Raw genomic sequence first — 57,423 nt, forward strand, 5'->3', positions numbered from 1 at the left:
TATCGAGGGGGATTAACATGATGGTTGATGTATATAAAAGTTGTCCTAGCTATGAGAATGAATATTATATGTTAAGAATGTCAAACAAGGAAGAAATGGCAGAGAAGATTTAAGGGGCGAGAATAGAGATATTGGAAGTCTGCGGGCATGAAGGGAATGTGGAGGCGCCGAAGAAACTGACTGAAGTTCTTGAGGCATTTTACGAAGAAAAGTAGGCTGAAAACCTGACAGGAACCGTGGTGTATGAACAACAACGAGCAGGTGGTGTATGACCGTGGTATACTGACATTCGGGAGCATAAAAAATCAGGATGAATCTGCGATGACAGGATAGAATAGGGCTATACGGAAGGAGATGAGGGGATGAACTGGATCAGCGGCTTGCAGAAGGCGATCGACTATATTGAGAGTCATCTGACAGAAGAACTGGAGGTGGCGGATATTGCGGCACAGGCAAATTATTCACCGTACCATTTTCAGCGGGTATTTGGAATTTTGTGCGGATACTCTCTGGGGGAATATATCAGGATGAGGCGGCTCACACTTGCCGGCAGTGAACTTGCGTCTACTGATATAAAGGTGATTGATGTGGCTCTTAAGTATGGCTATGATTCGCCGGAGAGTTTTGGAAGAGCGTTTTCGCGTTTTCATGGGATAACGCCAGTACAGGCGAAGTCGGGCAGAGCAAAGTTAAAATCCTTTTCACGCCTTTCCGTAAAACTTATTTTAGACGGAGGCAGTACCATGAAGTACAGAATTGAAAAGATGGGTGAGTTAGAGGTTATTGTAAAAAAAATTTTCCTGTGATTTGGAGACCAGCAACAGGCAGCTGCCAGAGTTTTGGGGAGAGTGCTGGAGAGATGAAACTATGCTTGAGCTGTTTGAACGGAATCCGAAGGAAGGGATCTTTGGAGATGCACTGCTTGGGCTTTGCCTGAGTGAAAATCCGCAGGCGAACGAATTTGTCTATGCGATCGGCATGATGTATGATGGAGGACCGGTTGCGGAAGAATTAAGTGTGGAGAAGATTCCGGCTCACACCTGGGCGGACTTTGAATGTACTGGTCCTATCCCCGGGGCTTTTCAGGAAATGCAGCATACGCTTTTGAAAAACGGAATAAGGGCGCTTTATCTCTCAAAGGAACTGGTTGAAACAGAACTTTTGCGAATGGGGGTAGCGGCTGTCCGCTGTGAGGTGTAAAGAGACGGGGAAATGCGAAGTGACGGGGAAATACGAAGCACTGGACGATTGTGAAAATGATCCGGCGGCCAAAAAGGAACTTGCTGGTCTTCAAAAAAAGCTGCGGGAAGTTACAGGAAAAAAGAGAATTGCAATCAAGCAATTTATGGCATATCGGTCCTATACGTCTCTGGAAACTGCGGCAAGAATGGCGTTACTTCCAAAACCGGTGAAAACCGGCTTAACGGATGAACAGATTTCAGAAATTGCTTATAAAGTCTGCAGGGTAGAGTATGACGAGGCAGCCCTAGACTTTTTTATCAAAGTTCTGAAAGTGGAAACGGGATTGAATAATATTACTGATTACATATTTAATTCAGATGAAATAGGTTTTGCCCTGGATGCTTCGCCAGAGGAGATTATTACTAAAATTCTTTCTGATAAGAAATAACCAGTGGAATTATTATTCTTGTTTTTTGAGAAATGCGACACGCTGATGTCGCATTTCTCATGATAAACTCATCTGAGACAAAGGAGGAATGGAATATGCCGTTTACTGAACTATGTATTTATCAAGTCAAACCGCAAAAGGTTGATGAATTCGAGGCGTTGATGCTGGAAGCAAAAGAGTTTCTGGAAAAGCAAAAGGGGCTGCTCTTACTGCGGTTCGTAAAGAGAGAATACCATATCGACATGGAGCAGATTAAAGAAGGTCTGCCGCCGCCCAAGATCACGCGCATCGTGAAAAGCGTCAAGTATATGCTCTATTGGGAGTTTGATACGAAAGAAAGCTATGGGGCAGCACAAAAAAATCTCTACGACAGCTATTGGAAGTCGATTGAAAGATGTCTGGTAGCGCCGCATGACAAATATTTAGGAGAGGGGATGTTTTCATGGAATTAGCATATTGCGGTTTAAAATGCGACGAATGTCCTATTTATACTGCCTCTGTCAGCAAAAATACAGCAGAACAAATCAGACTGGCAAAAGCGTATTCGACGGATGATTATCAATTTTCAAAAGAAGATATGGTTTGTTTCGGCTGTCATACTGAGTTTACATCTAAAAAAATGTGCGGGGACTGCGAAATAAGAAAATGCGGTGTTGAGAAAGCCTGTAAAAATTGTGCGGAGTGTACGGAGTTTCCCTGTTCGTTACTTGAAGAACAGCTGGGGGACAGTTCCGATGGTCTGAACCGATTAAAGCAGCTTGCCGCAGCAGTCAGACAGGCAGAGGGATGATATGCAGATAGACAGACTGATACAAATTGTATTTTTGCTGTTAAGCCGTGACAACCTGACAGCGAAACAGCTGGCAGAGGAACTCGGTGCCTCCACACGCACGATCTATAGGGACATCAATATACTTTCGGCTGCGGGCATCCCAATCACATCACAAAAAGGATATGGAGGAGGGCTGTCCCTGCTGCAAGGTTTTTCATTGGACAAATCCTACTTCACCCAGGCGGAGCAAAGTAATATGATTCAGGCGTTACAGATCCTGAAATCATCCAATTACCCGGATGCGGATAAAACCCTGAACAAGGTAGCCGGGTTGTTCAGCCACAACATGCAGTCGGAATGGTTAGAGATTGATTTCTCCTATTGGGGCAGCCCTGAAAAGGAACGGGTCAATATCACAGCGTTAGAGCGTGCAATCATCAATAAGTATGTGATTACATTCACTTATTTTAATACAGAGTTGTCGGTAACCGCTCAGACGGTTGAGCCGCTGAAACTGGTTTTTAAATCACATGCCTGGTATCTTGTTGCCTGGTCTCTTCATAAAGATGACATTCGTACTTATAAAATGTCCCGTATCAGAGAACTTCAGGTTACAAACCAGTTGTTTGAACGCGAACTGCCGCAGGATTTTTCCCTTACGCCTGCGTACAAAGAAGAATACAATATACCGTTATTCAAATTACACTTTTTTGAAAAAATTGCGTATAAAGTCTACGATGAATTTCAGGAGAAGTACATTAAAAAACTGGATGACGGCACCCTGGAAGTATCGTTCCGCTACCAGCTCAATGAGTGGACATTCCTTTATCTGCTTTCCTTTGGTGAATATGTGGAAATAATAGAGCCTGCCCAGGCAAGGGAGATTTTAAAAGGAAAGGCCCAAAAGATACTTTCTATGTACCAATAAATGAAAACAAAAACCAGGGGGCAGAGGCAGATGAATAAACGATATTTTGGAAGATATTGGCGGACAATTGGAATCTTTATCGTATGGCTTTTCTTGGTAGCCTATGTCTTTGGGGTGGCGAAGGAGGCTATCAATTCACTTAACATATTAATCTGCCTGATTGTTCTCATTGGCATGGAGTATGTATTGGGCTATGGACAGGATAAAAGAGTGATAAGAAGCAGCCAGAGAAAAATGGAGATTGAACGGCAGTGGCGGGAATCCATAGGGGAGGCGGCATGGAACGAATACCAGATTAAAAATGAGAGAATTGCCGTATACAGGAAAAAATTGATATGGAAAGCAGTTTTCCTGGATTTGGTCATGGGAGCCGCCTATATAGCAGGGATGGGGCTTGCCTATGGAAAAGACCCCAAATGGCTCAAAGACGCGATTCCGGCGCTTCTTTGGTTTCTCATGTTTTTCCTTGTCTTATCTGCCTGGATCATCAGTTTTCCCAAAAGAATGCGGGAGGGAAAGATATTCATATGGGAAGTGTTTTTTGTAGCTCCTTTCATGGTTTTTCCGTTTTTTCCGCTGATTTCAGATCGGACGGCGTGCGGTTTTACTGCTTTTACTGGTGGAACGATATTTTCTCTCTTAGGCATCGGGTATATGTGGCAGACACGTAAAAAAGAGAAGGTATGTACGGTAATGACTACCGCGAAGGTGATTGATAATAGAAAGAGTCCCGTGCATCTTAAACGGCCCGGTGACATTCCTACATACACTTATCAGCCGGTTTTGGAGTATTGGACAGGAGGGGACCAGAAACAGGTGGTCTGCGGCAATGGTGAACCGCGTCCCTATCCCTTGGATGAAGTGTATACGATTTATTATAATCCTGAGAAACCGGAGGAATTTCGGTTTGCGGACCATAGGAGCGCTGCAGAACGGTTGATAGGCCCTGTTTTCCTGGGGATAGGAATTGTTTTGCTGGCAGGCGCCGTGGGAATCTGGATGTTGACTTAAAAAAGAATATTCGGATTATCATTTTTGAAAGAAGGAGACAGAATTGAAGAAAATCAAAACTAGATTAATAATGATTGTCGTTGCAGGCAGCCTGGTGTGCCTAAATGGTTGCAGGAACAAAGAAGTACCAGCAGAGGTTGCTGTAGAAAGTATTACTTCTACAGAAAATATTGCTCCCGTAGAAAGTATTACTTCTACAGAAGGTATTACTCCTACAGGTAAAACGGCGGAGGAGGAGACACTTACAGCCCCCATCCCGTCCGAGGAAGCGGCAGACACCGTCAGTTCCGAGACGGAGAGCGCCGCGCAGGAAAAATCGGAGCTTCCGGCCGCATTTCCCTTGGACTTTAGGTTTAGCAGCGGGGCAGGCGCATGGTATACCGTCATCACACTGAATCAGGATGGCTCATTTAACGGTGAATATTGTGATTCTGATATGGGGGACAGTGGGGAGGCGTATCCTCATGGAAAGGAATATATCTGCAATTTTAGCGGACGGTTCGATCCCGTCGTGCAGATAGACGAAAATACATACTCTATGACGCTCTCTGAAATCACAACCGAAAAAGAATCCGGAGAGGAATGGATTGAAGACGGCATTCTTCACATAGCGTCCAATCCGTATGGTCTTGAGGAGGGCACGGAATACCGTTTGTATCTGCCGGAGACGGGGAAGGAGGGGCTTCCGGAGGACTTCCTCAGCTGGTATCCGGGCTGGAATTTTGCGGATGCAGACGGAAATCTTCCTGACACATTATCTTGTTTTGGGATTTACAATGTAAAAATGGGATATGGCTTTTTTGCATATTAAGTTTTCGTAACATTGGTATGATAGAACAAACTTATTAAAAAAGGTATAACAGAAGGAGAAACTGGTAAATGGAAGCTCAGAACAGAGAACTGTATTTAAAACATATGAATGGAGAATATAGGGAAAAGCATTATCCGGAACGATCCGTGTTCGCGGCCCATAAGAAGACACAGAAAGGAGCGAATGCGTTCCTGAGCCTGTTTCTTATAGGACTTTTTTTGGCAGGCAGTCTGGTCGGTTTTGTCTGGTCCATCAACATGACACAGGAAATCATCAGGGATGCAGAGGAAGATATGCTGGGGTTTGGTATTGGGATTTCTGTCTTTTTCCTTTTGCTGGCCATTGGATTTGGAGCGCTTATCCATGTCATAGTAAAAGGCATGAGAAAAAGCGCAGACGACTGGATCCGCATCGTTGCCAAAGCCGGGGGCTTAAGCGAGCAGGAGGTAAGGGAATTCGACAGACAGGCGATGGAGCCGGACAGCCTGATTTTAATTCACCTTGGAAAGCTGAAATCCTTTGCGGCCGGACAGAAGGATGGAATCCTGACCAGGGATTATATCTGCCTTTACAACAATAATATGCCCCGTGTGCTGAAACTTGACCGGCTTACAGAGGCGCACTTAAAGGATAACACATATTATATTAAAGTTGGAAAAACACACAAAAAGGCCCATTATCTGACAATCAATCTGATGAGCAAAGACAATAAGACTGCATGGGCAGAGACGTCGCAGGAATCGGCCAGGGCGCTTCAGGAAGAGTTGGCGAACCGATGCCCTGGAATCGATACCGCCGATGGTGCCGTACTGGCGGAATGAGAGCGCGGGGATAATCATATGAGAGAGGAAAATCTGGACAGGAGAACGGGGGAAAATGAATTGAGTATGGAAAAATTGATGTACATGGTGATAATCGAGAAGGGAAAGTCTTACGATGAGATGACAATGGAGATAATTTCCAAACATGTTGAGAACATAAAAAGGCTGGACGATCAGGGGAAACTGGAAATCTGTGGCGTGTTTAAAGATTATCCGGGAATGGCAGGTATGTATATCTTAAAGACAGAAAGCCGTGAGGAAGCAGAAGAACTTTGTAAAATGGAGCCCCTGGTTACAAGCGGATACGCAACCTATCGATTAGTTACCCTGCAGATTGCGAATCAGGAAAATAACTATTTGTTATAATCATGGCAGTGGTGGCGGAGTACTGAATATAGAAGCAAATACAGCCTGGGTGAAAAAAACTGTTTTACAGGGAATGAGCAGATTTCCAGGGCAGAGGATGAGGGGAGACTAAATTGTATGAGAGCGAGAGATAATGCACAGAACGGAGCAAAAAAGGGAGATAGAACTTCCAGAGAAAAATTGATCACAGCTATCGTGGCGCTGTTGGTCATTATAGGGGTAGGCACATATTCCAAGCTTCCCGTTTCAACAGGAGAGCCTTTTAAGATAGCAGCGGGGAATGCAGTTTTAGACCCACGAACCAGCCATGGCAAGGACTTTTTTGATAATGGGTTTGAGGTGAAGGAATTTAAGCCGATGGATCAGGGCGATGTCCTGGAACCGGACGACAAGATTGGAACGAAACAGGCAGTTGTTTCCTGCACGCTCAGTTTAGACGGCGTAAAGATGGGAACGGCAGTTTTCAGCCGGACATCGGATTATGGAACCGCTGCCGGGAAATGTTCCGTAAAAAGCATAACCATACATGCAAATAATGAAAACAAGGACATGGTTTATGTAGAAGGGATTGAGGAAGACGCGGTGCGGCTCTCCGAACTGACGATGGAACGCCTGACGGCTGCACTGGGCCAATATACAGATGCCACAGAGGGTCTGGGCAGCAATGATGTCATGGATTATACATGGAAGAGGAAGCATTATTCGTTGACCGTATCTTTTAATGCAGATGATACATTGGACGGAGTGAAGGTTGCGTATAAGTAAGCAGACAGTGGGGAGTTTTGTAATGAAAAGAATTGTGTGCTGCTTTTCTCAGTATTTTTCAGAAAGCTTTTCTACGGTTATATAATAGATGTTTTATAACAATCATTAATTGATAGTCTCACCTGTTATGAAATGATATCGTTAGGGTAATGAGCTGGAGCCCTGGGGGCGGCCGTCTACTGTATAATAAAGATGTATATTATACATAAAACAGCAGGAGCAAAATGCTTCTGCTAAGGGGGAGAAATCAAAATGAAACATAACAGATTAAAAAAGGCGGTATCCCTTGCGGCGGCGCTGACACTGTGCGCGGGGCTGCTTGCCGGCTGCCAGAGCAAGGGGCCGGAGGAGACCGCCACCGAATTCTTGACTGCCATGCAGTCTGAGGATTTTGCCAAGGCCAGCACCTATCTTGCGGAGAACAACCATCTCACCCGCGTGTTCACTGCTGTGGGTGGAGAGAGTGTCCCAGAGTTGGACGAGGTCTACCGCGCGTATGCTGAACGAATGGACGAGATGTCTTTTGAGATCTTGGGGGCTTCCGAAGCAGACTCCAACGTACTGAACGTCAGGGTTCAAAATCTGGACTAGGATGCCGCCATCCAGGAAGCCATGAACGCTGCCATTCAGTCTCAGGTCGCCGGTGATAGCGACACCTTTTCCAACTACGCCGGGTGGCTGGGCCAGGGCGTCCAGCAGGCAGTCATGGGTGACGCTGGGGAACGTGAACTGACTATGGGACAGAAAGATGGGATCGACGGGATTGAAAACATGGGGTTTATGAACCTGCTGACCGGCGGCTTTTATGACTACACCGACCTCACCATGTCCACCTGTACCCTCTCTGCTGAGGAGCAGGAGAGTGTATATTATATCGCGGCCCGCGGCGACATCGTGATTGGCTGCCTCATGATCGATTCCCTGTCCTTCGATACTGCTGCACTTTCCGAGGAGCAGCTCGCCCTGTTGATGGCGGAGACTGAGAAGAAGATGCGGGCAAAGGGCATCTATGACAGGCTCGAGGTCGGGGACGGTAAACTTACGACTTACACCGGCGTCGATTTAAACCAGGCCGAATCGGTGGACTTACTGGAGCTGGGCCTTATCGATGGCAGCCGTGGCTACAGAGAGTACCCCAGTCTGAGAAAAAACCTCCAGAACTTTGAAGACAGCGGTATGACTGTGGAAACCGTTCCGCAATATAAATAAAAACAAGGAAGCATACGAAACTTGCGATAGGAGGTTGGTTATGCTAATCGTTGTTGTTTTGCTGATGACTGCATATGAGGTTCTAATGGTTGAGGTCGTTAGATTAAATCAAGCTGGGCCTGAATGGGAAGTTCCTATTTCAATAGTAATGAAACTGGCATCACTTGAACCTATTCTAACAGTACTATTTTGTGCGAGTATTGTTTTGGTTTTTATTTTTCACAAAAGAATGTTGGTAAATCGAACCGGGTGTGTTTTACTATTTATACAACTAACTCTATGCATAATAGGAACAATATTCCTGTGTGCCACGAATGCATTTAAAGGCCAATTTTACAATCCCAGTTTGCTTGTTCAAAACGTATTTTATTGCGTCTATGCTGTAATAGCGATACTTTCCATTATCACATTGGTAATCATTGTGTTACGGAAATAAAAAACGCTGGCTAAGTAAGAAAATGGAAGTGATTCCTGTTAGTAATGAATAAGATTAAACGATATAGAATTTGGAGCAGGAGGAAGATTGCCATGTCGGCTAATTTAAGAAAATGGACGGGTGTTTTTTTGACGGTTGTCTGCTACTATCTCGTCCATGAGGGAGCCCATTTGATTACTGCACTTTGTATGGGAACATTTGAGCGTGTAAAGCTCGTTTTTCCTGGTGTACAGGTGGCAGCAGATATAGATGCTATGTCGGAACTGCAAGTTGCTGCTTTTTCTATCGCTGGCGGGCTGGCTACCTTCATTGTTGGCTATATGTTGATTTTTTTAACGGGGCGCATCCTGCAGTTAAAAAGCAAAGTTGCAAAAGCAGCATTTTATTATATTACATTGGGCATGCTCCTTTGTGATCCTATCTATCTGTCGGTGTTATGTGGTTCCTTTGACGGCGGTGATATGAATGGAATTGTCCTGTTCGGCGTACCAGAACTTGCTGCCAGAATTGTTTTTGGTGTGATTGGGGTTGTGAACTTGCGCATGTTTGTGAAGAATGTTTATCCGCTTTATAAAGCGGATTTTTCTAAGAACAGTTAATCAATCATTATGTGCACATTTGAATTTGTGAGGAGAAAAACTTGATGAGTAAATATGATGCTTTATGGAAATATGTACAGGATAATGGAAGCCAGACTTTCACATTGACTTTTGATGAAATTGCAAAAATAGCAGGGATAGCGATAGACCATTCCTTTTTGAAATACAAAAAGGAGCTTACGGAATATGGTTATCAAGTCGGAAAAATATCCATGAAAGAGCAAACGGTTATATTTAATAAAGTTGAGAGCTAAATTTCAGGTTGTCGAGGAGATAGTGCTTGAAAAATCCAAAAACCAAAGGTCAAAAAAGAAAACTAAATAGATTGTTAAATGATGAAGATGGATGTTATAAGTGTGAAATTTGGTTTTATGGCGAAATATAAGTAACGGCCGCATCCAAAGTAACATCGTTGGAATTGACAAGGAACTCATATTTATACATGAAAGGGAGGCTTCAATATGTGTACAAGTTTTGCAGTATACCATCAGGAAAAAGCTATTTATGGTATGAATTTCGATACGAATGAAATTGATTTAAAACTAAAAATCAATACTTCTAATGAAAGGAACCTGTTTTATTTTTCAGCCTTATTAAATAACAGATACAGAGATATCGCTTATTTTAATAGTGAGGGTCTTTTTATCTGCACTCAGGCAGTAGAATATGGTCCAGGTTTTAAATCAGGTTGTGACGAAAATGATTGGGGTGCCTTTGATATTTTTGATGAGGCACTAAAGAAAACAAGAAAATCATCTGAATTTTTTGAAATTCTTGGTAAAAGGGTAATCTCATATCCCAGAAATCCGTTATTCCCGGATTTAGGATTACATACTATGATTGCTGATAAAACTGGTGATGCGTTTATTCTGGAAGAAGGAAATGGTATCAATACAGTAAGCCCTATTCAGAATGATTTTATTATTATGACAAATTTTCCAAATGGAAAGTTTAAGGAAGTAAATTATAATGAAGTATCTGGTGTAGGTGCCGATAGATATATTTGTGCTTATGAATATATTCAAAATAATATCCGCAGCTTTGGAATAAACGAAGCCTTTGATATTTTAAGCAAAACCAGTCAGAAAAATACGCTGTGTTCCATCGTATATGAGCCATTAAAAAATGATATTTATATCAGCTTAAAAAAAGAATTAAGCAAAAGATGGAAAATTTCTATTAACGAAAAAACAATACAATCATTGGATGGATTTTTAAGCAATAATAAAATTCAATTTACAAATGATGAAATACTAGTGAATGATCTTATACGCTTATATAAGTGAAAAGGAGTTTATAACAAAAAATAAGCATTTCTCATAAGGAATTGTTTTTGAAAAATTGGAATATGCGGAGGAGGTATACAATGTTTAAGGTGATAAAGGAAGAATTTATTGTCATTGGCAAAGAGGGCTCAACATTAGATGGCGAAGGATTTATTCAGAAATTGTGGAATGATGCAAATAGTCATTTTAGTGAAGTAGCACATCTGGCGAAGAAAGACGCAAACGGGAGTATTGTGGGAATATGGGGTGCTATGTCTGATATTTCTCACTCATTTAAGCCCTGGGAAGATGGCTTTCGTAAAGGCTTATATCTGGCTGGAGTGGAATGTATTGATCATGCAGAAGCACCTGATGGATGGACAAAATGGACAATACCAAGTTATGAATATATAGTTGTTGAAAACCATAATGGAGTGTTTGAAGAAACCATTGGTCAAATGAATGAGGAGGGTATTTCTCTGGTCGGAGCAGTTCACGATTATACCGACCCAGCAACCGGAAAGGGCTATATGTATTTTCCGATAAGAGAAGTTTAATAAATCCCAGCTTGGCAGGTAGAAAAATTTAATGGAAAATGTTTTATTAATGTCTGTACTCCAGTGCAGAGGAAAGGAATGATAACATGGATACGCTTTTGATACAATCCGTCCCCCTTCTGGAGAAGTCCGAATCATCCGATATTCCGGAAACCACCGGCTCTCTGCTGGTGCCTGACCCGGATTCGGAATATGGCTATAAGGTGGAGGAGATGCCAGAATCCTATGGTACGACTTTGACGCAAGAGGAGTTTACTGAAGAATTTGGCTCCTATCATGCAATCAATAATGTGGCGCTCTCTAATTATATATCGTTCCTGCTTCCATTTACAGCAAGTATTTGTCTTGTATACCTGCTAAAACGGTTTCTGAAACCCAGACTGGAACGGTTTCACTGGGTGAATCATTTCCTGCTGGCGGTACTCTTTTTTACATTATTCAAGTATCGGTGGTGGATTCGGCTGCCGCGCGGTCTATACTATTTATTCCCTGTTATGGAAATGATTTTCTTACTGGCAGTTATCTGTCTTGTCTGCAAAGGGAAATTCAGCAAAAAGGTATATGCTGCGGTTACATTCGAGGCTGTTTTCGGATTGTGCCAGACACTTTACACCTATGGACAATTATTTTTTAAGGAGATCAGCAGTTACCTGGAGCTTCCCCAAAACTCAGAGATGCTTTGCCTGTATTCCTACATGAAAGATCCAGCTGCTTCCATAAATGCGTCAGAAATCGTAAACATTTATTTAGATTGGGAGAAATGTCTGATGCTGTTTGTTTCCTGCGCAGTGATAGTCCTCTCTGTCAGAAAACTGGCGCGTGCAGTAAATCAGAATACAGAAGGAATTCCCCGAAGCGAGTTGTATTTTTTGCTGACGCCGGCATTTGCAGCGATTGTCTATTCTATCTTTACAGGAGCAGCTTATTTCCTGGTGTGGAATTCCGTATTTGTTGACTGGGCAACATGGGACGACCCGCTTCAAAGCATGACGTTATATTTTATGATTCCGCTAATGGCGGTGGCCTCCCTCCTGTGTATCCTGTACGCTTATACAATTTATCAGAAGCTTGTCGTCTATGTGGAGGAAAAGCAACGGGCAGTAATCCTGGAAAACCAGGTGAATCAGATGCAGGGCCATATCAAAGAGATTGAAGAACTTTACACAGGTATCCGTTCCATGCGGCACGATATGCAGAATTGTCTCTTTGATATCAAGAGCTTACTGGCGGCGCAGGGAATTGACGTGGAGGAGAAAGACAGCGAATTGGCAGGCTATTTTTCCGGGATCGGTACCGCGCTGGACACATTGAATTATTCCATCCATACCGGCAATCCTGTGACGGACGTGGTGCTCAACGGGAAAGCCAGACGGGCAAAGGACCGGGGGATACAGTTTGACAGTGAATTCCGCTTCCCGAAAGATTTTGGTATCGATGCGTTTGACCTGAGCATCATTCTGAACAATAGTCTGGACAATGCCCTGGAGGCCTGTGAGATCTTGCTGGAGAAGGATTCAGAGGCCAGGACATATATAAAGATAAGCTCTTTCTGTAAAAATAACATGTTCTTAATGAATGTGGAAAATAGCTGCGATGGCGTTTTGCTCGAGGCGGAGAGCAGCGTAGGTCCACGTACCAGAAAAAAAGATACGGTTCAACATGGACTCGGGTTTCAGAATATTCTGCGATGCTCGGAAAAGTATTATGGAACTGCGAAATATGTATGCAGCGGGGAGACATTTCAGCTTAATGTTATGCTTCAGAAGGCCGAGGGAGCGAGCGTAGATTGAAATAATAAAGCCAGGGAGTGATGAGTTTGAAAATCCTGATTATAGAGGACGAAGAGATGATCGCAGATATCATATCACGAGGGCTGACCAGAGCGGGATATCAATGTGAATGTGTTTACGACGGAACTGACGCCGCCGGGCTTCTGGAAGAAAAGCGGTATGATTTAATTCTTCTTGATATTATGCTTCCCGGTGTGGTTGGCTATGAACTGATGGAGTATATAAAGAATTTAGGAATTCCTGTTATTTTTATTACGGCGAAGGCCCGTTTGGAGGACAAGATAAAGGGATTTAAGCTGGGCGCAGATGATTATATTACGAAACCGTTTGAACTGGCCGAACTGACAGCACGTGTGGAAGCTGTTTTAAAACGGTACTATAAAACGCAGTCCCGGATTTCGGTGGCAGGAATGGAAATTGATACGTTGTCGAGAACAGTTAAAAAAAACGGGCGGTTAGTGGAACTCACTGCAAAAGAATATGATTTGTTTCTGGTATTTTTAAGAAACCGTAATATTGCCCTTTACAGGGAACGTATTTATGAGGAGGTATGGGGAGGAGAATATGATCCGGACAGCCGGACGGTGGATATTCATGTACAGCGTCTGAAACGGAAGATGGGGTTAGAGGATTATATCATATCTGTAAGAGGGATTGGATACAGATTTGAGGTGTCAGAGACATGAAACTGTGGCAGAAGTTCTGTCTGTGGCCGCTTCTCTTTTTCTTATCTGTATACATGGGGACCGGTATTCTGCTGATTGAGAAGAATGCGCGGGAAGTGTTTCAAATTAATTTAACGCAGCTGCTGGAGGAGCAGAAAAGTATTTCAGAAGGATTAAACTGGTATCTTTACATCAGCAGTTTACGCGATTCCAGGAGAGGGATGGGAAAAGCGAACGCCTATATGAGAGAATATATGGAAAACCGCCCGTCCATTCAGGGAGTTTATTATGAGATTACAGATTATAGAAGAGTGGAACAGCCTGTGTACAGTAATCTGGATTTTGAACTTCCGGTGATGGAGATGCGGGATGTTGTCTATGCTCCTCAATATAAGGTTTTGAAATATAGAGAGAAATATTTTCTCCGTCTGACCAGTCTGTTTTCCGCTCAAGATAACTCATACAGGAATACCAGCTTTATGGATATTACAGTGTTTATCAGGAATCGCAGTCGGCAGTACCAGTACTTTTTTACCCTTTTTTTGCTGTCTATCATTGTTCTGTCCACCGGGATGTACGGTATATCCAGACATTTAACAAAATCAATCCGCCTTTTGACAGATTCAGTCAGAAAAATGGGCAATAGCAATTTTACAGGTCATGTAGCGGTTCAGGGAAAGGATGAGATCAGTGAACTGGCAGAACGTTATAATGAGATGGCGCGGGTCATTGAGGATAAAATAACAGAGCTCCAACAGACGGCAGAGGAACAGAGGCGTTTTATAGACAATTTTTCTCATGAACTGAGGACACCGCTCACAGCCATTGTTGGCTATGCGGATTTACTGCGGTTCTCGGATAATGATGGGGCAGACACACAGGAATTGGCAGAGCGAATTTTCAGGCAGGGAAAGCGGATTGAAAAATTATCGGAGATGATGCTCCAGCTCGTATTTCTGGAACGCCACAATTTTAAGTTGATACCTTTTGATTTGAGGGAGGTGCTGTTGGAGGCAGAAGCTGTGTTAAAACCATCCATAAAGCGGGCACGGATGAGACTGGTATTTGATACACCAGATGAGCCGGTTTATGTGGCGGGGGAGAAAGATCTCCTTTTAAATCTCATCGGGAATTTGGCAGATAATGCAAGGAAAGCTTCCATGTCCGGTGATACAATACGAATTTCCACATGGAAAGAAGAAAATCGTGTGGTGTTGGAGGTTGAAGACGAAGGAACAGGAATACCCGAGGAGGAACAGTCGAAGATTTTTGAGACTTTTTATATGGTGGATAAGGTAAGAAGCAGGAGGAATAATGGGGTAGGGCTTGGACTCTCCATCTGCGCGGATATTGTAAAAGTCCACCATGCTGAAATTATGCTGGAAAGCAGAGAAAATAAGGGAACTAAAGTTAAAATCCTTTTTCCATGTTACAAACATGAAACAATTCCCGGATAAAATAGCGCCATACCAAATAAATGGTTGAAAGAGAAAAGGAGATTGACTATGAGAAGAGAGAAAAAAATGATAGGCGTATTTTGTGCGGGAGTTCTTGTATTCAGTATGTCGGGCTGTGGGACCGTTTCTGCTCAGACACCTCAAACGCAGCAAGTGAATAACGTTACGTCAGAGCAGAATTCGAATGAGGAAGCCAGAAACAGGGAGGAAACCGGTCAAGTGAAATCAGATGATGTTTTTATTGCTTCGGCAAAGGAGGCGTTGAGTAAATATTTCGACGTCAATCTGGCAGATACAACCGGATATTCTGTTGATGTGCAGCATATGGAGGCACTGCCAGAATACGATGTAGAGCAGCAGGTAGCGGTAACTTTCCTTCCAGATGAACTTAATATGGGGACAGTTGACGAAACTACAGTGATTGACATGGAGAATATTGCTACAAAACCTATGTACGATGTGTCCTTTACAGAAGAGGGAACCGTAAAAGGTATCCATCTAAGTTATACGGACTGGAAAAACAGCGAGAAGCCGGTTACAGTTGAATTGGCAAAGGAACTTGCAAAGGAATTTGTGATTTCCCATGGGCTGGCAGAGGAAGGCAGCTTAAACATTTTGGGTGGTTCAGCTACCTCGGCCGATACGATAACGGTAGTAATCAGGCACAAGGAAGGACGTGCTCTGGTGATTGGGGTAGATTCTCAGGCGGGAAGAGTAAGGTTTTTTGAAGATATGCTTGAAAAGGCAGCAGTTAAGTCGGTTACGCCGTTAGAGGAAGGAAAAGGTTTAGGCTGATTATCATAGGTATAAAAGAAGGGATGTTAGTATCTCAGTATTATAATTAAGGGAAAATAGCAAACAATAATCAGGTAGAGAAGGTGATTTAAACGATCTTCTCTACCTTGATTTGCTACTTGATTGGCTCCTGCTATTAAGATAAGTTATTTTAAATCAAGCATTGTCTGCATTGTGGAAAGTATAATGTTTTTATCTCTGTCACTTAAAAGATGAAACAAACGGGTAAATTGTTGTTCACTTTCAACGAGCAGTTACCCCAATATGTTTAGCTAGCTGTTCTTGTGTCATTTCTAGTTTTTGGCGTGCTTCTTTTATAAGAGGACCGATATATTTAAATTGTTTTTCCATCACTGATAGAATAACCGCTCCTCTACCTCCAGCTCATCCAGCGCTTAACCGATATGTATTCAGCAGGCGGATTGTCTGCGGAGAGTGCGCAACAAACTTCCGCAGGCAGAAAATATACATTGGAAAGCCGTATGAGAAGATTCAGTGGTGCTGCTATCAGCATATCAAGGACAGCAAAAAATGCAGTCAAAAAGCGGTTCGAGAGGATTTAATCCAGGCCGCCTTCGTCCGCCTTTGGAACCGCCTGTCCAGCAACTACGAAGAGATACTGATTCCCATGCTGGCCGCCTTAAAAGCGATTCAGACTAATCCGGAGCAGGAGCGGGAAATCGAACAAATCGAAAATCAAATACAGGGAATTAAAATGCAGAGTCATATGCTGAGTAAGGTACTTACAGAGGGAGGCATAGGCTCTGCTATTTTTATAGAAAAACAAAACCGGCTGGGTGAGCAGTTGGAAAACGCCAGGAAGAGGCTGCGGCAGCTGCAAAATCAAAAAGCCTTTGAAAAGGAAATTTCCCAGACAGAGTATTTAGTGACCATACTCCGCAAGCGGCCAACAATTCTGGACGTCTATGATGAAGAATTTAAGAATTTTACGGCATCCTGGTATCAACGCCTTTCTTCAACAAAAAAGCTCTATACCACAGCCTCTGTTCCTCAAAAAATTCACTCCATCCCACAAGTATCCCTTCTCTATCCATACATTCGGCACATTGAATCGTCTGGAGAATCCGAGTGGAGTATAATCGTTTGTAATTGTCTCCCTTCATTTTTAAAAGTATGAAGGGATATCCAGTGGCGAGGCATTCCGCCAGTTTACAGTAACATTCGCAGACTATGGTACATGGACAATGCTTTGTTATGAATGTTAAAAAAACATCCACAATAAGATAGTCCTTTTTCTCTTTATAGATTTGATTCAAAGTCTGGAGAAATTCGTATAATGCTTCTTCAGAAACCTGTTCAAAGGTAAAACGGCTAACGTTACTAACTGTCAATGACAGAAACTGGAGACTTTCTAAAAGGCGTTTCAGACCAAACTGAACAGAAACTCGGCTTATATCCACATTTTCATGTCCAAGGCATACCTGTGTTCCCCTCCCCTGATAGGACTTTACTACACCAAAGTCAGACAGAGAGGCCAGGGTACGGCGTATGGTGATGAGTGGGATTTGGTAACGTTTTACCATCTGGCTTAGGGAGGGAAGAAAGCTTCCAACGGGATAGGCTCCATACAAAATTTCCAATATAATCTTCGCTCCCAATGTATAACGGATTTGAGAATGTCTGGGGTAAAAATCCCATTCAAATGGAATCTGGGTAAACTCACCTTCCAGAAATTGTGCGGAGAGCGTTTGGATGATTTTAAGGATATATGCAAAAGCATCTATGTAAACTGTTCCCAATTTATTGGTAAGATAGGCTCCAACTTCATCTTTTGTGAGCGTATCAACCGTTTCTATTATTCCTTTCATAATGTCATGCTCACTGCGCAGATATGGTATACGGGCATGGAAGTTTATTTTTCGGTAGAATGTAAGAATTAAATCATTATAAAGGGAGGATAAGGCGGCCGTGTACAGCCGTATCGAAAGGGACATTCCGTCAAAGTCAATGTTTTTAATTTCACTCCATTGTTTCTCCCAGGTTGCTTCATCCCATTGCTTTATGCCGGCCTCCAGTAAAGGACACAAAAGTAACGGATTCATCTGTCTCATGTCCAGAATGCCGTCCCTATAGGTTGACAGATGAACAGCGATATTGCGCAGATAATCATCGGCGGTAGCCATGTAGGTTACCATAGCTGCTTTTGGAGCCTCAATTTTAATGTAGTTCTTGTCCTCCAGGAGTGCCAGCGCTTTCCTGACAGTCGGTATGGACAGATGGAAATAGGCGCTTATGTTCTACTGTTTTGATAATACCCATAAAAAATAAATGAATTGCGAATATAGACGTATTATGGTAGACTACAGTTAGCACATGAGCAGAGTTAAAGGGCCGAGGCAGGAATGATGGGGAACACAATGGAGGGGTAGCATGAAAAGGTTTACTATAGGTAGGAAACTGTTTGTTTCATTTGCAACGATTCTGATGTTGATGATTATTGGTTTTTGTATCAGCATCATAAGTTTAGTTAATCTGAATTCAAAAATAAAAGCCTTTTATGATGGACCATTTATTGTTAATGAAAGTGCCAACAAAATCCACTCAAATTTTGAAAGAATGCAGAAGGCAACCTACCGTGCCATTGTAAATACAGATGAGGAGATAATTGGGGAGGCAACTGCCAATGCCTTTGATTCGGCAAGTATAATCAGGGACGAACTTCCAATCGTTAAAGAACATTTTTTGGGAGATTCACAAATTGTAGTACGGCTGGAAGACTGCCTGGCCAGGCTTGCGCCAATGCGGGAACATGTTCTCTCATTGGCGAAGGAAAATAAAAATGAAGAAGCGGCAGCTTTTATGGAAAGCAACAATATCCTGGTAATCCAAGAGGCTCAAAAGGAATTGGATGGGCTGATTGTAAGCGGCAACAGAACAGGACTGCAGTTGATGACACAACTGCAGGAACGGCAGGCCAGTGCTGTTACGATGCTGGTAATTTTGGGATGTGTGAGCGTAATCATTAGCATTGGTTTCTGTGTGTATATTACCAGGGGAATCTCGGCAGGGATAGTGGAATTGGAACAGGCAGCGCAGAACATAGCGGCCGGACAGCTTTCAACTACCCGAATTACCTTTCAGTCCGGAGATGAGATGGGAAAATTGGCCGATGATATGCGGAGTATGATTGCCGTACTTACAGCGGTAATCCAGGATGAGACATATCTGTTAAATGAAATGGCAGAGGGGAACTTTGATATCCATAGCCGGGCAAAAGACAGCTACGTGGGTGAGTTGGATTCCGTGCGGTCTTCTCTGGTCAGGATTATAAATAATTTAAAAGATACCTTATTACAAATTAATCAGTCTACTCTGCAAGTGGCAGCGGGGTCGGAACAGGTATCATCCGGAGCACAGATTCAGGCCCAGGGGGCGACAGAGCAGGCTGCCTCTATAGAATTATTGTCAAGTGCAATCAGCGACATATCGGAACAGGTAGAGCACAATGTGAAGAATGCCCAAGCAGTGAATGAACAAACAAAGACAGTGCAGATGGATGCGGAAGACAGCCGCAGACAGATGCAGGATATGCTGGCAGCAATGGCAGAAATACGCCACAGTTCACAATCAATCGGACGAATCATTAAGACCATTGAGGACATCGCTTTTCAGACCAATATCCTTGCTTTAAATGCGGGGATAGAGGCTGCCCGGGCAGGGAATATGGGAAGCGGTTTCGCGGTTGTGGCGAATGAAGTACGTAATCTGGCAAACAAATCATCTGAGGCATCCAAAAGCACGGCTGATTTGATAAAAAAGTCCCTGGAAAAAGTAGAACAGGGTGACCGGATTGCAGACCGCACGGCAGAAGCGCTGATGGACGTAGTAAATGGAGTGGAGGATATAACGAAGTCGATTCATTCCATAACGGAAGCTTCTGTTAGGCAGGAACTATCGGTACGACAAATTACGCAGGAAATAAGCCGCATATCAGGTGTGATTCAGTCCAGTTCCGCTACGGCGGAGGAAATTGCGGCTGCCAGCGAGGAATTATCTTATCAGGCTCAGGTATTAAGCAGAATGGCTAGCCGTTTCCGGCTGGGAAAAAATGTGGAAGAGGGCAATTAGAGTTCCTGATGTTTAAGAAATTTTTTCAGGTATTCATTTTATGGCAAGAGGAGTCAGCGTCATGAATGTTCAAAAAAAGAATAAGAGTGTAAAAGATATTGGATTGGCCCTGGTCTGTGTGTGTGCAATCGGCTTATCAATCTTCAGCATTTTTTCCACTTATCAATTACGTAAAACAGCCACAATGATTTATGAGCACCCCTATACAGTTTCCAACGAATCCAGGGCCATGAGGTCGCGGCTTCTGGACATGAAGGGTTTTTTGCTGAATTTAGTTGCGGATCCGGAATCCGATATAGTCGAGGTAGGGCAGACACTGAATAACCGGTACGACATGCAGTATGCTTCTATTAAAATTATTACCAGCCAATACCTCGGACCGGTTGAAGATACCGAACAGCTGTTATCGGCCATGCAGGATTTGGAACATACGCAGAGTGAGGCATTACCAATCATTGTCCCCATGGGCAGAGAAGAAACTGCTCAATATGTGTCGGAATATTTATATCCTAAATATAATGCGGTAGGGGAGGCTCTGGATACCATTATTTCTTTTGCAGACAGTAAAATTCGAAATTTGGAGCAGAATGCGGCGGATACATCTGCGATTGCTATCATTTCATCAGTGGTGCTTACAACTTTTCTTCCTGCCTTCTTTCTGTTTGTATTTTGGCAGGAACGTAGAAATATCAGAGAGATTCAATACAGGGAACATTTATTTGATATCCTCTCCTCTAATGTGGATGAGGTTTTTCTGATTTATAATCAGGAGAAAGACGTATTGGAGTATGTCAGCGCTAACTGTGAGCATATTCTTGGAATAAAAGATTCCGCCATCATGGAGAAGGCGGAGTTGCTGATGCACCTGGTTATCGAAGAAGACCAGGATGCTTTTGCAGAGTTTATCCGGCGTACAGATACGGAGGACAGCAAGAGCATAGATTTACGGATGTACCTTACAACAGAACAAATACGATGGGTTAAGATTCGGTGCTATCCTGAGATTGCAGGGGGAAAGATAACACGCTATATTGTATCCATTTCTGACCAGACAGAGGAAATACAGAGAGAGCAGGCCCTCAGGGATGCACTGGTTAATGCGCAGAATGCGAACGCGGCTAAGCAGAACTTTCTTTCCCGTATGAGCCATGAAATCCGTACGCCCATGAATGCAATAATTGGTATGACAACCATCGCCGGAGCTTATATAGAAGATCGCAAACGAGTGGAAGATTGCCTGAAAAAAATTGCCTATTCTTCCAAGCATTTGATGACACTCATCAATGATGTTTTGGACATGTCAAAAATTGATGAGGGAAAGATGACCATTGCCTGCGAAAGTTTTAATTTGGAGAGCGTGGCCGAATCTCTCACCTCCATTTTCTATCCTCAGGCGACTGAGAAAGATATTAATTTTTCCATGAACTTGATTTATCTTACCGATACGGTATTGATTGGTGATTCGTTGCGTCTGAACCAGGTTTTGATTAATCTCCTTTCCAACGCTATCAAATTTACACCGGCCAACGGTACTGTCCGTCTGGAAATACGCCAGATACAAAAGAAGGACCAACGGGTACGCCTTCGCTTTATGATAACAGATACCGGAATTGGTATGAGTGAGGAATTTTTGAACAGAATTTTTCTGCCTTTTGAGCAGGAAAATGTATCTACAAGCCGGAAATATGGTGGCACAGGTTTGGGATTGTCTATTACTAAGAATCTGGTCACCTTAATGGGCGGTACTATAGCGGTAAAAAGTGAATTGGAAAAGGGTACTACCTTCACTGTAGAATTAGACTTTGATGTAGATAGAACAAGCGAAAATGCTTTTACCTGCAATCATCAGGAATTAAAAGCACTCAAGGTTCTTGTGTCCGATGATGACCAGGACTGCTGTATCCATACCGCGCTATTGCTGAAGAATCTGGGGATTCTGTCACACTGGGTGCAGACAGGGGCTGAATGTGTGGAAGAGGTTTTATCTGCCCATAGAATCGGAGAAGTATACGATGTGTGCCTCATCGACTGGAAGATGCCGGACATGGATGGGATAGAAGTAACCCGGAGGATTCGGGAGTTCGTGGGTCCAGATACCACGATTATTATTATGACCGCCTATGACTGGACCTCTATAGAACAAAACGCACGGGAAGCAGGTGCTAATGCATTTTTATCTAAGCCTATTTTTGCCTCAACTTTGTACAATATGCTTCTCACAGTGACTGGTATCGAACGTGCGACTGAAAATATCGGGAGCAAAAGAAAGAGCGATATTTTGGAAGGACACCATGTGTTACTGGTAGAGGATAATGAAATCAATCAGGAAATAGCGGTGGAGTTGCTCAAAATGGTTGGGTTAGAGATCGATTGTGTTTGTAATGGGCAAGAAGCGCTGGATTTATTCCTCAGGAAAGGGGAGACTTATGATTTAATACTGATGGATATGCAGATGCCGGTTATGGACGGTTATCAGGCGGCAAGGGCAATTCGCCAGTCCAGCCATCCGTTAGCAAAGACGATTCCGATTATCGCCATGACAGCTGATGCCTTCCATGAGGATATTGTGAAGGCGGGTGAGGCTGGAATGAATGGGCACTTGGCAAAACCGATAGACCCAGCTCGCCTGTACCAGATGATTGAATCGTTTATCGTTGTGCCGGTACCGAGTACATAGTAGAGTCAGTTGGGGCAAAAGATACGAGCTCATGAAAGGGTCAAAGTTGAAGCGGGTTTAGATTTAATTAAATATTCTTGACCATATTTACTATCAGCAGAATGATTTCTGTGTTTAGAGTAGGCCTGGACCGCTGATTCTATTCAAGTTACAGTATATAGTCCGTACCGATACTTCAAATTTTTTGTTAATTCGAATAACATGTCTTTTCAGGATACAGTACACTATTTTAGAGAATCTGCTTTTCAAACCATCAACGCTGATGCCATTATAGCACATAAACCTTAACATTTATTGTCAGGGTTTATGTGCTTTTTTAATACACTTAACTATTCAAAGCCGTTATTTTTTACAATTCCCTTATCTTTTGTGTCACTAATAAAGTACTGTAATATCGTTCCTGTTCTTCAAAAAAAGTTCCCCATTGTTCAATCATTCCGTCGATATCCTGGCATTCTATACGTTTGATAACCTTAAGCACCATATTAGGATACATCTGCCTATAGTCTTCCGCTCTCCAATGCTGAAGGGAAAAGGGGAAACCAACCGCCAGGCATTTTCCTAGTTTATGGTAACAATGGCTGACTGCGGCCGCTGGGCAATATTTTGTAATGAAAGTCAGAAAGGCGTCAGTTATCATATAATCCATCTCTTTTTCATGTATCTGGTTTAAGGTCTGACTAAACGCAAGAAATGTGTTTGCACTAATTTCGCGAAATGTGTATCGACAGACTGAACGAATTGTCAAGGCGAGAAATTGGATACTCTCTAAAAAATATTTTAGGGCAATATGGACATTATCATGAGATAAATTCATTTCTCCCTGTCCAAGACAAACTTGCGTTCCTTTTCCATGATAGGATTTCACCACACCAAAATCTGCTAAGAAGACCAGCGTACGCCGTATGGTAATTAAAGATACCCTGTAATATTTTGCCATCTGGGGAAGGGATGGAAGATAACTTCCCACCGGATAGCGTCCGCTCAAAATTTCCTGAATAATCTGCGCCCCTAGCGAATAACGAATTTGAGAACGCTTGTGATAAAATTTCCACTCAAAGGGTATCTGCTCAACCTCATCTTGGGAAGCTTTCGTTTTTATTATCTGCCTTGTCAAAACCAAATAGGTATTCGCATGTTCATAAGCCAGCCCCAATTCCTCACAAAGATATGCTGCAATTTTTTCTTTGGGAAGTATGTCTATTTTCTTAATCATTTCTTCCATGATTTCATTCCTGTTTATTTCTTTCATAATCTCATGTTCACTGTGTAGATAGGGAACACGCGTGTAGCGGTTTACTTCCCAGAAAAAATTAAGAATCAAATCATTTTTTAATGAGGACAGCGCGGCTATATACAACCGTATGGAAAAAGACAATTCATCAGAATTATTATTTTTGATTTCCTGCCAAAATGTATTCCAGGCCTCTTTATCCCATCGGCTGATGCCCGCTTCTAATAAAGGACCAAAAATCAAAAAATTTACTTGTTTAATATCTGATAGCCCTTCTTTCCGGGCTTGTAAATAATCAGAAATATTTTGAATAAGATTATCCTGAGACGCTTTATAGATAACCTTGGCGGCCTTAGGGGCCATATTTTTTATATATCTGTCTTTTTCCAGAAGTGTAAGCGCTGTTCTGACGGTTGGTATGGAAAGTTGAAATAATTCACTGATTTTTGATATGGTGGGAAAGGTATCACCAAATTTGTAATATCCAAAGAGAATTCTGGTAACGTAGTAATCGTAAATAATCTGATATAATTTATTTTTAGGCTCCATTTAGCTACCTCCTAGTTCCATTTTAACATAAATAACATGTACATTCCATTACTTTCACCCTATGCCGGAATTGTACAATAAAGGAATGGATAGAGGGGATTAATAGATTATTAAAAGAAGAAGGTATCTTAATAGGTGACTCAAAGTTTCATTGGGGTATGAGTCTTTGAACACGAAGGGCTTACAAACTTACTATTTACTTTTGATGGTGTGTGCATAGATGTAGGAAGACTTGCTATGTGTCGAATACGGACACGTACGCAGTTTGGCAGTACATGGCTGTCAGATGATGTCGAGAATCAAATTTATATCTGTGCGGCCATCTGCGGACATATATCATGATACACTCTATCAGGCCACTGGGAATCAATTTTGTGATTCTTTTTTTACTTTATAGGAAAGTGCCTGTTTTGATTTTAGAAAATATAAGTCGATTTTATAAATAGCTGTTCGCCACACATCATAAAGCTGGTTCTCTTCCTTTCTGGTGCGCGTTATAACAGTTCATATATCCCCACATTCTACCAGAGAACCAAGACTCTGTTATATTCTGGAATCAAGGTGCAGGCTAAGCCGGGTCAGGCTGGCTACAGGGAAGTTGTATATATGGATACTGATTCCTTGGATAACTATTTAAGTTATGGTTTGATGAACGGAATATTGGATTTTAAAGATAATCTGCCTGAAGCCTGTAAGTATGTGGAGGATGGACTTTCAAAAACTTACTGTATAATCCTATGAAGATATGCTATAATTTCTATATCCGATGTTGAAAATACTACCGAAAGGAAGATAAGTGATGACCGTAAAAAGATGGATAGCTATGATTACATTTTCAATGCTCTTTTCAAGTGTTTTAATACGGGAAGCAGCAGCCGGTACATGGAAACAAGGAATCAATGGGGATTTGTCTGCATGGTGGTATGATAATGGAGATGGAACATTTCCGTTATCCACATGGATGTGGATTGACGGTAATGGGGATGGGATTGCCGAGTGTTATTATTTTGATGATACAGGACGTATGCTGAGCGATACACTTACCCCTGATGGTTATACGGTTGATGAAAACGGCGCATGGAAGCTGGGATTTGTGCGCCGGAAGTATGTGTTGAATTCATATCAGGAAGAGATTTTTAAAGATGCAGCTGAGGGACTTCTAAACCTATATGAAGATCAGTTTAATGTTCCATCTTTTACATATAAGCAGCTTAGGGATTTAATGTATGAAGACAGACAGAGTTTGATGAATTCCCTTCTGGCTGCGGATACAGAGAAGCATCTGAAGAATTCTTATACAACTACAATGTTCGTTCCGTTGCGTATAGAAGATGGAATTGGATATTATGACCGTGAAAAAGTACAGTTTACAAGGGACTACACAGGGTAGGTATCTGACGGGAGGGGTTCCACCCATCAGATTTTCCATGTGATGTTCAAGCTGTCGCTTGTAGCGGCAACGGTGGTAATCATCAAATCCACCACCCGCCGCTTGTCGTCAAAGGATACATTGTCCCATGTGTCGAGGTAGCCGGAAATCTGATTGACCTGTTCCGGGCTGATGGCTTCCACCGTCAACTCGGCTATCTGCTTCACAAGTTCCTGTTTGCGCCCGTCCAGTTCCGCTATCTTCACATTCACATAGGAGAGCAGAACATTGTTTGCACCCGTCAGACTGTCCACCAGCTTTTCAATCTCGCTGTCCACATGGAGAAGTTCCACTTGCAGGGCGGCAATTTTAGGGTTTGCCTTTGCCGCTTTCTTTCTGCCTGTCAGCGTCTTGTAGCTTGCCAGTTTCTTTATCATCTGCTGATAAACAACCGCTTCCAGTTCCGAAGTAATGATTTTCCCGCACCCCGGACAACTCTTGTTATCCAGCCGTTTCGTACAGCGAAGGTATTGCTTGCCGGAGGGATTGAAGATACTCATAAGGGCATACCCGCAGTTCCCGCACTTGATTTTTCCCGCCAGCCATGTATGGGTAGCTTTTCGGGCAGACTGGATTTTCATGTTGTTCATCAGCTTCTTGCGGCAGGTCAGCCAGATGTCGGAGGGAACAATGCCCTCATGGGGAGCCAGTACCAGCATTTGGTCTTTCAAGTCGTTCTTTTTGCTGGGCTTCACATCTCGCCCTTGATACAGATAGCAGCCGTTCATGCCAGTAAAATCGGCAGCGTCATTGACAATGACCGTCCCTTGACTTTTGAAAAATTCGTACACATCAAGGTCTGCCTGCACATAGACAGGATTGCGTAACATCTGCGCCAGCGTGGGGCGTATCAGCTCTTTGCCGTTGAATAAAATCCCCTGTTCGGCAAAGTACCGGGTAATGTCCCCGTAGGAGGTTGTGGGCTGAGCATACATCTCAAACATCAGCCGGATATTTGCCGCTTCGTCTGGATTTACCACCAGCTTTTTTGTATTGATACCATCCATTTTGATAGGCTCGGTGTGGAAGCCGTAAGGAGCCTTGCCGCCCATTTTGAAGCCCCGCTGACTGCGGGAATAGTATGCGTCCGTTACCCGCTTCTGTATCGTTTCCCGTTCCAACTGGGCGAACACAATACAGATATTCAACATAGCCCGCCCCATCGGGGTGGAGGTATCAAACTTTTCCGTAGAGGACACAAACTCCACATTGTACTGCTGGAACAGCTCCATCATGTTGGCAAAGTCCAGAATGGAACGGCTGATACGGTCGAGTTTGTAAACCACGACTTTTGCAATCAAGCCCCGCTTGATGTCCCGCACCAGTTCTTGAAACTTCGGACGGTCTGTGTTCTTGCCGCTGTACCCCTTGTCTGTGTATTCCTTGCAGTTACCGCCTTTCAACTCGTATTTGCAAAATTCAATCTGGCTTTCAATGGAAATGCTGTCCTTTTTGTCTACCGATTGCCTTGCATAGATTGCGTCTATTCGATTATTCATATTGTCGCTCCTTTTCTTAAAAAAGAAACGGAGCTGCTGACACCTTTATTATACCGTCAGCAGCCCCGCAAATCAACGATGGCTTTGGAAAACCTTATGCCCCGGCTTCCTCACTCTGCCGTTTGTCGGCATACTTGCGGAACACCTCATAAAGTTGCTGTTCCAGTTCCCGGCGTTTTGCCGCTTCCTGCTCCGGCGTGAACACCGGGGAGAGGTTTTCCAGCGTGATTTCCCTGCCTTGAAAAGTCACGACTTCCGTTTCCTTTTTGTATCTGATAGTGGTACTTATAAAATCACCTTTCCTTTCCATGCTGCCGCTGCTGCCGTTTCAGTTCCGCCAGTATATCCGGCGGGATACGGTCAACCAGCCGCTGTAAATTGTCCAGTTCGCTTTTCAGCTTTGCCCGTTCCATCGCATCTTTCATCTTGCCTTTTTCACTGGCTTTTGCCCTTGCTTCCAGCTTTTCATTTTCCGCTAACAGGTCATTGATTGTGACCTTGTATTTTTTCAACTGCCCGGAGAAATTCCCCATCTGTGGGAACCACTTTTTCAGCATGGAGAGGGCTTCCTCTTTTTTCTTTCCGGCATTCAGCGGGTTAATGCCGTCCAGCGTGGCTTCAATGGCTCTTGCCTGTTTGGATAGATTGACCGCCTGCTTGAACAGACGGGTGGGGATATGCTTCCTGCCTGTCTTGCTGGCACTTTCCCCACGCTCCAAGTCGGGATATTTCTCCACCATATAGGCGTGAAAATCGTCCTGCCATTTTGAGAGATTGGCTCTGTTGCCGATAATCTCCTTAGCGCACAGGCGGTTGTCCTCTGTCAGAGGGACAAAGACCAAATGCAGGTGGGGTGTTTTCTCGTCCATGTGTACCACTGCCGATACGATATTTTCCCGGCCTACCCGCCCGATTAAGAAATCAGCCGCCCTATGGAAAAATTCCTGTATCTCCTTTGGGGGCTTCTTCTTGAAAAACTCCGGGCTGGCGGTAATCAGCGTATCCACAAACCGGGTACTATCCTTACGGGTGCGGCAGCCAGCTTGTTCAATACGGTTCTGTATAAAGTGGTAGTACCTGCTCTCCGGCTTAACAATGTGGAAGTTGTATTTGCTCCGGCTGGTGTCAATGTCGGGATTGCTGGCGTACTGTTCCTTTTGCCGTTCGTGATGGGCTTCCAGCGGCCTTGCCGGGTTGCCCTTGTGTTTCTCAAACCGCAAGATTGCGTGTTGTGCCATTCTGCTCCTTTCCTCGTTCCATTCTTTTCCAGCGGGTTTTCCACAGGGAAAATCCCGCCGAAACTATCTCTGATAGGATTGGAATGGAATAGATATAAATAAAATCGTTTTAATCTCTGTATTTCTATATACCGTCCGGTTTTCGTACTTCAAGAGGATTGATTATCGTACTCTATGAGTGCGGTTTTCAGTCCTCCGGCGTTCCATAACCGGATTTCTTGAAGTCGGTGTTTGAAACCGCTTCATAGGATTTTGGATAAATGCGGTTGGGTTTTCCACAGCCCTGCTTCTGGATTTCCACCAGTCCGGCATATTGTAGCTCCCGCAGGGTATTGACCGCTTTCTGCCGCCCGCAGTGGAGCAGCTCCACTACCTCGTTAATGGGATAGTAGAGGTAAATCCGCCCGTATTCATCTGCCCAGCCGTTTTTTCGGGATAGGTCTGTCCGGCGCAGGATAAAGGCGTACAGAACCTTTGCTTCGTTGGACAGGGGTGTGAATGTGGGGGCTTCAAAAAGGAAATTGGGAAGCCGGGTAAAGCTGACCGCCTTTTCCGGCTGATGGATATAAATGGTGTTTGCCATATCGTGTTTTGTGGACGGTTAGAAGCCTGTTTCCGGGGGCAGACGGTAGTTTCTATTGCCTGCCCCTGTTCTGTGCTTGCAAAGCCTTGAAAATCAAGGACTTTTCAGCCCCTAACTGTCCACAGTAGACCTCCTTTTCCGTTCACTTTCTGTTTTCTGCCGCCTGTGAACTCTGGCGGCGCAGTCGGGGCAGTACTTTGCCCGGTTGGATTTAGGGACGAACACACCGCCGCAGACCGCACAGCGTTTCAAGTCCTTATCCCGGAAAATCTCCGCTTCCAGCGTCTTGTCCAGCGGCAAAACCGCCCAGCGGAACCACTTACAGCAGACCGAGAAAGAAACCGTCTGCGGACAGGTGCAGGTGTCCCCATCGTCAAGGAACATACAGTTCCCGTCCTCATAACAGCAGCACTCCCGGCGGATCAGGGCGTTTGCCTGTTTCCGCTGCGCTGGGGTCATGCGGTAAAGGGAACCGTCCGGCCTGCGTTCCAGCGGTGGCAAGTCTTTATAGGGGTTATCTCTCATGCGTTCCCTCCATTTTTCGCTTTTGCCGTTCGCCCCGAAAAGGCTTCCTGCCCCATTCCTGCGGCGTGTTCCGGCGTTGGCACGCTCCCCGCAGCTTCTGGACACTTGTCCCGAAGTGACCTCTGGACAAAGTGTCCAGAAGTCCGTCTCCTTGCGGTGCTTCCCCGGCCGGGGTATTTCTTTTCGGACGGTCATTCGGTTTTCAAGGTGCTGTCCATCGATGAACTACCCTAAGTCTACACCTAAATGACCGTTCGTCCCGTATATCCAAGAGGTAGGAAATCCGCCAAAAAAACTGCCTATTTCCACGCTCTCGGAATTGTGGTAGAATGAAAAAGAGAAATGTAGCAGGAGGTGGAAATGAAATGTATAACCTAAATTGGTCAAGAAGTGACCTCACCCGGCAAAAGCTGGGGACGTTCTGTGAATACTACGCAAAAATGTCATTAGCCTCTTATGGAGTGAGCATTTATACTTCCGAGGTTGATGACCATGGAATAGATTTTATTGCAGAAAGCAAGAGAGGATTTTTGAAGTTTCAAGTTAAAGCCATTCGCAAAGGAACAGGCTATGTTTTTATGCGGGAGGAATATTTTGATATTTCAGACCAATCACTTTACTTGTTCTTGCTTTTGCTAAATGATGGCGAACACCCCATAGAATATTTAATTCCTGCGACCACATGGGATAACGACAGTAGTAATACTTTTGTTTACCATTCATACGAGGGTAAAAAGTCGAAACCAGAATATGGCCTAAATATTTCTGCCAAGAACATTCCGCAGCTCGAAAGATTTAAGTTAGAAAATATGATAACGGCAATATAATGAGGAACAAAATATGGCTTTAACCATTCAAGAGCGCCTAAAAGACCTGCGTGTAGAGCGTGGGCTGACGCTGGAACAGCTTGCGGAGCAGACCCACCTCTCCAAGTCTGCGCTGGGCAGTTATGAAGCGGAGGATTTTAAGGACATCAGCCACTATGCCCTTATCAAGCTGGCGAAGTTTTACAGCGTGACCGCCGATTACCTGCTGGGGCTGTCCGAAACAAAAAATCACCCAAACGCCGATCTTGCAGACCTGCGTGTGAGTGATGATATGATTGAACTGTTGAAAAGCGGGCTGGTGGATAATTTCCTCTTGTGTGAACTGGCGGTACACCCGGATTTCCCCCGGCTCATGGCTGACCTTGAAATCTATGTGAACGGAACGGCAGTCAAGCAGGTACAGAGCGCAAATGCCATTGTGGATATTATGAGCGCAACCATTATGAAGCAGCACAATCCCGGCTTGTCCGACCCGCAGCTAAGGCAGCTTATCGCCGCCCATATTGACGATGACAGCTTTTGCCGCTATGTAATACAGCAGGACATAAACGGCATAGCCCTTGACCTGCGGGAAGCCCATAAGGACGATTTTTTCAGCGTCCCGGAGGACAATCCTCTGGAAGATTTTTTGCAAGCCGCAGAAGCAGCGTCCACTCCGGGCAGCGACCCGGAACAGGCGGCGATGGCGTTTATCTGTAAACGGCTCAAGCTGAACTATGGGAAGCTGTCGGAGGAAGAAAGAAAGTGGCTGAAAAGGATTGCGCAGAAGTCGGACTTGCTGAAAAACCCAAAACCGCAGCGGGGGAGAAAGTAAAGGGATAAATCGGAATTTGTGGAGAGATTTCCTGAACTTTCCTTATTTTACAGGCTTTTCAGCCCATTAAATAGTGAAATGATATGTATTTTCCCTTATTTTTGCCCTTATGCGGAATCCGCAAGGGAAATAAGGGGAATTTTTGTCGCATTGCATATCAATAATTGGTTCAGTGAACCAATTTTGATTTAAGCATTGCTCGCTACTTTATCAAGAAGTCTTGCGGAATCCCGTTTTGCTTTTCTTGTTGAGTGAGCGTAAATATTCATTGTGGTACTGACATCAGAGTGTCCTAACAGTTCCTGTACATCTTTCGGTGCAGCCCCATTGGAAAGCAGATTGCTGGTGTAGGTGTGACGTAACTGGTGGAAATGGAAATCTTCAAATCCTTCCAGTTTCTTTGACACTGATCTGCATACAATGCCGAGTGTACTCGGCAGTTCCAGGGAGCCATCCGGTCGCAGGCAGACAAAGGAGATTTCTTTGTAATCTGCCGGGACTTCCTGTGTACCGTCAAGATGATAGTATTCATAATAGACCCTGTTTTTCACATGCACTTCTTTGTAGTAATTGCGGTGATAGAGTTCGCCATACTGCATCCGGTTTTTGAGCTGCTCTTTTCTGGTAGCTTTCAGTATTTCAGTCAGAGTATCTCCAAAATCAACAATTCTTACTTTTTTCCGTTTCGTTGGTCCAATAATGTTTTTGTGTTTCATGCCGTCGTAGCGGATACTGCGTTTTATGGTCAGGCATTGTTCTTCAAGGTTAATGTCCTGCCATGTAAGACCACAGGTTTCCCCGATACGGAGTCCAGCATAATACGCAATCTGAATCGGCAGAATGGCAGGTGGGTTTTTCTTTTCCAGATACTTGATAAGTCGCTCATAATCCTCGTGTGAAATCGGCTGTGTGCTTTCTTCCACTTCATCATCAGAAAAGAGGTCAACTTCCTCTGCCTGTCGTTTCAGCTTGATATATTGCATCGGATTGAAACTGATTAACTGTTTTGGAAATACTGCAAAACGGAATGACTGCTGTAACACTGCGGAAAAAGAATGGATATAATCTTTGCTGTATCCTTTTCTTACTTTCCCATCTGGAAACTCACCACCAAATGTAAGCAGGTCGAGGAAACCCTGTAAATGTTCGGCAGTAACTGTTTTCAGCTTTCGGTCTGCAATCGGGTGTTTCTTGATACATCGGATTGCACCAAGATAATTTTCCACTGTACCGTTGCTGAGTGTCCCAGTTTTCAGTTCTTCTTCTGCCCACATGTCCAGAAGTTCCCCTACGGTAAGATTATCTGCCTTTGCAACAAACTTCTTATCTTCGTAGTCTTCCAGTGCCTTGCGGAGAAGCTTTTCCGTCTCACTTTTACTTTCGGTTCCGGCATATTCTTTCTGAACCATTTTTCCGCTTGCGTCCTCTACATAGAAGCGATAGTACCATTTCTTTCCTTTTTTTCTAACAGATCCTTTTGCCATAATCGTATGTCTCCTTTCGATATCAGACAATCGGAACTGTTGAAATGCTTCTTGCGTGTAGGCATCTTATGGACAAGTCCATAAGCCAATTCGCCGCTCGTCAAATCTGTAAACAGCCTGACTCGCTTGTGCTCATTGTATCACAACTCCGGTTGCCTTACTATACCGATTCAGAATCGTCATACATAACTTCGGATAAAAGATTTGCAAGCCTTTGTTCTGCCGCTTCCGGTTTCTTTGAATAGAGCCTTACAACATCTGCCATATCGTTAAATGCGTTGACAGTATGTGTGATCTCCCTGAGAAACATAATCTCATTATATTCATCTTTCGATTCAAATCCCATTACTTTAGCAATGTCCACATCTTTAGTACTGCCTTTGTAATTTTTACAGGCGAACTGAAACGAATCCAGAAACAGTTCATATTGCTTTAACATTAACAGCAGTAAGTCTTTAGAAAAAGCGTCTTCTGTTTTATTAAGATCAAGAGGTAACTGTTTAAGAATATCGCCCATCACATCACGAATCTGCAATTCTTTCTTATCCGTAATATCAGTTTCATATTCATCGGTTTCCCCTTTGAGCCATTCAATCGATACATGAAGTGCTTCCGAAAGACCTTCCAGTACCATCTTTTTGGTATTGTCAATCGAACCATTCTCATAACGCAGGATTGTGGAAGCGGTAACTCCCATCTTCTCTGCGACATAAGGCTGTGTCAGATTTAATTCCAGACGGCGCTGTTTTGCCCTGCTGCCGATCAGCTTGCGTAGTTCTTTATCTTTCATGCTGATGTGCCTCCTTTTTCGGTATGTCATTACTATACCACGCAACAAAATATATTGCAATATGCAATTTTAAGAAAAGCAGCAAAATTTCATAATGCTTGACAAAGCAATATAAACACGCTATACTGACAGCACAAATGAAATTGCATAATGCAATTCGAAAGGAGGTGGTCATATGACGCAAAGAAAGATTGCCTTATCTATTGAGGAAGCTGCTGATTATACGGGAATTGGCAGGAACACCCTGCGAAAGTTGGTAGAGTGGAAGAAACTTCCGGTATTGAAGGTTGGGAGAAAAGTCCTGATCAAAACGGATATGCTGGAACTTTTTATGGAAGCCAACGAGGGCAGGGACTTGAGGGATAAGGGAAATGTGAAAGCAGTCACAAGAAACGGTTCAACTTAAAAAAGCGGTTCCCGAAGAAACCGCCAAAGGTTCTATCAGACCGGAGTCATGATATACCTACACGCAAGCAGATTATACCATGTACTTCGTCTGACAGACAACAGGAAACTTATGTTTGGAAAAAAAGAAAGGACGATGATATTTATGGCAAGATCAACAAAGAGTTATGAGGAGCGTATGCTCCAGTTGGAAAAGAAAGAACAGGAAAGCCTTGAGAAAGCAAAACAGTATGCAGCACAGAAACGGGAACTGAAGAAACGTCAGAAAGATGTGGAAACCAAAAAACGGACACACAGGCTCTGCCAGATTGGCGGTGCAGTGGAATCGGTACTGGGTTCTGCGATTGAGGAAGATGATATCCCAAAGCTGATCGGCTTCTTAAAAAGGCAGGAAGCAAATGGGAAATTCTTCTCAAAGGCAATGCAGAAAGAGCCAGTTGCAAATACGGAGGAAGTGTAATGCCGGAGGGAGTGGAGTTTCCATTCCCTTCATTGCTTTTTTATGAAGGGCGCACTTATGGACAACCAGAGGTCGTCCGTATAAGTTTGCCACAGGTGGCAACCGGTCTGTGCTTACGCTTGCCGGGCTCGTTCCGTCGGCGGGGCTTTCAGCCAGACCTGCTCATGCCGCAGGAGGCACTCTTCGCCAGAGGGGCACATTCCATGCAGGCTGTTATGCACAGGGCACTCTTACGCAGAGGGTGCTCCGGCAGATACCATTTTCTTTTAGGAAAAACGTTACCTGCCGGAAATCAAAGCCGGATACGGCAGAATGGGGGAAACGGAGCATGGCGATTTTTCATTATACAGTAAAGATTGTTGGACGCAGCAAAGGAAAATCCATCATATCGGCGTCTGCTTATCTCAATGGCGATGTGATGAAAAATGAAGAAACAGGCAGGATCAGCTACTATACTTCAAAAAAAGAAGTCGTTTATACCAGCCTGCTGATGTGTGAAAATGCACCACAGGAATGGCAGAATGTACCTGCTGAAAATATCAGACGGTTCCAGAAATCTGTCCGATATAAAAGGGCAGATAACCAAAATGCTGCACTGGAAAAATTCAAACTTACTTTTCAGAAGCAGCGTTTATGGAATGAAGTCTTGAGGATAGAAAAAAGTTCAGATGCACAACTCGGCAGGTCATTTGAGTTCTCACTTCCGAAAGAATGGAGCCGACAGGAACAGATTGATTATACAACTGAATATATTCAAAAGACCTTTGTAGATAAGGGAATGTGTGCGGATTGGAGTATCCACGATAAAGGAGATGGTAATCCCCATGTGCATTTACTGGTGACGATGCGACCATTCAATTCAGACCACTCATGGGGTAACAAAGAAATCAAGGATTGGGAGTTTGTCAGAGATGAAAATGGAAATATCGTGGTGGATGAATCCCATCCGGACTGGTGGCAGGATAAAAAGGACCCTGACCGTCATGGAATCCGAATCCCCGTACTTGATGAAAATGGAGTCCAGAAAGTCGGGACAAGGAACCGTAAACAGTGGAAACGTGTATTAACCGATGCTACCGGGTGGAACAATCCGAAAAATTGTGAGCTATGGCGGAGCGAATGGGCAAACGTCTGTAATGCACATTTGAAAACGGAAAATCACATTGACCACCGTTCTTATGCAAGGCAGGGAAAATTAGAGATACCGACGATCCATGAGGGCGCAGATGCCAGAAAAATTGACGAGAAATTTCAAAACGGACAGACATCCTCTACTTCATGGAAAGTAGAGGAAAACCAGATCATAAAAAGACAAAATGCACTGCTGGATAAAATACAGATTTCTTTTGGAAAAGTATCCAGTGCATTAACACAATGGAAGGAGCGATTGCGTGACATTAGAAGAAAGCCGGGAAGTCATTCCCATGATGGAGACAATGATAAACCAGATCGAGGAACAGCAGAATATTATGGCAGAGATGGTACAGGAATTGCAGGAACGGGACAGGCAGCTCCTGTCTTTTCAGGAGCAGAACCAGAGTTTAAAAAGCTTAAACAGCGAATTATCCAGGCTGCTAAATCTTTTGCCAGATACAGAAGAACTGCTCTCACAGATCGAGCAACAGAAAACCAGAATCGAACAGTTGGAAAACGAGAATCAGCAATGGCAGGAATTAACGCAGAAGCTGAACAACGAGAACAGCTTATTGCAGAAACAGAACAGCGAATTGCTGACCTTAAACAGCAGATAGAGAAAGCGAGGGAGATCGATGAGCGAATGCAGAAACTTAGAGAACGTCGGGCAGGTGGAAGAACTTCTGCTGATGACCGAACAGATGCAGGACGAACTGGATCAGAAAGACCAGACAATCCAGGAACTAAACAGGCAGCTAAGCGAATCGCTGACCTTGAACGAGAAATTGAACAGCGAAAACAGAGCCGAGAATATCGAAGCATTGCGGACAAGATTAAGGCAAACAGAGGAACGATTGACCAGCGAGACAGACAGCAGGAAAAGAGCCGACGCAGAAGCCGTGGCATGGAAATTTAAGTATGAAAAAGCAGAGCAGGAAAAACTTTATGCACAGACACACCAAAAGACGGTAGAGGTAGCTGTTGAGAAAAAAGTGCCTTATGAGAAATGTGAAAAATGTGACCGTACTGCTTACCGGAAAGCAAAAGAAAAATGCGATAGCCGTAAAAGCCAGTTAGAAAAGAAATATAAAAATATGACGATTGGTTATGAAAGTATCTTGTTTCTACTGGCATGGTACAGCATAACAACAACACTGTTTACTGCGATTCTTTCGCCGGTTTTCCTTAACGACTGTATCGTCTTTTTCGGTGCGTTAGGAAAAGGAATGGGAAGTTTATTTCGGGAGTTTGTGACAGGTGCAGACTCTTTCGGACAGTTAAGCAGTGGAATACCTAACAGTATTCTTTCCGGGATTGTGTATTGGCTGATTGCCGGTACTGTCATGGCAATTTTATTCGTAATAACCGGGTGGCTGATAATCGGGATTGGTTATCAGGTAGGAAAAATCTACCGGAAATATTGTTGGGATATCATCAGTATCGTGGTAGCGATAACGAGTACAGCTGTTGTAATTTACTTTGGAGAATGGATTAAAAACGCTAATCCGATAAATCTTATTGTATTGCTATTACTGTCGCATATTATTTATATTGGAATCAGATGTTATGTGAAAGACTGGATGGAAGAACGAGGATATTATTAAAAGAGGGCAGGGAAATTTCATAATCTTCTTGTCCTTAGTAAGGGACTATTGATTGTTTATATAAAGAAAAAGTATATAAATAAATCTTGACAATTAGTACGAACTCGGACTATAATATAAAAGTCCGGATTCGTACTAATTTAAGGAGGAAAAAGATGAGAAAAGATAATAATATGATAATACAGTTGCAACGATATTATGCTTTATGGAAAGAATGTACAGCAATGTATGAGGAATGGTCAAAGGATCAGGGACTGTCTTCAAATAGAGTTTTTGCTTTGTATTCATTTTATGAAAGTAATGGAAGATGCACGCAGAAAATGATAAGTGAAGAATGGAATATATCTAAGCAAACGGTAAATACGATACTAAAAGATTTTCAGAAAAAAGGATACATCAATATGGTATCTGATGATTCAGACAAGAGAAATAAGCTGATATGCCTCACAGAATCAGGAATGGAATATACGAAAGATATCATAGAAAAACTGCACTCAAAAGAAATATATGTAATCGAAAAAATGGGATTAGAGAATATAGAAAGTCTTAATGATAATACAGAACTGTTTATCAGACTTTTCAAGGAAGGAGATTGTAAGAAAAATGAATCATAAATCATTATTTTTTAAATATGTTATTCCATCTATTATAGCATTTGCATTATCAGGAATATATGCGATAGTGGATGGATATTTTGTAGGCAATACCATAGGAGATGCTGGACTTTCGGCTATTAATATTGCATATCCGATTGAGGCTTTGATTCAGGCTCTTGGAACAGGAATTGGTATGGGAGGAGCTGTTTATTACTCAATTAATGCAGCAGAAAAGAAAGGAAAACGGGCAGAAGAATTTATTGCTACAAGCTGGTGGCTTCTTGTAATAGTAAGTGTTATCAGTACCATAATTATTTACTCCTTTTCGTCTAAAATTTTAGGATTGCTTGGAGCAGATGGAATTATATTAACAAATGCGACAGATTATATCAAAATTATAGCACTTGGAGCAATATTGCAGATTCTTGGAACTGGAATGATGCTATTCATTAGAAATTATGGAAACTCTTTCTGGTCAATGTTTGCGATGGTTGGTGGATTCATAACCAATATTGTTCTGGATTTTATCTTTGTATGGATATATGAAATGGGCATGAAAGGTGCAGCCACAGCTACAATAGCCGGACAGGGTGTGACTGCAGCAATTGCAATCATATACGCATTATATAATAAAAAGTTTTATGTGTATGTATCCTTAAAAAATGTAAAAGAAATGTGTGGCGCTATATTCAGAGTAGGTCTTGCACCATTTGGGCTAGCATTGACTCCTAATATTTCATTGGTGTTTATAAACCGATTCTCCGCTTCTTATGGGGGAGAAAAAGCTATTGCAACTTATGCATGTGTATCCTATATTATCTGTATCATATATCTCATATTGCAGGGCGTAGGTGATGGAAGTCAACCTTTAATGAGCCGTTTTTATGGTGAGAAGGATCAAGAAAGCCTGAGAGGAGTTCAGAGAATGGCATACATTTTTGCAATAATTCTTACTGTTTGTGGTGGAATTATCATGTATGTAAACAGAGCAAATATTGGAGGGGTTTTCGGAGCTTCTTATGAAGTAAGTATTGAGATTTCTAAAATTGTACCTATATTTTTAGTGTCATTACCATTTGTTGCGATTACCAGAATAGCGACAGCTGGATTTTATGCTACTGAAAAAAGTGGATTGTCATACATTCTTACATTCATTGAACCAGTATTGATGCTGATATTTATGCTTGTTTTACCACCTTTATTTGGTGGACAGATTATGATATGGTGGAGTACGGTATTGGCACGTGTTTTTTCAGCGATTCTGGCATTCATACTAATAAAATATTGCGAAAAGGGAGATTTGCAATATGGAATACAGAAAATTTAACAATCAGATAGTAGCAAGAATAATCTAGGTTTATCTATTGTATTTTTAAGGACAGCCTCATAGCAATAGGGCTGTCCTTTTAAAATTATGAAGCTAATTTTTAATAAATTCTAGTAGATTTTGATTGGAATAATCATAACTCTAATGAATCTTCAGCATCTACCCACATCTGTAAATTCCCATCAAGATATAACCTTGCATATTCTAATGGCTCATCGATTGCAAGCGATGTCAAAGCACAATCAGATCCAGGTGTGGTTCTTAAATTTTTTTCTGCTTCCCAACAATCAATACGGAGTATATAGCCCGTATTAGTATATACATCAATGCTGTTGCACTGTGGATTGTATTCTGCAAATATTGTTCTCATCGTATCCCATCTCCTTATCATTTAATCAATCAGTAGTAGCAAAAATTAAGAAGCATTTCAATCAGTTCACCATGTCACTTTTATTTTGTGTTATACTGTCTTATAGATTTTTCTTGCCCTTGTATTTGCCCTTATCAGAGTGCATAAACACTGATGGGACGATATAACACAAGGGAAATAATAAGGGAAAGCTCACCTGCGACAAATCCAGTGTTTTCAAGGGGTTGCGAAGAATTTAATAATAAAATATAACAGTTATTAAATTTCTTAAAACAGGTGAAATCTCAATCGGGATTTGGCAAAGGCGTGTATATGAAAAAGTAACTTCCAGTTTGCAAGAGAAAGGTATGGTGAGCGAATGAGAATATTATACGAACTTTCATGGTTATGGGAGACGCTGGTTATTGCGCTTGCGGTTGCGGCTGTTTGCGTGGTTTGCGCCATGCTAATCTGTAAGGCAGTAAAGAAGAACCTCAGCAAAAAAACGGCGGCAGTTATCGGCGCAGCAGCGTTTGCGGGCGCTGTTTTGGCAGTCATTGTGATTGCCCGGACTCCGATGCCGCTTTGATTAAACGGGATGCTTGATTGCCTGTGCATAAGTACAACTTCAAGTTTATCGGGGAAATAGCAAAGCCCTAAAACGGCTTCCCGCCCATTTCAATTTTGAGAGAAAAATCCGTCTGTTTTTTCGTGAGTGTGTCCACAAGTTCGGGACATTTTGTCCCGAAGTCCGGCGTGGGACGAGGAACGGGGGCTTTCATATACGCCCTGTCTGCTGATAAAACCAGTCCTGCGTTTGCGGCTCCACGCCACGCAATCACAGCCCTGCTTTCCTGCCGCTTCAAATGCCCTTGCCCTCTCCGGCGGCAACGGCATTTTCACGGCAACGCCGACAGAGCGTATAACACACTACACTTTGCGAGCAAAGTCGTGTGCCAAGGGGCAAGCCCCTTTGGAAACCCCTGACAACAAAACAGGCTGAATATCCCGCACTTTCCCGGTGCTTGATACTCAGCCTTTATTTGTTGTCAGCAGCCCCCGTTTCGTGGTCTGCGTGTAGTTCCTTGTAAACTGACCTAAGACGCTTGATAAATATTATGCGGTGTTTAATATAGGCCTGAATCCTGAAAACATACCACAATCAAGTCAGGGAGAATTAAAAGGAATACCCACTGAAAAAGGAAGTAAGTATAGGATTACTGACTGTGAACAGAGTTCTGATGGAACCTTTTTGTATATGAAATTGAATTATGAAAAAATTGACGCTGAGACAAATGCTGTATTGCGGACCGGAACGCTCTATATGAAACTTTACAAGAATAATTCAGAGGATGTTGGCTATTACATTGACGAAATCAGTAATCAGGAGTCATTTGGGTAATTTGAAAAATAGGCAATTTAAGAGAAGTAAAAAGGCTGGGGAATGTCCCTGGCCTTTTTCGTTCCCATGCCAGCAAAATGAGAAGAATAAAAATGGCGGATGCGAAATTAGCGGAAATTGCACCGGGAACATGGTCGTGGGGATTGAGCGCCGTGAAGCGGAAATCAGGTGTTTGGAAATTATCCCGGCGTGGGAGCATCCGAAACCATGTTTGGAACGTTTGCCAGGGAATCTCCAGGGGAATATGAGAGAGAGGAAATCAGTGAATGAGTACAGAGGTAATATGAATATAAGTAAAATCTTTTTGTGCAAAAGAACCAATTCATATTGTGATAATTCAATAAAATTATATAATATGGAAATTGAGTCTTGACTTTTCAAACGTTTTAAATTACACTTTACTTAAGAAAAACAAGAAGGAAAAAAGCAAACATGACAATAAAAGATATCGCCAAAAATTTAAATGTGAGCTATTCCACTGTCTCTCTATCCCTAAATAACGACCCGAGGGTTGCAGAAAAAACAAAAAAACGTGTCATAGAGGAGGCGGAGCGTCTTGGGTTTACATTCAATTCCAATGCACGCAGTCTGGTGACGAAAAAGACAAACCGTATTGGCATTGTTTTTTCAGATAATTTCAATGCACCAGATTACAGATGGTTTTTTAATGAGATTGAAACATATTCTACCAGAGCAGTTGAAAATTGCGGATATGATTTTTTTATACAGCCCAATAAAAATATCCATTCACAGAGCAACATCCTGAGAATGGTCAACGGAAAAATGGTGGATGGTCTGGTTATTTTTTCAAAGACCCTCACAGAGGCTGAATACAGATTTCTTTGTAATGCTGATATTCCTTATGTATATGTTTATTTTAAACCGCCCTACTCTGCAGATATACCGGATAACTTTTTTTGGGATGATAACAGGAAGGGAGGATACTGGGCTACGAAGCACCTTTTGGAACATGGACACAGGAAAATTTTGACGATTCGTTCCAGTGACCCGGAACTGAAGATGTATGATGACCGCACGGCCGGATACATGGACGCCATGGAGGAATACAGTGCAGAGCCGGCTATATTGACAGCCCGGATGGACTTTGAATCCCAGAGGGAGTTTGTAAGTCAGAATATTGAGTATTTACGTGAATTTACCGGAATTTTTTCCCAGCAGGACCTTCCTGCGTTATCCATTGTCCAGCAGTTGAAAAAATACTACGGGATGGATGTCCCGGGGGACATATCAATCGTAGGTTATAACGATATCGAATTGATTTCCTATCTGGATATTCCTCTGGACACCATCGCAGACCCCAGGGAGGAGGTTATAACCAATGCGGTCAACTCCCTTATCTGCCGCATTGAAAATAAGGAGGATTTAAATCCGCGTAAAATCTATCCCCGTTTAATGATACGGGGGTCTGTACAGGATTTGATATAGCCCGGCCCTGTGAAATGGGTGATTTTTATCGTTTCATACTTAGCCTTGTAAAAGGCTTTGTTTTTGATAATAATTTCAAACGTTTGAAAAGGAGAAGGACGTTATGGCAGTGCAAGAAAAAGAATCTGCTGCGAAAGAAAAAACTGGTGTTGAGGACCAGGTGATTCTGAAAATGGCAGATACAAAAAAGGAAGAGGAGAAAGGAACGCAGATGATGGAAAGACAGCAAATCAATGACAAGATTTATTATGGTGAGACGGAGGAGGTGAATCCGGTCAGACATGCGGATTACAATGATTACCTGAAGCTGGCCGAATCTAAGCAGCAGCTGCCTGGTTTTGATGGGGAGTACCGCGATATTGTGGATTATGTGCTTAAGATAACCCATCGGATATGGGAGGAGAAGGGAATCGGGGTCATTTACGATACGTACCATAACGATGTGACCATGCACTGTGCTTCCACGAATCTGGTGGGAATTAAGGATGTGGTTGCCAACACATTGATGACATTGCATTCATTTCCGGACCGCCGTCTGATTGGTGAGCAGGTTATCTGGTCAAAGCATGATACAAAGGGATATCTTTCCTCCCACAGGGTCCTGTCCACGGCTACGAATCTCGGTGACAGTGACTTTGGCAGGGCAACAGGAAAGAAGGTGAATTTCCGTACGGTCATTGACTGTGCCATTGAGAATAACCGCATTTACGAAGAGTGGCTGGTGAGAGATAACCTGTGGCTGGTGAAACAGCTGGGATTCGATGTCCATGAGGTTGCAAAGAATATGGCCAGAGGGGCAAAGGGAAAAACCCCAGCCCTACAGTCCAGATACGGCCTGGGAGAATCCATGGAGGGACAATTCTTTCCTGAGAAATACAGAGCCAAGGATGACAGTGTCGGGGAAATGATGCTGGAGATGCACAGCCACGTATTTAACTACAAAATGATTAATGAAATCAGGACATACTATGCAAAGGATGCTGTAACCCATTATATATGCGGGAAGGACCTGGTTGGCTATGAGGAAATTCAGGGCATGGTCATCAGCCTCTTAGCTTCCTTCCCCAATGCACACCATAGCGTGGACCGTATTACCTGCAATAGACGGGCAGGTGAGGATGAATGGGATGTGGCTGTCAGGTGGAGGCTGCGTGGACTGCATGAAGGCCGCGGCATGTTTGGCGCGCCATCCATGAAGCCGGTGGAAATGTTGGGAATTAACCATTACCGGATTGCAGGAAACCGAATTCAGGAAGAGTGGGTTACATTCGATGGCTTAGATGTATTGAAGCAGATTTACCTGGAGACAGATGATGCTTATATAAAAACAGATGATAGCATGATAGAGGGGGAGAGATAAATGTCTGCAATAGCACAAGAAGCATTTGGAGCAGAAAATGATATCATTTTAGGGAAAAATATATCGGCTGCACGCAGAAGCCTTGCATTCCTGTCCATCGTCATTGTATACTTTTTTTATTGCTACAATTTCATGGTGGGAACCTTTGTTAAGCCTACCATGATAGCGGAAGCAGCCGCTGGAGGGTTTGGATTTACACTGCAGCAGTCAGAAACAATTTTTGCGGTTATGTCCTTTGGAACGATTCCGGGGACCATTGTATTCGGAATCCTAAATGCTAAGATAGGAAAAAAGTACACATTAATTGTGGTGGCATCTCTGATTGCATTGACCACGTTCCTTCCCATGATGGCACCTGGCAGCTATACGGTGTGGCTGGTGGCCAGGCTGGTTACAGGCGGTACCCTGGGAGGCGTGTTTGGATGTGCAATGCCTTTAGTGACGGAACTGTTTCCGCAGAAATACCGCGGTAAATTAGCCGCAGTTCTGACCAGTCTTTTTTCCTTAGCCATGATATTCGGGGGCCAGCTGTACTCTCTTATGGGAGATTCCAACTGGCAGGTGCTGATGTATACTGCAATTATACCGCCGGCTGTGGGTGCGGTGATGATATTTCTATTTGTGCCAAACGATTATCAGAATACGAAGCAATTAAATGAGACATCAAAGAAACAGAATGAGAAAATCAGCTATCTAAATATGTACAAAGGCAAGTTCCTGTGGATTGGATTGGGCGTTATCCTTCTTTCCGGTGCAAACTTTACAGCCTATTCGGCCTTTTCCAATAATGCCACTACATATCTGCGTAACTCTTTGGGACTGAGTGCAGCAGTTGCCGGAGGCATATACAGCCTTCAGGGAATCGGACAATTAATCGGTTATAACATATGGGGATTTATTTCTGACAAATTCGGACGTAAAAAACCTCTGATTGGAATGGCGCTCAGTGCTGTGTTCGTGTTCCTCTTCATGCGATTAGGAGCCGGGAACATTGTCCAGCTTAAAATAGTATCCGTATTTCTCGGGTTTGCAGTTGGCTTTTCCGGTGCCTGGGGTGCCTATTATACAGAATTGTTCCCGCAAAAGTTCAGCGCCCTGTCTTCAGGGATTTCATTTAATGGAGGAAGAATCATATCCACATTCGCCATTCCGGCCATTGCAGGTCTTGGTTCCACAGCAATGGGGATGCAGGGGATTTTCATGGTCTCCATGGCAGTATTTGTGGCAGGCGCGGCTATATGGATGTTCCTGCCGGAAACATATCAGAAAAAAGAAACAACAGCAGATAAGGAATAAGACACAGGAGGTTATAAGATGGGAAAGTATCAGAAAACAAAAGGAGTAGTACTGTCATATTTTGATGCATTGGAAAAGGCCGGCCCGGAACAGGTGCCGCAGGTTCTCCGGGAATTTATGACGGAGGATTACAATTGGAAAGGGGTATATCCATTCCGTGAACAGAATGGCAGGGAAGCAGTGGCGGAAATATTCTGGATACCTTTAAAAAAAGCGCTTCGCCATATGCAGAGGAGGCAGGACATCTTCATTGCAGGTACAAATGAAATCAGCGGCGAGGAATGGGCCATGAGCATGGGGCATCTGATGGGATTGTTTGATGAGGATTTTCTGGGGATTCGCCATACCAGAAAGATGGCAAGTCTCCGTTATGCGGAATTCAGCTGTGTTAAGGATGGTAAAATCTGCAAGAGTGGTATGTTCGTAGATTTAATCGGTCTGATGATTCAGGCAGGTGAAAATCCGCTTCCGCCATCAACAGGAAATTATTTTATCTATCCTGGCCCCAGGTACCATGATGGAATCCTGTTAGAGGACGCGCCGGAAGAGGAAGGGATAAAGACCCTTGCTCTGGTGAATAAGATGGTAGATGACCTGGATGAGCTGAATAAGAGCGGGGCAATGGGATGCCCGCCGGAGGTCCTGGAAAAGGCATGGGCTTCGGACATGATTTGGTACGGCCCAGGGGGAATCGGAGCTTCTTATACCATTCCGCGCTACCAGGAACAGCATCAGCTCCCATTCCGCAATAATTTGAAGGATAAAACCTTTAACGGACATGTCTGCCGGTTTGCAGAAGGAAACTTTGCCTGTTTCTTTGGCTGGCCGAATCTGACCAATACACCAATTGGGGGATTCTTGGGATTACCCGGAGGCGGCCGTGGAGATATGCAGGTGGTGGATGTTTACTGCCGCAGGGGTGACAAGCTATCTGAAAACTGGGTTTTAATTGACCTTCCTTATTGGCTCAAACAGCAGGGACTGGATATCTTTGAGAGGACACGCCAGATTCTGAACCATGACTGATTAAAATTACCCGGGCCATCAGGCCGGACCATATAAAATTACAACAGAAAGGCAGGCATGACAATGACATTTACAATCATAGATGCTGCAATCATTCTCATTTATCTTTTAGGGATGCTTGTGTTAGGATTTATCATGGGAAAGAGCAACAAGACCCAGGAAGATTATTTTGTTGCAAAGCGTTCATTGCCATGGCTGCCGATTGGTCTGTCCATAGCAGCCACCATGATTAGCTGCAACAGTTTTGTGGGAGGACCAGGATGGGGGTATAACAGCGGCCTGCTGCCATTCATGCAGAATATCACAGTACCATTGGCATTGTTCATCAGCACAACTGTTTTTGTCCCTATGCTATATGATTTAAAGCTGACATCTGTATACGAGTATATTGAACTCCGCCTGGGCCCTAAAACCCGCATGGTAGCAGTACTGGGTTTCATTCTGAATTCTCTGATTCAGGTCAGCTCCATGGTATTTGTTCCTTCCCTGGTCCTGCAAAGGTTTATGGGTGTCAGTATCAATACCATAATACCGGTCATCGTGGTGATTGCGGTGGTTTATACAATGGCTGGAGGAATCAAGGCGGTTATTTGGACAGATGCCATTCAGCTGGTGGTAATATGGGGAGGCCTGATAGGCGGGATGATTTTTCTGTTCGCAAAGAGCGATATTGGATTCCTGGATACCGTCCGTATGGCTGGAGCTGCCGGGAAGCTGAAGGCATTGGACACCAGCTGGCAGTTTTCCCTGACTAATGAGAACGGTTTCTGGGCAGCATTGGTGGGGGGACTGTTTATGTGGTCGCGTTATTTTTCCTTTGACCAGGCCCAGGTACAAAGGATGTTTACCGCAAAATCCATTCGGGAATTAAAGCGCTCATTTGTTGTAAGCGGTATTATGATGAATGTCCTCTATTTCCTTTTTATCTTTCTGGGGACATTACTATTCATCCAGTTTGGAGGAACTGCTTTTGAAAATGCCAATGATGTGATGATTCGTTTCATCGGCGGGCTGCCGGTGGGACTGGTGGGCCTGCTTCTGGCAAGCCTGTTCGCAGCAGCCATGTCCAGTGTGGATTCCCTGCTGAATTCCATGTCCACGGTATTTACTAAGGATATTTATGAGAGATACATAAAAAAGGGAAAAGAGGCATCCCTGAAGACCTCCATGCTGGTATCAGCCCTTTGGGGTATTTTGATATATATCATTACCATGCTGGCCTTTTCAGGCACTTCAAAATCCATTCTGGCGGTTATCGGCAGTTATATATCCTATATAAGCGGTCCGACCTGCGGTATTTTTCTTTTGGCCATGCTTACAAAAAAAGCCACTGATAAAGGAACGGTATGGGGTGCTGTAATTGGTTTTATCATGACGCTGCTGTTTGGAAGATTAGCTGGGTTTACCTGGATGTGGAATTCTGCATTTGGCACCGTAATAACCTTTTTGTCAGGGTATGTATTCAGTTGTCTGCTGGGAGAACCAGTGACAGGGCAGACGGAGCGCTATACGGTCCAGGGACACAGGGCCTTTTTGAGGGGAGAGGGGCGTACCGAAGAGAATGGCATCAGCCTTTTGCCGTTTACGGTTGATAGGTATAGCATGATTTTGTTTGTGTTCTTTTTACTGCAGCTGGCGGGTGTACTGTTATTAGAGCGGCTTTGATTTTCCAAAGCCGCTGTGTTCATAAAAGGAATGAATATTCCGGGTTTCTATTTCAAATCAGCGTTTAAAGGAATAAGGAAACAGCACAATAAATAAGCAGAAGAGCCATGATTGCATTTACCAGTTTGGTATGTTTGGAGAAAAACTTACAAAATGCTGCTCCGAATAACGCCCATGCGAAAGAGCCGGAAGCACCAATTAGAGATAGTATGGCAGTAAACCCTATCAATGGAGCAGCAGAATGATAAACAGGTAAAATATAAAGGGACATAGCCGTAATTGCATAGATATAAATTTTAGGATTGGCAAATTGCAATACCATACCTGAAAGGAAGCTGGCTTCTTTCCCGCCGTCAGCACTTAATTCATTAGAGCTTTTCCAGACTTTCCATGCAAGATGCAACATATAGGCAGCACCCAATATCTGCATGACAATTTTTACTTTCGGAAGAAACGAATAAAGCGTTGCACTAAAGGCGGTACAAATAGACATAACCACTGTAAATCCCGCCAGTATGCCGAGATTAAATCGGACGCTCCGGCGGAATCCCAAGCGTACTGCATTGCTCATGGACAGCAGATTATTAGCGCCCGGCGTATAAGCCGTAATAAAACAATAAATCAGGAAATCATATAAACGGAACATATTAACCTCTTTCTATTTCAACAGTGATAAATAGCCACTTATGAAAATTATAAGTACGATAATTGGCAGTATATAGCTGATGTACTTTCTTGCACAGCCGGGATACGGCAAGCCTTTTCCAATGGACGTTTCTTTGTAAAAATCAGCCCAGCCCCACCCATAACCGCGGGTACAAAACAAAAGGAAAACAAGACTGCCCAATGGAAGCAGATTATTACTTAAAATAAAATCTTCTAAGTCAAGGACACTTGTGCCAGTTCCCAACGGTTCAAACTCTTTCCAGATGTTAAATCCAAACACGCAAGGTAATGACAGCAACAGCAGCAGTAAAAGATTTACAGAAACTGATTTTTTTCTGCTGCAGCCTGTTAAATCCATTCCATAGGTGACTATATTTTCAATTACCGCAATAACGGTGGAAATAGCGGCAAACACCATGAACAGGAAAAATAGACTTCCCCAAAGGCGGCCTCCATTCATTGTATTAAAAATATTCGGCAATGTAATAAACAGAAGATTGGGCCCGCTGTCCGGTTTTACACCAAAGCTGAAGCAGGCAGGAAAGATAATCAGTCCTGCAAGAAGTGCAACCACAGTGTCAAGAACACCCATATACAGCGCGTCACTGGTTAAAGAATGACTTTTATCAATTCGGCTTCCGAATACGGATAACGTACCAATTCCGATACTCAATGTGAAAAACGCCTGCCCCATTGCTGCAAAAATACATTCAGGCAATCCGATTTTCTGCATGGTTCCAAAGTCCGGATAGAGGTAGTAGCGCAATCCTATTTCCGCATGGGGAAGCATGACAGACCTGACAGCTAAAACAATTAATAGGCAAAATAATAGTGACATCATGATTTTTGTAACGCGCTCCACACCCTTTTGCAAGCCGATTGCACAAATGCCAAAGGAAACAACAATCACAACAAAGGAGCATGCAATCATGGCAATGGGGTTTCCAAGCAAATCAGAAAATAGATAGGAAATATCGTTTGAAGTAAGTCCCTCAAATCTGCCCTTTACCATTTCTAAAAAGTAGTAAAGCAGCCAGCCGCTGATTACCGTATAAAACATCATCAGCAGATAGTTTCCAATGATGGTTGCATATTTAAACCAATGCCATTTTGTTCCTTCCGGCTCCAAAATATTAAATGACAATGCGGTGCTTCGTTGACTTGCCCGCCCCACCGCAAATTCCATTACTACAATCGGCAGGCCCAATATTACTAAAAAAATCAAGTAAAAAATGACAAAGGACGCGCCGCCGTACTTTCCGGTTATATAGGGAAATCTCCAAATGTTTCCCAAACCGATGGAACAGGCTGCGGTAATTAAAATAAATCCCAGCCGTGATGAAAAATGTTCTCGTTTCATAGTTTCAATCTGCCTTTCTTCTTTACAAATCCAAGTTAAAATTGTATAATGGTACAAAAAGATTATTATATCGCACTAGTACGATATAATAATACATCTAGTACATTATAATGTCAAGAGAGGGAGTGATTTTTTTGGATTCAATGAATATGATAGTCGCTAAAAATATTAAACGGCTGCGTGAAGAAAAAAAATTGAGCATGGACGAGCTTGTAAGGTTGAGCGGCGTCAGCAAGAGTATGCTTGCACAAATTGAACGGGGTGACGGGAATCCGACGATTTCCACATTGTGGAAAATTTCAAATGGAATGAAGGTGCCGTTTGACGCTTTGACTGTTCGCCCAAAAAGTCCGTATGAGATTGTAAGAACATCAGAAATTCAACCCCTGCTTGAAGATGGCGGAAAAGTAAAAAATTTTTCTCTTTTCCCGGATAACGAAAACCGTAGATTTGCAGTCTATTATCTGGAATTAGACGAAGGGAGTTATTGGGAATCCGAACCCCATTTAAAGGGAACCACTGAGTTTATTACAATCTTTACGGGTAAAATTGAGATTCAGGCGGGCGGTCAAAGTTTTATAGTTGAAAAGGGCGAAAGTATACGATTTGGGGCCGATACCGTACATTCATACAAAAATGCCGGCAGCGGAACTGTAATCTTGCACATGATTCTTTTTAACCCCTGATGGGGCGTTTTGTAAAACATAACAGCCACAGGTCCCGTAGACTGCAGGACCTGTGTAATTTATGGCATAATGTACGCAGTCAAAATATACAAAGGAGGGTGCAGCAGGTTGGATATATTATTTGTAGTCCCATATCCGGAGTTGGAACCGGTAGTGCAGGAAGTATATGAGGAATATCCTGAAAAGGACAAGGTCACGGTAGAGTTTAAAGTGATGACGGTTGACAGGGTCCGTGAGTACAAAATGGAGCGGGAATATGATGTTCTTGTGGGGCGTAATTTTACACTTGAGGAGCTAAAACGCCAGTATCCCACAAAGCCCGTTATTAATATCCCAATAACAGGTTACGATATAGTTCAGGCTCTCTATGAAGCAAAGAGGATATATCACTGCAGAAAGGTGGGAATAGTGGGACGGTTCTTTCATATGTATCAATATGAACATATGGAGGGGATTGCCGGAGTGGAAACTTCGTATCATCCGGTTGGCCAGGAGCATGATTTGGAATACTGTGTTGCCGAAGCAATGAAGCAGGGATGTGACTGCATTATAGGGGGATATTCCACCTATCTGTATCTGAAAGACAGTCCGATTCCGGTAGTGACGATAAAGGTCAGCCGGGAAACGATTTACAATGTGCTGGATGAAGCGGTTCACATTGCGGAAGAGGTGAAAAGGGAAAGGGAGCGGTCTGAACTTTTCAGAATCATTACCCAGATTTCAAATGCAGGTATTTTTTATGTTAATTCGAAAGGCCGGATTGAAATAGCAAACAGCGAGGCAAGAAGGTTGTTTCCAAACGTACAGGTATCAAATGGGGGGGGGGGGGCTTATCTGAGACAGACTGCTCCATTCATGCAGGAGGATGCAGAGCGTTGTTTTGAGTCTGGCGAACGTATTCCGGACAAAGTGTACCTAAGGGAGGGTACCTCGCTTTCGACTGATTTCATTCCTGTGAAAATAGGAGATTCCATGCCGGGACTGGTGATAAGTTTTATGAACGCAACCAGGATACAGCAAATGGAGAATCATATACGCCGCCAGATGAGTGATAAGGGGCTGGCTGCGCGGTATACATTTCAGGATATTATTCATAAAAGTGATATTATGGACAAGACCATTGAAAATGGCAGGAGATATGCAGGAGTAGCCTCCAATGTCCTGCTGGTAGGAGAGACTGGTACCGGAAAGGAACTGTTTGCCCAGAGCATACATAATGCAAGCAAGAGAGCAGGGAACGCTTTTGTGGCAGTAAATTGTGCGGCTCTGACGGAAAGCCTGCTGGAGAGCGAATTATTCGGCTATGTGGAGGGGGCCTTTACCGGCTCAAAAAAGGGCGGAAAAATGGGATTGTTTGAGATGGCCCACAAAGGCACTCTCTTTTTGGATGAAATATCAGAGATTCCTTTGACATTTCAGAGCAAACTGCTTCGTGTGCTGCAGGAGCGGGAGGTGCGCCGTGTGGGAGGTAATTCAGTCATATCCGTGGATGTACGAATTATTGCGGCTACTAATAAAAGTTTGCAAAGACAGGTGAGCGAGGGAAAGTTCCGGCAGGATCTTCTTTATCGCCTGAATGTGCTTAGACTATACATTCCCCCGCTGCGGAAACGGAGCGAGGACATTCCGCTTCTCTTCCATTACTATCTTCAATATTATAGCAATCAGTTTGGCTATGAGCTGCCAATCTTGTCTGAAGGGGCAGAGGAGCTTTTGAAACAGTATGCCTTTACAGGCAATATAAGGGAGCTTAGAAATATAGCTGAACGGTTAAGCGTGGTGCATAGCGGATTTATGATAACAGGGGAAGAGATGGAGGAAGCACTGGGACAGGATGATATTGAAATAACAGAAATCCCGGAACGGGCAGCGGGCGCCAGCCTTTCCTATATGATGTATGCGGAGGGGAAAAGAGAGCAGGAGAAACGATACATACAGCGTCTTCTGGGTGAACACGGATATAATAGGAGTGAGACAGCAAGGGCCATGGGTGTTGACCGTTCAACCTTATGGCGAAAAATGAAAAAATATGGGTTGCAGTGATGATGCGTTGTAAAAAACAACATAAGCAACAAAATAGTACTACATTTGAAGAAAAATTAACAAATCAAAAAAAGATGCTCATTTTATTGAAATGGGCATCTTTTTTGATTTGTGCCTGGCGGTGCATGTCGCTAATGGCTGCTGGGACGCAACTGAAATAAAGAAGAAACATTTTAAAACACATATATAACAAAATAATACAAAATGAAAAGAATATTTGCCTCAAACAGGAAGCGTCATATGTTTTTGTTAAAACCAAAAATATAAATTATTAAATAAGCCTGGGAATAGTATATAGATTGGCGTGTTTTTTGCTTCAAAATATATAAGAAAGATATAAATATAAGACAGGAGGAGAGATTCTTGAATATTGCAGTTTTGATGGGAGTATTTTTTTTATTACTGTTTTTGGGAGTTCCGATTGCATATTCGCTGTGTCTGTCTGCGGTGCTTTATATGGCGCTTTTTATGGACGTACCTATGATAATCATAGGGCAGCAGATGCTCAAAGGGGTGGATTCATTTACACTGATGGCCATACCGTTTTTTGTAATTGCAGGCGGGCTCATGGAATCAGGCGGTATTTCAAAACGGATTGTAAATTTTGCCAGAACAATAGTCGGCCATTTGCCCGGAGGGCTGGCTATTGTTACAGTTGTGGCCAGTATGATTTTTGCCGCCATGACAGGTGCGGGAGCAGCAACCACTGCGGCTGTAGGCGGAATCATGATTCCGTCCATGCAGGAGGAAGGGTATGACGGCGGCTATGCCAGTGCAGTCCAGGCCGTGGGAGGAATATTCGGCCCTCTCATTCCGCCAAGTATACTTATGGTTTTATACGGAGTTGCTTCCGGGGAGTCAGTAGGGGATATGCTGCTGGCGGGACTTGTGCCGGGACTCTTTCTTGGAGTAATTGTCATAGCGGTTGTGGTGTGGCAATGCATCAAAAAAGGTTACAAGGGAGTAGGGCATTTTAGTTTGAAGCGTGCAGCAAAATCTTTTTTGGATGCCACCTGGGCCATACTTGCGCCAATCATTATTTTAGGGGGGATATACTCCGGATTGTTTACCCCCACAGAAGCTTCTGCCGTTGCCTGCTTTTACTGTCTGATTATCGGGCTGTTTGTTTACAGGGAGCTTGATTATAAAACGTTAGGTTCGGTGGTATTCAAATCAGTCAGGACAGCAGCCGGTATTATGCTGATTGTAGCAGCTACCCAGGCATTTGGATGGGTTCTGACAAGAGCAGGAATTCCCCAGATGGTAGCGGAAGGGTTTACCTCTGTAATATCAAGTCCGACCATGTTTATGTTTGCTGTTGTTTTAATTCTGATTGTGGCAGGCTGTTTCATAGATGCGGTACCGGCATTGCTGATTTTTGCACCTATATTGATTCCTACAGCAACCCAGTATGGAATTTCTTTGATTCATTTCGGGGTGGTTATGGTGGTTACTTTATGTATTGGACTGGTGACGCCTCCTGTGGGGATTAACCTGTTTGTTGCGTCCTCGGTAGGCGGACAGCCCATTCACAAAATCATACCACATTTACCGGTACTCATTGCCTCGATTATCGTGGGAACCATAGCTATTGTATTGATACCTGGCATTTCAACATCACTGCCGGCGTTAATGAAATAAAATATAAGGAGGATTTAATTATGAGAAAGACTGGATTGTATATGTTGTTGGCGGCAGCTGTATTTACTATGGGGGGCTGCGGCGGAACTAACAAACCGGCTTCTGCTGAAAACGGAGGAACGGAAACATCAATTGAGCTCAGTGTATTCGCGGGTTCTATAGCAGAGAACACACCTACCGGCACCGGATTAAAAGCCATGGTCGATTATATCAATGAAAATGGGGGAGGGACCCTCAAGGCGACCGATTATTACGATACAGCTTTAGGCGATGCTACGTCCATGGTGCAGGGGCTTCAGCAGGGAACAATTGATATTGGCGTGTCCGGCACAGCCTATTTTTCGGGACTGGTTCCGGAGGTGGAGGTGTTCCAGCTTCCATTCTTATTTGATAATCTGGAAGAAGCCAGAGCAGCTGTGGATGGAGAGGCATCTGAAAAGATATTTGAAACGTTTGCTGAAAAGGGAATTGTGGGATTGGCCTTTTGGGAGAATGGTTTCCGTGAACTCAGCAATAATGTAAGGCCGGTTACAACGCCAGCTGATTTAAATGGCATTAAGATGAGGACATTGCCTGCAACTGTACAGGTAGAGACATGGAAGGCATTGGGAGCCCTGCCCACAACCATTGATGCATCTGAGCTGTATACAGCATTGCAGCAGGGGACTGTCAGTGCAGAAGAGAATCCGCTTCACGAAATTGTATCCAGGAAGTTTTACGAGGTTCAGCCGTATATAACGCTGACAGACCACGTTTATACGCCGTTTATGATGGGCATGAGCCAGAAAACATGGGATAAACTGAGTGAGCAGCAGAAACAGGTTGTGATGGATGCGGCTAATGCCGGTAAAGAGGCGCAGAGGAAGGCAAATGAGGAAAAGACAATAGAGGCAAAACAGGTGCTGCTGGATAACGGGTGTGAGATTGTGGAAAATCCTGATAAGGAAGCATTTAAGGAAATTGCAGTGACTGTCTGGACGGTATTCACAGATGAAAACGGAACAGAGCTGCTTGATATCATCCGGAAAAATTAAAGGAGGAACGGAAAACATGAAGAGAATAACGGACCTTACCCTGCCGATTGTTGAACATTGGAGGTATGGAATCAGGTTTGACTTAGCTTCATCCCATGCCAATAAAGACCGTTGGCAGACAACCAAATATAATCTTCAGTCACATTGGTTTACCCACATTGATGCGCCTGTCCATCACGACCCCAATGGCAAGAATCTGGATGCATATCCAATCAGCGATTGGTGTGTCTCAGATTGCCTGATTCTGGATTTATCATATGTGGGTGACAACGAGGCCATTACTGCCCGGATGCTGGAACAGGCAAATGAACCCTTTAAGGATAAACACTATGATACGATTTTACTTCGCTCAGACAGAGGACGAAGGGTATCGTGGGAATCCGTGGAATTTTGGGATAATTCCTGCTGGGTCAGCGCGGACGGAGGAAAATGGATTCGGGACTATAAGCCTAAAGTAGTTGGATTTGACTTTCCTCAGGATTATGAAATACGCAACATACGAACCGCAAAGCCGGAAGACCCCATTGTACAGCCGGTGCATGATTACGTCCTTAAAGAGGGAGAGATATTAATGATTGAATATCTTACTAATTTGTGGGAAGTAGGACAGCCAACCTGTCAATTGATTGCGCTTCCGCTTAACACAAAAAAGGCGGATGGCTCCCAGATAAGGGTAATTGCGGTAACTGAACAACCCTAGGAGGAATAGAGATGAGAAATTTGGTTTCAAAGCTGGATTCAGGGGTAAGGAGCATATTCGGTTATATGGGGATTCTAATGATTTTAATTGAGACATATGCTGTCTTTGCCCGCAATGTTTTGAAGACACCGGCGCCATGGACAGATGAAACGCTGAAAATGCTGTTCGTATGGTCTATATTTGTTTGTTCCAGCCTGGCATTTATGGGAGATGAGTTAATAGGTCTGGACCTTGTTCAGGAAAAGGTATCACATAACAGAAGGGCATATGGCGGTTTAAAAATCCTTCAATATACCCTTGGGCTTGTGTTCGGAATACTTACAACCAACTGGGGGCTTAATATTATTTTGATGCAGCTGTCCACAGGTGAGAAAACAGCCGTTGTAAAATATCCGTTGTGGATAATTAACGCAGGCTTTTTGACAGGAAGCGTAATGCTGGTGGTATTTGCCTTATGGAAAATATATGACTGCAGGAAGTACTTTAAGTAGTTTCAATCAGGAAAAGGGATGAAGGGAAAAGTAACGGTGCATTAAAGGTATACGGACCCAGACTGCCAAAGAACCCCTATCAAGCTGCGGCTGATAGAGGTTCTTTTTTGAAACTGTAAAATGGAAACACGCCCTTTACCCAATTCCTGTATCATGTGTTACATGAAACTTAATCGTCAACGTAAATACCCACAATACCCTTGGATTTCGATGTTACAATGCGGAAACCGTCCCCGTCCCTGCTTGTTGTATTTGAATCCACAATCTTACCAGAAGCATTAACCAGATAGAACTTAAAAACAGAACCTATGCCCGCGGTATCTCTGGTATCCATATTTGCAGTATCCTGATTATCAGGAAGAGTATAAGCTTCCGACAGGTCTTTATTCTTCTTGGAAACCACACTCCCGAAAGCAGTGCTCCCGGTCTTGTCGTCTACACTCCGTGCTGTTAAATAATCTTGAATAAAGTCCTCTGTACCGACTTTATAATAAAGTGTATACCACTCTACTATTTCAGCAGGATTAAACCCATTTCTATTGTATACGGTTTCTTCTTTTATAATCTGATACTTGTCATCGGAATCTGCCTTTAAAAGCATCCCCGACATATAAAGTCTGCCGTCCTTCTTTCCGCTTAGACCTGTGCCCTTATACTTGCCGGCCTCCGTAAAGTAAAAAACGTAAGGTTCGCCATCAATATCCACCGTGGTTTTTCCGGTTCTTAAAGCTCCGTCGTCGCTTCCGCCGAAGTAATAGGCGTAATAGAGGTTCTTTTCACACCATACGGAACTGTCAAGAAAAGCGTCCACTCCATCGAAGGGATAATCAGGATTGTCCTCATCCATTACATTCAACCCGTCATAAAGCTCATAGAAGCCGGTTTCATTATCAATTATTATGAACTTATTCTTCCCAATGAAGTGAAGACCGTGAATCATACGTCCGTCGTCCCTGAAGGCGTAGGTTTTGCCCTTAACAGTCTTGAACTCACCGGCACAGATGTTGCCGCGGCCATCTGCATAATACCAGGAATCTTCGTCCTCATCGTATTTATCTTCGTTGAGATATTCAGCCGGAACAACCTTGAACCATCCTCTGCTTGTCCTGGCGCCATC

At 43.4% G+C, this 57,423-nt stretch carries 62 protein-coding genes (1 of these 62 running past the window's edge); 47 read left to right on the forward strand and 15 right to left on the reverse strand.

Features of this window, described 5'->3' with window-relative positions; translation table 11 throughout:
• The first annotated feature begins 362 nt into the window (after positions 1 to 362).
• From I2H39_RS07120 to I2H39_RS07205, 19 genes are all read left to right on the forward strand, one after another.
• A complete protein-coding gene (locus I2H39_RS07120) occupies positions 363 to 806 on the forward strand; it encodes an AraC family transcriptional regulator (RefSeq protein WP_195626127.1) in 444 nt (147 codons plus the stop codon).
• Between the two features lie 61 nt (positions 807 to 867).
• Positions 868 to 1,200: a hypothetical protein gene (locus I2H39_RS07125; protein WP_240305393.1), complete on the forward strand. Its 333-nt coding sequence runs from the start codon at positions 868 to 870 to the stop codon at positions 1,198 to 1,200.
• Between the two features lie 19 nt (positions 1,201 to 1,219).
• Positions 1,220 to 1,630, forward strand: coding sequence for a hypothetical protein (locus tag I2H39_RS07130; RefSeq protein WP_195626129.1), 411 nt, complete (start codon positions 1,220 to 1,222; stop codon positions 1,628 to 1,630).
• Positions 1,631 to 1,725: 95 nt separating this feature from the next.
• Positions 1,726 to 2,082: a hypothetical protein gene (locus I2H39_RS07135; RefSeq protein WP_138307632.1), complete on the forward strand. Its 357-nt coding sequence runs from the start codon at positions 1,726 to 1,728 to the stop codon at positions 2,080 to 2,082.
• Positions 2,073 to 2,420 (forward strand): DUF3795 domain-containing protein, encoded by a 348-nt coding sequence (locus tag I2H39_RS07140; RefSeq protein ID WP_138307634.1) that lies wholly within the window; start codon positions 2,073 to 2,075, stop codon positions 2,418 to 2,420. Before I2H39_RS07135 ends, I2H39_RS07140 begins: the two co-directional genes overlap by 10 nt.
• Before the next feature lies 1 nt (position 2,421).
• A complete protein-coding gene (locus I2H39_RS07145) occupies positions 2,422 to 3,330 on the forward strand; it encodes a YafY family protein (protein ID WP_195626130.1) in 909 nt (302 codons plus the stop codon).
• 30 nt (positions 3,331 to 3,360) lie between these two features.
• Positions 3,361 to 4,341 carry a DUF3592 domain-containing protein gene (locus tag I2H39_RS07150; protein ID WP_138307637.1) on the forward strand — a complete coding sequence of 327 codons (981 nt, stop codon included), beginning with the start codon at positions 3,361 to 3,363 and terminating at the stop codon, positions 4,339 to 4,341.
• A gap of 43 nt (positions 4,342 to 4,384) precedes the next feature.
• Positions 4,385 to 5,152, forward strand: coding sequence for a hypothetical protein (locus I2H39_RS07155; protein WP_227146811.1), 768 nt, complete (start codon positions 4,385 to 4,387; stop codon positions 5,150 to 5,152).
• 68 nt (positions 5,153 to 5,220) lie between these two features.
• Positions 5,221 to 5,973, forward strand: coding sequence for a hypothetical protein (locus I2H39_RS07160; RefSeq protein ID WP_195626131.1), 753 nt, complete (start codon positions 5,221 to 5,223; stop codon positions 5,971 to 5,973).
• 18 nt (positions 5,974 to 5,991) lie between these two features.
• A complete protein-coding gene (locus I2H39_RS07165; RefSeq protein WP_330640818.1) occupies positions 5,992 to 6,339 on the forward strand; it encodes a YciI family protein in 348 nt (115 codons plus the stop codon).
• A gap of 117 nt (positions 6,340 to 6,456) precedes the next feature.
• The gene (locus tag I2H39_RS07170; RefSeq protein WP_195626132.1) at positions 6,457 to 7,104 is read left to right on the forward strand and encodes a hypothetical protein; all 648 of its coding nucleotides are present in this window, start codon (positions 6,457 to 6,459) and stop codon (positions 7,102 to 7,104) included.
• A gap of 252 nt (positions 7,105 to 7,356) precedes the next feature.
• On the forward strand, positions 7,357 to 7,695 hold the full coding sequence (locus tag I2H39_RS29095) for a hypothetical protein (protein ID WP_227146815.1): 339 nt from the start codon (positions 7,357 to 7,359) through the stop codon (positions 7,693 to 7,695).
• 21 nt (positions 7,696 to 7,716) lie between these two features.
• Complete coding sequence (locus tag I2H39_RS29100) at positions 7,717 to 8,313, forward strand: hypothetical protein (protein ID WP_227146816.1); 597 nt, start codon at positions 7,717 to 7,719, stop codon at positions 8,311 to 8,313.
• A 528-nt stretch (positions 8,314 to 8,841) separates the two neighbouring features.
• Positions 8,842 to 9,348: a hypothetical protein gene (locus I2H39_RS07180; RefSeq protein ID WP_195626133.1), complete on the forward strand. Its 507-nt coding sequence runs from the start codon at positions 8,842 to 8,844 to the stop codon at positions 9,346 to 9,348.
• Between the two features lie 44 nt (positions 9,349 to 9,392).
• Positions 9,393 to 9,602 (forward strand): hypothetical protein, encoded by a 210-nt coding sequence (locus I2H39_RS07185; RefSeq protein WP_138307643.1) that lies wholly within the window; start codon positions 9,393 to 9,395, stop codon positions 9,600 to 9,602.
• A gap of 207 nt (positions 9,603 to 9,809) precedes the next feature.
• Complete coding sequence (locus I2H39_RS07190; protein WP_195626134.1) at positions 9,810 to 10,634, forward strand: choloylglycine hydrolase; 825 nt, start codon at positions 9,810 to 9,812, stop codon at positions 10,632 to 10,634.
• 80 nt (positions 10,635 to 10,714) lie between these two features.
• Positions 10,715 to 11,170, forward strand: a complete 456-nt coding sequence (locus I2H39_RS07195; RefSeq protein WP_138307646.1) for a GyrI-like domain-containing protein — start codon at positions 10,715 to 10,717, stop codon at positions 11,168 to 11,170.
• 98 nt (positions 11,171 to 11,268) lie between these two features.
• Positions 11,269 to 12,960, forward strand: a complete 1,692-nt coding sequence (locus I2H39_RS07200) for a sensor histidine kinase (protein WP_207746773.1) — start codon at positions 11,269 to 11,271, stop codon at positions 12,958 to 12,960.
• Positions 12,961 to 12,980: 20 nt separating this feature from the next.
• On the forward strand, positions 12,981 to 13,646 hold the full coding sequence (locus I2H39_RS07205; protein WP_330640819.1) for a response regulator transcription factor: 666 nt from the start codon (positions 12,981 to 12,983) through the stop codon (positions 13,644 to 13,646).
• 273 nt (positions 13,647 to 13,919) lie between these two features.
• Here the strand turns inward: I2H39_RS07205 and I2H39_RS29105 are convergent, their stop codons facing one another.
• Positions 13,920 to 14,087 (reverse strand): hypothetical protein, encoded by a 168-nt coding sequence (locus I2H39_RS29105; RefSeq protein WP_240305840.1) that lies wholly within the window; start codon positions 14,085 to 14,087, stop codon positions 13,920 to 13,922.
• Positions 14,088 to 14,197: 110 nt separating this feature from the next.
• Between I2H39_RS29105 and I2H39_RS29110 the strand changes: the two genes are divergently transcribed.
• On the forward strand, positions 14,198 to 15,082 hold the full coding sequence (locus I2H39_RS29110; protein ID WP_243281783.1) for a HAMP domain-containing sensor histidine kinase: 885 nt from the start codon (positions 14,198 to 14,200) through the stop codon (positions 15,080 to 15,082).
• 48 nt (positions 15,083 to 15,130) lie between these two features.
• Positions 15,131 to 15,877 (forward strand): hypothetical protein, encoded by a 747-nt coding sequence (locus I2H39_RS07215; protein WP_195626137.1) that lies wholly within the window; start codon positions 15,131 to 15,133, stop codon positions 15,875 to 15,877.
• A gap of 243 nt (positions 15,878 to 16,120) precedes the next feature.
• On the opposite strand, the gene I2H39_RS28820 is transcribed toward I2H39_RS07215, so the two are convergent.
• Complete coding sequence (locus I2H39_RS28820) at positions 16,121 to 16,228, reverse strand: helix-turn-helix transcriptional regulator (RefSeq protein ID WP_207739884.1); 108 nt, start codon at positions 16,226 to 16,228, stop codon at positions 16,121 to 16,123.
• A 596-nt stretch (positions 16,229 to 16,824) separates the two neighbouring features.
• Complete coding sequence (locus I2H39_RS29120; protein WP_243281784.1) at positions 16,825 to 18,033, reverse strand: GntR family transcriptional regulator; 1,209 nt, start codon at positions 18,031 to 18,033, stop codon at positions 16,825 to 16,827.
• A gap of 235 nt (positions 18,034 to 18,268) precedes the next feature.
• Here I2H39_RS29120 and I2H39_RS07225 point away from each other — a divergent pair, with 235 nt between their 5' ends.
• Together I2H39_RS07225 and I2H39_RS07230 are read left to right on the forward strand one after the other, a co-directional pair.
• On the forward strand, positions 18,269 to 19,966 hold the full coding sequence (locus I2H39_RS07225) for a methyl-accepting chemotaxis protein (RefSeq protein ID WP_138307657.1): 1,698 nt from the start codon (positions 18,269 to 18,271) through the stop codon (positions 19,964 to 19,966).
• Between the two features lie 61 nt (positions 19,967 to 20,027).
• Positions 20,028 to 22,643: a PAS domain-containing hybrid sensor histidine kinase/response regulator gene (locus tag I2H39_RS07230; protein WP_227146838.1), complete on the forward strand. Its 2,616-nt coding sequence runs from the start codon at positions 20,028 to 20,030 to the stop codon at positions 22,641 to 22,643.
• Between the two features lie 349 nt (positions 22,644 to 22,992).
• On the opposite strand, the gene I2H39_RS07235 is transcribed toward I2H39_RS07230, so the two are convergent.
• Positions 22,993 to 24,426, reverse strand: coding sequence for a GntR family transcriptional regulator (locus tag I2H39_RS07235; protein ID WP_195626138.1), 1,434 nt, complete (start codon positions 24,424 to 24,426; stop codon positions 22,993 to 22,995).
• Between the two features lie 823 nt (positions 24,427 to 25,249).
• On the opposite strand from I2H39_RS07235, the gene I2H39_RS07240 reads away from it, so the two are divergent.
• A complete protein-coding gene (locus I2H39_RS07240) occupies positions 25,250 to 25,816 on the forward strand; it encodes a hypothetical protein (protein ID WP_243281785.1) in 567 nt (188 codons plus the stop codon).
• A gap of 26 nt (positions 25,817 to 25,842) precedes the next feature.
• Here the strand turns inward: I2H39_RS07240 and I2H39_RS07245 are convergent, their stop codons facing one another.
• The 5 genes from I2H39_RS07245 to I2H39_RS07265 form a co-directional block, all read right to left on the reverse strand.
• Entirely contained in the window at positions 25,843 to 27,354 is a 1,512-nt protein-coding gene (locus I2H39_RS07245) for a recombinase family protein (protein ID WP_006772914.1), read from the reverse strand.
• A gap of 94 nt (positions 27,355 to 27,448) precedes the next feature.
• A complete protein-coding gene (locus tag I2H39_RS07250) occupies positions 27,449 to 27,664 on the reverse strand; it encodes a hypothetical protein (RefSeq protein ID WP_006772915.1) in 216 nt (71 codons plus the stop codon).
• Positions 27,648 to 28,592: a MobV family relaxase gene (gene mobV, locus I2H39_RS07255; RefSeq protein ID WP_006772916.1), complete on the reverse strand. Its 945-nt coding sequence runs from the start codon at positions 28,590 to 28,592 to the stop codon at positions 27,648 to 27,650. The genes I2H39_RS07250 and mobV overlap by 17 nt, the downstream gene beginning before the upstream one ends.
• Positions 28,593 to 28,779: 187 nt before the next feature.
• Positions 28,780 to 29,175, reverse strand: a complete 396-nt coding sequence (locus tag I2H39_RS07260) for a replication initiator protein A (RefSeq protein WP_006772917.1) — start codon at positions 29,173 to 29,175, stop codon at positions 28,780 to 28,782.
• Between the two features lie 111 nt (positions 29,176 to 29,286).
• Positions 29,287 to 29,700 (reverse strand): cysteine-rich VLP domain-containing protein, encoded by a 414-nt coding sequence (locus I2H39_RS07265; RefSeq protein WP_009256047.1) that lies wholly within the window; start codon positions 29,698 to 29,700, stop codon positions 29,287 to 29,289.
• A gap of 329 nt (positions 29,701 to 30,029) precedes the next feature.
• Between I2H39_RS07265 and I2H39_RS07270 the strand changes: the two genes are divergently transcribed.
• Both I2H39_RS07270 and I2H39_RS07275 read left to right on the forward strand, forming a co-directional pair.
• Positions 30,030 to 30,527: a hypothetical protein gene (locus I2H39_RS07270; RefSeq protein WP_006772919.1), complete on the forward strand. Its 498-nt coding sequence runs from the start codon at positions 30,030 to 30,032 to the stop codon at positions 30,525 to 30,527.
• 13 nt (positions 30,528 to 30,540) lie between these two features.
• On the forward strand, positions 30,541 to 31,341 hold the full coding sequence (locus tag I2H39_RS07275; RefSeq protein WP_006772920.1) for a helix-turn-helix transcriptional regulator: 801 nt from the start codon (positions 30,541 to 30,543) through the stop codon (positions 31,339 to 31,341).
• A gap of 188 nt (positions 31,342 to 31,529) precedes the next feature.
• Here I2H39_RS07275 and I2H39_RS07280 read toward each other — a convergent pair whose 3' ends face one another.
• Together I2H39_RS07280 and I2H39_RS07285 are read right to left on the reverse strand one after the other, a co-directional pair.
• Complete coding sequence (locus tag I2H39_RS07280) at positions 31,530 to 32,825, reverse strand: tyrosine-type recombinase/integrase (RefSeq protein ID WP_002578309.1); 1,296 nt, start codon at positions 32,823 to 32,825, stop codon at positions 31,530 to 31,532.
• Positions 32,826 to 32,985: 160 nt separating this feature from the next.
• Positions 32,986 to 33,615: a helix-turn-helix transcriptional regulator gene (locus I2H39_RS07285; RefSeq protein ID WP_002578308.1), complete on the reverse strand. Its 630-nt coding sequence runs from the start codon at positions 33,613 to 33,615 to the stop codon at positions 32,986 to 32,988.
• A 175-nt stretch (positions 33,616 to 33,790) separates the two neighbouring features.
• Between I2H39_RS07285 and I2H39_RS07290 the strand changes: the two genes are divergently transcribed.
• The 7 genes from I2H39_RS07290 to I2H39_RS07315 all read left to right on the forward strand — a co-directional run bounded on the left by I2H39_RS07290 (position 33,791) and on the right by I2H39_RS07315 (position 39,141).
• Complete coding sequence (locus tag I2H39_RS07290; protein WP_002578307.1) at positions 33,791 to 34,021, forward strand: helix-turn-helix domain-containing protein; 231 nt, start codon at positions 33,791 to 33,793, stop codon at positions 34,019 to 34,021.
• A gap of 144 nt (positions 34,022 to 34,165) precedes the next feature.
• A complete protein-coding gene (locus I2H39_RS07295) occupies positions 34,166 to 34,480 on the forward strand; it encodes a DUF3847 domain-containing protein (protein ID WP_002578306.1) in 315 nt (104 codons plus the stop codon).
• Complete coding sequence (locus I2H39_RS29625; protein ID WP_002594208.1) at positions 34,480 to 34,833, forward strand: hypothetical protein; 354 nt, start codon at positions 34,480 to 34,482, stop codon at positions 34,831 to 34,833. Before I2H39_RS07295 ends, I2H39_RS29625 begins: the two co-directional genes overlap by 1 nt.
• A complete protein-coding gene (locus tag I2H39_RS07300) occupies positions 34,809 to 36,530 on the forward strand; it encodes a MobA/MobL family protein (RefSeq protein WP_022621741.1) in 1,722 nt (573 codons plus the stop codon). The genes I2H39_RS29625 and I2H39_RS07300 overlap by 25 nt, the downstream gene beginning before the upstream one ends.
• Positions 36,514 to 37,218: a DUF6040 family protein gene (locus I2H39_RS07305; RefSeq protein ID WP_021369328.1), complete on the forward strand. Its 705-nt coding sequence runs from the start codon at positions 36,514 to 36,516 to the stop codon at positions 37,216 to 37,218. The genes I2H39_RS07300 and I2H39_RS07305 overlap by 17 nt, the downstream gene beginning before the upstream one ends.
• 155 nt (positions 37,219 to 37,373) lie before the next feature.
• Positions 37,374 to 37,832: a MarR family transcriptional regulator gene (locus I2H39_RS07310; protein ID WP_144100444.1), complete on the forward strand. Its 459-nt coding sequence runs from the start codon at positions 37,374 to 37,376 to the stop codon at positions 37,830 to 37,832.
• Positions 37,822 to 39,141, forward strand: a complete 1,320-nt coding sequence (locus I2H39_RS07315; RefSeq protein ID WP_144096257.1) for an MATE family efflux transporter — start codon at positions 37,822 to 37,824, stop codon at positions 39,139 to 39,141. Before I2H39_RS07310 ends, I2H39_RS07315 begins: the two co-directional genes overlap by 11 nt.
• Before the next feature lie 133 nt (positions 39,142 to 39,274).
• Here the strand turns inward: I2H39_RS07315 and I2H39_RS07320 are convergent, their stop codons facing one another.
• Entirely contained in the window at positions 39,275 to 39,511 is a 237-nt protein-coding gene (locus tag I2H39_RS07320) for a DUF6061 family protein (RefSeq protein ID WP_002578301.1), read from the reverse strand.
• A 358-nt stretch (positions 39,512 to 39,869) separates the two neighbouring features.
• Here I2H39_RS07320 and I2H39_RS07325 point away from each other — a divergent pair, with 358 nt between their 5' ends.
• The 7 genes from I2H39_RS07325 to I2H39_RS07350 all read left to right on the forward strand — a co-directional run bounded on the left by I2H39_RS07325 (position 39,870) and on the right by I2H39_RS07350 (position 47,685).
• The gene (locus I2H39_RS07325; RefSeq protein ID WP_003503778.1) at positions 39,870 to 40,079 is read left to right on the forward strand and encodes a hypothetical protein; all 210 of its coding nucleotides are present in this window, start codon (positions 39,870 to 39,872) and stop codon (positions 40,077 to 40,079) included.
• A 669-nt stretch (positions 40,080 to 40,748) separates the two neighbouring features.
• On the forward strand, positions 40,749 to 40,892 hold the full coding sequence (locus I2H39_RS29125; protein ID WP_243281786.1) for a hypothetical protein: 144 nt from the start codon (positions 40,749 to 40,751) through the stop codon (positions 40,890 to 40,892).
• A 432-nt stretch (positions 40,893 to 41,324) separates the two neighbouring features.
• A complete protein-coding gene (locus tag I2H39_RS07330) occupies positions 41,325 to 42,338 on the forward strand; it encodes a LacI family DNA-binding transcriptional regulator (protein WP_138307662.1) in 1,014 nt (337 codons plus the stop codon).
• Between the two features lie 103 nt (positions 42,339 to 42,441).
• Positions 42,442 to 43,698, forward strand: a complete 1,257-nt coding sequence (locus I2H39_RS07335) for an ester cyclase (RefSeq protein ID WP_138307664.1) — start codon at positions 42,442 to 42,444, stop codon at positions 43,696 to 43,698.
• Positions 43,699 to 44,994 carry an MFS transporter gene (locus I2H39_RS07340; RefSeq protein WP_138307666.1) on the forward strand — a complete coding sequence of 432 codons (1,296 nt, stop codon included), beginning with the start codon at positions 43,699 to 43,701 and terminating at the stop codon, positions 44,992 to 44,994.
• 18 nt (positions 44,995 to 45,012) lie between these two features.
• Entirely contained in the window at positions 45,013 to 46,020 is a 1,008-nt protein-coding gene (locus I2H39_RS07345) for a nuclear transport factor 2 family protein (RefSeq protein ID WP_195626139.1), read from the forward strand.
• Positions 46,021 to 46,083: 63 nt separating this feature from the next.
• The gene (locus I2H39_RS07350; RefSeq protein WP_195626140.1) at positions 46,084 to 47,685 is read left to right on the forward strand and encodes a sodium/solute symporter; all 1,602 of its coding nucleotides are present in this window, start codon (positions 46,084 to 46,086) and stop codon (positions 47,683 to 47,685) included.
• Positions 47,686 to 47,749: 64 nt separating this feature from the next.
• On the opposite strand, the gene I2H39_RS07355 is transcribed toward I2H39_RS07350, so the two are convergent.
• Both I2H39_RS07355 and I2H39_RS07360 read right to left on the reverse strand, forming a co-directional pair.
• Positions 47,750 to 48,331, reverse strand: coding sequence for a LysE family transporter (locus I2H39_RS07355; RefSeq protein ID WP_195626141.1), 582 nt, complete (start codon positions 48,329 to 48,331; stop codon positions 47,750 to 47,752).
• 12 nt (positions 48,332 to 48,343) lie between these two features.
• On the reverse strand, positions 48,344 to 49,711 hold the full coding sequence (locus I2H39_RS07360) for a sodium-dependent transporter (protein ID WP_195626142.1): 1,368 nt from the start codon (positions 49,709 to 49,711) through the stop codon (positions 48,344 to 48,346).
• Positions 49,712 to 49,845: 134 nt separating this feature from the next.
• Here I2H39_RS07360 and I2H39_RS07365 point away from each other — a divergent pair, with 134 nt between their 5' ends.
• The 7 genes from I2H39_RS07365 (at position 49,846) to I2H39_RS07390 (ending at position 56,306) form a co-directional block, all read left to right on the forward strand.
• Positions 49,846 to 50,397, forward strand: coding sequence for an XRE family transcriptional regulator (locus I2H39_RS07365; RefSeq protein WP_195626143.1), 552 nt, complete (start codon positions 49,846 to 49,848; stop codon positions 50,395 to 50,397).
• A 108-nt stretch (positions 50,398 to 50,505) separates the two neighbouring features.
• Positions 50,506 to 52,440, forward strand: coding sequence for a sigma 54-interacting transcriptional regulator (locus tag I2H39_RS07370; protein ID WP_195626144.1), 1,935 nt, complete (start codon positions 50,506 to 50,508; stop codon positions 52,438 to 52,440).
• The gene (locus I2H39_RS28830) at positions 52,407 to 52,601 is read left to right on the forward strand and encodes a hypothetical protein (RefSeq protein ID WP_207746774.1); all 195 of its coding nucleotides are present in this window, start codon (positions 52,407 to 52,409) and stop codon (positions 52,599 to 52,601) included. Before I2H39_RS07370 ends, I2H39_RS28830 begins: the two co-directional genes overlap by 34 nt.
• Positions 52,602 to 52,803: 202 nt before the next feature.
• Positions 52,804 to 54,081, forward strand: coding sequence for a TRAP transporter large permease (locus I2H39_RS07375; protein ID WP_195626145.1), 1,278 nt, complete (start codon positions 52,804 to 52,806; stop codon positions 54,079 to 54,081).
• A 20-nt stretch (positions 54,082 to 54,101) separates the two neighbouring features.
• Entirely contained in the window at positions 54,102 to 55,115 is a 1,014-nt protein-coding gene (locus I2H39_RS07380; RefSeq protein WP_138307684.1) for a DctP family TRAP transporter solute-binding subunit, read from the forward strand.
• Positions 55,116 to 55,131: 16 nt separating this feature from the next.
• Positions 55,132 to 55,815 (forward strand): cyclase family protein, encoded by a 684-nt coding sequence (locus I2H39_RS07385; RefSeq protein ID WP_138307686.1) that lies wholly within the window; start codon positions 55,132 to 55,134, stop codon positions 55,813 to 55,815.
• 11 nt (positions 55,816 to 55,826) lie between these two features.
• Positions 55,827 to 56,306: a TRAP transporter small permease gene (locus I2H39_RS07390; protein ID WP_138307688.1), complete on the forward strand. Its 480-nt coding sequence runs from the start codon at positions 55,827 to 55,829 to the stop codon at positions 56,304 to 56,306.
• A 169-nt stretch (positions 56,307 to 56,475) separates the two neighbouring features.
• Here the strand turns inward: I2H39_RS07390 and I2H39_RS07395 are convergent, their stop codons facing one another.
• On the reverse strand, positions 56,476 to 57,423 hold the 3' portion of the coding sequence (locus I2H39_RS07395; RefSeq protein WP_195626146.1) for an argininosuccinate lyase. The gene runs 930 nt beyond the window's last position; 948 of the gene's 1,878 nt are visible here — the last part of the coding sequence; its start codon lies off the right edge, out of view; the stop codon is at positions 56,476 to 56,478.

This window comes from Clostridium sp. 1001283B150225_161107_B6 (assembly GCF_015556325.1).
GTDB lineage: Bacteria > Bacillota > Clostridia > Lachnospirales > Lachnospiraceae > Enterocloster.

Bases quoted from the DNA above. Each gene is read 5' to 3' on its own strand.
- I2H39_RS07120 (WP_195626127.1), top strand. From the start codon at position 363: ATGAACTGGATCAGCGGCTTGCAGAAGGCGATCGACTATATTGAGAGT.
- I2H39_RS07125 (WP_240305393.1), top strand. From the start codon at position 868: ATGCTTGAGCTGTTTGAACGGAATCCGAAGGAAGGGATCTTTGGAGAT.
- I2H39_RS07135 (WP_138307632.1), top strand. From the start codon at position 1,726: ATGCCGTTTACTGAACTATGTATTTATCAAGTCAAACCGCAAAAGGTT.
- I2H39_RS07140 (WP_138307634.1), top strand. From the start codon at position 2,073: ATGGAATTAGCATATTGCGGTTTAAAATGCGACGAATGTCCTATTTAT.
- I2H39_RS07145 (WP_195626130.1), top strand. From the start codon at position 2,422: ATGCAGATAGACAGACTGATACAAATTGTATTTTTGCTGTTAAGCCGT.
- I2H39_RS07150 (WP_138307637.1), top strand. From the start codon at position 3,361: ATGAATAAACGATATTTTGGAAGATATTGGCGGACAATTGGAATCTTT.
- I2H39_RS07160 (WP_195626131.1), top strand. From the start codon at position 5,221: ATGGAAGCTCAGAACAGAGAACTGTATTTAAAACATATGAATGGAGAA.
- I2H39_RS07165 (WP_330640818.1), top strand. From the start codon at position 5,992: ATGAGAGAGGAAAATCTGGACAGGAGAACGGGGGAAAATGAATTGAGT.
- I2H39_RS07170 (WP_195626132.1), top strand. From the start codon at position 6,457: ATGAGAGCGAGAGATAATGCACAGAACGGAGCAAAAAAGGGAGATAGA.
- I2H39_RS29095 (WP_227146815.1), top strand. From the start codon at position 7,357: ATGAAACATAACAGATTAAAAAAGGCGGTATCCCTTGCGGCGGCGCTG.
- I2H39_RS29100 (WP_227146816.1), top strand. From the start codon at position 7,717: ATGAACGCTGCCATTCAGTCTCAGGTCGCCGGTGATAGCGACACCTTT.
- I2H39_RS07180 (WP_195626133.1), top strand. From the start codon at position 8,842: ATGTCGGCTAATTTAAGAAAATGGACGGGTGTTTTTTTGACGGTTGTC.
- I2H39_RS07185 (WP_138307643.1), top strand. From the start codon at position 9,393: ATGAGTAAATATGATGCTTTATGGAAATATGTACAGGATAATGGAAGC.
- I2H39_RS07190 (WP_195626134.1), top strand. From the start codon at position 9,810: ATGTGTACAAGTTTTGCAGTATACCATCAGGAAAAAGCTATTTATGGT.
- I2H39_RS07195 (WP_138307646.1), top strand. From the start codon at position 10,715: ATGTTTAAGGTGATAAAGGAAGAATTTATTGTCATTGGCAAAGAGGGC.
- I2H39_RS07205 (WP_330640819.1), top strand. From the start codon at position 12,981: ATGAGTTTGAAAATCCTGATTATAGAGGACGAAGAGATGATCGCAGAT.
- I2H39_RS29105 (WP_240305840.1), bottom strand. From the start codon at position 14,087: ATGAGTTATCTTGAGCGGAAAACAGACTGGTCAGACGGAGAAAATATT.
- I2H39_RS29110 (WP_243281783.1), top strand. From the start codon at position 14,198: ATGTACGGTATATCCAGACATTTAACAAAATCAATCCGCCTTTTGACA.
- I2H39_RS07215 (WP_195626137.1), top strand. From the start codon at position 15,131: ATGAGAAGAGAGAAAAAAATGATAGGCGTATTTTGTGCGGGAGTTCTT.
- I2H39_RS28820 (WP_207739884.1), bottom strand. From the start codon at position 16,228: ATGGAAAAACAATTTAAATATATCGGTCCTCTTATAAAAGAAGCACGC.
- I2H39_RS29120 (WP_243281784.1), bottom strand. From the start codon at position 18,033: ATGGTAACCTACATGGCTACCGCCGATGATTATCTGCGCAATATCGCT.
- I2H39_RS07225 (WP_138307657.1), top strand. From the start codon at position 18,269: ATGAAAAGGTTTACTATAGGTAGGAAACTGTTTGTTTCATTTGCAACG.
- I2H39_RS07230 (WP_227146838.1), top strand. From the start codon at position 20,028: ATGAATGTTCAAAAAAAGAATAAGAGTGTAAAAGATATTGGATTGGCC.
- I2H39_RS07235 (WP_195626138.1), bottom strand. From the start codon at position 24,426: ATGGAGCCTAAAAATAAATTATATCAGATTATTTACGATTACTACGTT.
- I2H39_RS07240 (WP_243281785.1), top strand. From the start codon at position 25,250: ATGATTACATTTTCAATGCTCTTTTCAAGTGTTTTAATACGGGAAGCA.
- I2H39_RS07245 (WP_006772914.1), bottom strand. From the start codon at position 27,354: ATGAATAATCGAATAGACGCAATCTATGCAAGGCAATCGGTAGACAAA.
- I2H39_RS07250 (WP_006772915.1), bottom strand. From the start codon at position 27,664: ATGGAAAGGAAAGGTGATTTTATAAGTACCACTATCAGATACAAAAAG.
- mobV (WP_006772916.1), bottom strand. From the start codon at position 28,592: ATGGCACAACACGCAATCTTGCGGTTTGAGAAACACAAGGGCAACCCG.
- I2H39_RS07260 (WP_006772917.1), bottom strand. From the start codon at position 29,175: ATGGCAAACACCATTTATATCCATCAGCCGGAAAAGGCGGTCAGCTTT.
- I2H39_RS07265 (WP_009256047.1), bottom strand. From the start codon at position 29,700: ATGAGAGATAACCCCTATAAAGACTTGCCACCGCTGGAACGCAGGCCG.
- I2H39_RS07270 (WP_006772919.1), top strand. From the start codon at position 30,030: ATGAAAAAGAGAAATGTAGCAGGAGGTGGAAATGAAATGTATAACCTA.
- I2H39_RS07275 (WP_006772920.1), top strand. From the start codon at position 30,541: ATGGCTTTAACCATTCAAGAGCGCCTAAAAGACCTGCGTGTAGAGCGT.
- I2H39_RS07280 (WP_002578309.1), bottom strand. From the start codon at position 32,825: ATGGCAAAAGGATCTGTTAGAAAAAAAGGAAAGAAATGGTACTATCGC.
- I2H39_RS07285 (WP_002578308.1), bottom strand. From the start codon at position 33,615: ATGAAAGATAAAGAACTACGCAAGCTGATCGGCAGCAGGGCAAAACAG.
- I2H39_RS07290 (WP_002578307.1), top strand. From the start codon at position 33,791: ATGACGCAAAGAAAGATTGCCTTATCTATTGAGGAAGCTGCTGATTAT.
- I2H39_RS07295 (WP_002578306.1), top strand. From the start codon at position 34,166: ATGGCAAGATCAACAAAGAGTTATGAGGAGCGTATGCTCCAGTTGGAA.
- I2H39_RS29625 (WP_002594208.1), top strand. From the start codon at position 34,480: ATGCCGGAGGGAGTGGAGTTTCCATTCCCTTCATTGCTTTTTTATGAA.
- I2H39_RS07300 (WP_022621741.1), top strand. From the start codon at position 34,809: ATGGCGATTTTTCATTATACAGTAAAGATTGTTGGACGCAGCAAAGGA.
- I2H39_RS07310 (WP_144100444.1), top strand. From the start codon at position 37,374: ATGAGAAAAGATAATAATATGATAATACAGTTGCAACGATATTATGCT.
- I2H39_RS07315 (WP_144096257.1), top strand. From the start codon at position 37,822: ATGAATCATAAATCATTATTTTTTAAATATGTTATTCCATCTATTATA.
- I2H39_RS07320 (WP_002578301.1), bottom strand. From the start codon at position 39,511: ATGAGAACAATATTTGCAGAATACAATCCACAGTGCAACAGCATTGAT.
- I2H39_RS07325 (WP_003503778.1), top strand. From the start codon at position 39,870: ATGAGAATATTATACGAACTTTCATGGTTATGGGAGACGCTGGTTATT.
- I2H39_RS29125 (WP_243281786.1), top strand. From the start codon at position 40,749: ATGAAATTGAATTATGAAAAAATTGACGCTGAGACAAATGCTGTATTG.
- I2H39_RS07330 (WP_138307662.1), top strand. From the start codon at position 41,325: ATGACAATAAAAGATATCGCCAAAAATTTAAATGTGAGCTATTCCACT.
- I2H39_RS07335 (WP_138307664.1), top strand. From the start codon at position 42,442: ATGGCAGTGCAAGAAAAAGAATCTGCTGCGAAAGAAAAAACTGGTGTT.
- I2H39_RS07340 (WP_138307666.1), top strand. From the start codon at position 43,699: ATGTCTGCAATAGCACAAGAAGCATTTGGAGCAGAAAATGATATCATT.
- I2H39_RS07345 (WP_195626139.1), top strand. From the start codon at position 45,013: ATGGGAAAGTATCAGAAAACAAAAGGAGTAGTACTGTCATATTTTGAT.
- I2H39_RS07350 (WP_195626140.1), top strand. From the start codon at position 46,084: ATGACATTTACAATCATAGATGCTGCAATCATTCTCATTTATCTTTTA.
- I2H39_RS07355 (WP_195626141.1), bottom strand. From the start codon at position 48,331: ATGTTCCGTTTATATGATTTCCTGATTTATTGTTTTATTACGGCTTAT.
- I2H39_RS07360 (WP_195626142.1), bottom strand. From the start codon at position 49,711: ATGAAACGAGAACATTTTTCATCACGGCTGGGATTTATTTTAATTACC.
- I2H39_RS28830 (WP_207746774.1), top strand. From the start codon at position 52,407: ATGGCGAAAAATGAAAAAATATGGGTTGCAGTGATGATGCGTTGTAAA.
- I2H39_RS07380 (WP_138307684.1), top strand. From the start codon at position 54,102: ATGAGAAAGACTGGATTGTATATGTTGTTGGCGGCAGCTGTATTTACT.
- I2H39_RS07385 (WP_138307686.1), top strand. From the start codon at position 55,132: ATGAAGAGAATAACGGACCTTACCCTGCCGATTGTTGAACATTGGAGG.
- I2H39_RS07390 (WP_138307688.1), top strand. From the start codon at position 55,827: ATGAGAAATTTGGTTTCAAAGCTGGATTCAGGGGTAAGGAGCATATTC.